Raw genomic sequence first — 57,671 nt, 5'->3', positions numbered from 1 at the left:
TAGTTATCGAGCTGTTTCTTTAACGCTTCCAGGTTCTCCGTCTCTTTTCGCATCAATTCCTTCTTCTGCTTCATCAGGTTGTCGGTCTTCGAGACATCTTCCGGATCCGGGGAGGTCTTGGTATTGCTCTCCAGCGCGGTTTGATCCAGGACTCCGGCACCGCCGGTAAGCACGCTTTGAAAGGCTTCGCTCATTTCCTGGAACTTCTTGGCGTCTACGGTACTCATGCCGAACAGAACGATAAACAACGCGAGCAGAAGGGTCATCAAGTCCGAATAAGGCAGCAGCCAGCTCTCGTCCGCATGCTCCTCATGTTCCTGGTGCTTCTTATTCTTTTTGCTCACCTTCACCCGCCCCCTTTTCTAAAATTTGCGCACGTTCAGCAGGGGTTAAGAAGACGGCCAGCTTTTGTTGAATCGCAATTGTAGATACGCCGGATTGAATGGAAAGCAAGCCTTCCACCATCATCAGCCGAACCTCCATCTCTTTCTTTGAAAGACGCTTCAGTTTATTGGCGATCGGGTGCCACATCACATAACCTGTGAAAATACCGAAAACCGTTGCGATAAAAGCCCCGGAAATCGCATGGGACAATTTCGCGATATCGCTCATATCGGACAAAGCGGCGATCAAACCGACAACCGCCCCGAGTACCCCGAGAGTAGGCGCGTACATCCCCGCCTGCGAGAAGATTTGGGCTCCCGCTTTATGGCGTTCTTCGGTGGCTGCGATGTCTTCGGTCAGCACGTCCTGGACGAAATCCTGATCGTTTCCGTCGATGATCATCCGCATTCCGCCTCTTAGAAAATCATCCTCTATTTCCTCTACCTTGGCTTCCAATGCCAGAAGACCTTCGCGGCGAGTGATGGTAGCCCACTCCATAAACAGCGTGATCAATTCCGCTTTACTGATCATCTTGGGCTTGGACATGGTAAGCTTGATCAATACGGGGAACTTTTTGACCTCCGAGAGCGGAAATGCCACAAACAGCGTTGCTGCCGTTCCTACAAGGATAATGACAAAGGCCGCAGGGTTCGAGACCAAGCTTTCAATAGGTGCACCTTTCAGGTACATCCCTAAAATAAGCGCCACGAAACCGAGAATAAGTCCAATAATCGTTGAAATTTCCATTGCACACCTCGTCCTTGAGATATTTGTTTCCATTTTTCTGTCACCCGCATCCTTGCTGGAGACATTACAACCTTGGCCGAAAAACGGTTTATCTTTTTTATCGACAGAATTCCCTTTTTTTTTAAGGTGTTTTTTCCGGTATAATGAGAATACAGTCTGTATTAGACTCTAGGAAGGGAGCCATTTGGCGGTGGGAGTAAAGCACGGTAGAGATTATGAACAAATTTTGGCAGATTTGACGGAAGCCGTTGGGCGTATTCCGGATAGCTATGAATTTTTTGAAATGGAGGCCGCGGAGTGGGAAGGACTTTCCGGCGATGAGCGTTATGAGGTACAGGAGGCTTTGGCGGAAGATTTATTCTTTGCGCTGGGAACCGAGCCTGTGATTAACGTCGGCAGCGCCGTGGTCATCCACGATGCGGACAACCACCGAATCAACCTCTTGATCGGAGAGGACGAGTTGACCTCCGTAGCTTTGATCTGACAACGGGTGGCGACTTTTTGGAATATTGTCCGGGAGCATGGTAAAATAAAGACTTAAAGGAATTCACACGCTGACGCTGCCAGCCAGGCAGCGGGTTAATCCGGAAATGCTCGTCCGCGCATGAACAGCCGACCTCGGGAATACAATAAACGGATGCTCGTGCCGGACCCGGACCGGAAACGATGAATCGAATCCTTAACTGCAGGATTACATACAGGGAAGTTTAAGGAAACGGGGAGGAAGAACAATGCCGTTTACACCGCAAGAAGTAGAGGCGCATTTGGAAAAGCTGGAAGGTTGGGAATTGGAGGAGGGGCGCTGGATCGTCCGGAAATACACCTTTTCCAACTTTATGAAAGGGATCGCCTTTGTGGACGAGGTTGCCGCCATTTCGGAAGCGTTTAACCATCACCCTTTTATAACCATCGATTACAAAACGGTGACGCTCCGGCTGACCTCCTGGGAGGAAGGCGGCATCACCGCCGTGGATATCAAGGAAGCGCAGCAATATAATGAAGCCTTCGAGAAGGCCCGCTCCGCTGGCTAGAAACGGACGCAGGAAGCGAAGCCAACCCGAGGCCGCAGAGAGAAGCGCCCGCCGGAAACCTGAACTCAGGCCCGGCGGGCGTGTTGTTGTATGCGTTATTTCTTCTCGGAAAGATACATCGCGACGTTGGCGATCTCCTCTTCCTTCAATTTATCCTTGAAGGAAGGCATCATGCCCTTACCTTTGGTGATGGTCCCGAACAATTGGTCCGCAGACAGCTCGGCACCTACTTTTTGCAGGTTCGGACCGGCTCCGCCTTGCAATTGATCTCCATGACAGCTAATGCAGTTCGCCTTTATAACAGCTTCGGCTTGTTCCGCATTTAACGTGATTTCAGGCATTTGCGGTTTCTCTTCCTGAGCAACCTGTTCCCGGCCGGGCAATGTAAACATTAACACGGCTGCGAAGGCGCAAGCCACGACGAGTAATCCGCTCATGATCCACTTCTGCATTCCGATCGTCCCTCCTATGTAAGTTACCCCTTCCATTATAGCGGAACAGGCTCATTGATCATAGCGTTTGTGTCAAAAAAAGTAACGAATTACTCCTCTTTTTTGTATATTTCCCAAAATGATGTGCTATTTATCATAGACGCGTTTTATCAAAGGGCTAAGGTGAGGTTGGGGCGCCTTTGTAAACCATGCAGTAGTAAGGTTTGGAAATTCCGCCGGGAGTCATTTTCTCGTACAAATCGGTAATGACGAACCCGGCCTTTTGATAGGCCCGAATCGCCCGGGTATTCCAGGTCAGAACCTCCAGGTCGATGACATCCTGCGGTTTGCGCCGCTGTGCTTCCTCCACGATCGTCAGCACAAAGCTTTTACCCAGTCCCTGGCCGCATAAATCGGGCCGCATCCCGATGCCGAGCCGTGTAACCCCCTCCATCGGGAAATATTGGGCAAACCCGGCGAGTTCGTCATCCGGGGTCAACAAAGAGACATACTGCTGCGCTCTTAAGGCCGGGTTCCCAAACTCCACGTCGAGCGCTTTCATTTGTTCCCAGGGGAGCCAGCTGTAAATATCGTATGGGGAATCGTATTTCCAGGTACAGATAGCCGCGCCGTGGCTTTCCTCCATGGGAACGATCCGGAAAGTGGTGACGGGTTTTTCCATGTTTGCGCCTCCTTAAACAATGGGAAATGAATATCGGGTGTGTCTCTCCATCGATTTGAAATTTCTATTTAACATCACTCTAACGGGAAATGGTTTGCTTGTAAAGATAGGAGGAACCTAGGTGTTTCGTCCTCCGTCAGCGGGGTAATGAGGAGTATGGGAAGATTTGGAGAGTGGGTATGGGAGAGAAAGCGGCAAACGAAAAAAAATAAATTTTGGCGGAAAGGCCATTTTCAGAAACCTTTTTGAACGGACTTTCGTTATATGGTATATAGCGAAAAAAAAACGCAGCGGTTCCGGCAAGAACCACTGCGGTGTCAGCAATGTTGAAATGAGCGCCTCAAATTAAGCAACGGGATCAAGATTCAGCATACGTGGAGTAACCGGTTTTGCTGAGAATTCTTTTGGCCCCGACATATTTGGACTTATAGTAACTGCTGTTTAATTGATCGGTACGGATTCCTTTGGATGAAGAAGCGTGCGCGAATTTTCCGTCACCGATGTAAATGCCGACGTGGGATACTTTATTCTTGCCCAAAGTATTGAAGAATACGAGATCCCCCGGCTTCAACTGGCTTTTGGCGACAGGAGTGCCTTGCTTGTATTGGGCCGAAGAGACGCGGGCCAGCTTGACGCCCATTTGCTTGAACACGTATCTGGTAAATCCGGAACAGTCGAATCCGTTCGTGGTAACCCCCCCGTATTTATAAGGCGTCCCGTATACGGACTTCACAACGCTGTTCAATTTCGTATCTGCGGCGGATACACTCCCCGTCCCTAAGGTGAACAAAATCGCCAAACTCGTCGCTGCTGCTGCAAATGTCTTTCTCATGCTGTAAAAGTTCTCCTTCCAAGGCCTGCGAGGTTAGCTTGAGGATTCGGTTGAAGGTTCCCTATGATCCCTATGTATCGGTAATCAATTCACCCAAAATGGTTCCCCCGTTTCCCGGGTGCCGGGAATTCGGCTGATCTAGTTGATGCACCCAAAGTTGTGACGTGGCGAACATTGTTTACAAAGTTGTTACTATTTACTTTGGTTATTGTACCAAGCCTGTCTTGCTTTGGCAAGTCATTCTAAGGCTGCCGGTTATTTTAAGCCGATCGTCCCGTTTATGACAAGGAGAGGCGGGTAATTTCTCCTAAGCGGGCTATGCAAAACAACCATGAAAAAACCCGCAGTCCTCGATTCGGGTGAATCGCTGCGGGCTTGTCGTAATTATTCTACATCGTCGTGATCTGTGGGTTCGCTGGTAACTTCCTCGTACTTGTCGGTACTCAGAATCCGTTTCGCCCCGACATAACGTTGTACATAATACTTCTCGCTTAATTTGCTGATAATTACGCCTTTGGAAGAAGAAGCATGGGCAAACTTGCCATCGCCGACATAAACGCCGACATGAGAAACGCCTTTACCGGATGTGTTGAAGAATACGAGATCGCCGGCAATCAGGTTTTCCTTCTCTACGGCCGTACCCATCTTGTATTGGGCGCCGGATTGATGCGGCAGTTTAATGCCGATCTTCGAAAAGACGTACATGGTAAATCCGGAACAATCGAAGCCGGCCGTTGTAGTGCCGCCGGAAGCATATTCCGTTCCCAAGGCTTTGTCGATGACGCCGTCCAATGTGGAATCGGCGAAAGCGCTGCCAGTGCCAACGGAGAAAAGAATGGCAAGACTTACTGCTGCTGCGGTCAACTGTTTCTTCAAGAAAATGCTCCTTCCAATGCCTACGAGGTTAGCTTAAGGATTCGGTTGAAGGCCCCCTATGATCCCTCTCTTGCGAGATCAATTCACCCAAAGTGGTTCCCCCGTTCCCCGTCAAGGGAATTCGGCTGTAGTATACATCCGATTTACTTACATATTCGACACCCGACACAGTTCTCCTGCCAAGGTGACAAAAATAATTACAAAATCGTTACTGAATTGTGCTGTTGCTATTGTAACAAAGGCAAGTATATTTTGGCAATGGCTATTTAGCAAGATTTAGAGGCGAAAACACAGGGAAAAGCCCCCGCATTAACGCGGAGGCCTTGTGGCGCAAGGGCTGCACAAAAGTGAAAAAAATTTAACCTTTATGTAACTTGGTTTGCCAGAGCTCATATTGAGAGGATACCGACCAAATTTGCAATAGACTGCGAATAAAAGGATAGGTTTGCTGCAAAATCATAGCGGTCAACCCGGTCCAGATCCAAGAGAAGGCCCCGCAGATGAGAAATAGGGCGGCTCCGGCCGTGCCGAGAATCAGGGATATGGCGATGCCGGGCAGCAGGTGTCGAAGGCTGATTAGTAGAGAGTTCCATATCCCCTCCTTGAACAGGAAGCCGAGTTGGGAGAACAGCAGGACTTGGCGAATGACCCAGCCGTAGACGGCCCATCCCGTCAGCAGCCCGACCATCGCAAGCAGAGGCCCCATTCGCCCGCTTTCGGGGACAAGCCAAGGCAAGAGGGTCGCCAATTGGGGGACCACCCATAGCCCGGGCAGGGCGAGCAGAATCAACTCTAACAGGAAAAAGAGGGTGACTGGCTTCCAGAATTCCTTCATCCCGCGGAAGAGGGGAAGCCCGGACCTTTGCTCCTCCGGAGGTCTCAGCCCGTAAAGAATACCGGCCTGGAACAGCGGCGTCATCAGCAGACGTAAGACAATCAGGCCTAGCAGCATCCACAAATGCTGGTGGATGGCCGGGTTCCGTCCAAGCTCGATTTGCCCCTCGATCATGTAGAGAACCCGGCTCATTTCATTCGGCGGGGGATCGGGATACCGCGACAGCAGAGCGATAACGGCCGAGTGAATCAGCCGATAGAAGAACAATCCCCAAAGCAGTTGGTACAGAAACAGGATGATTACAGAGGGAAATTGGCTTCGAACAAGCCCCCATCCATTCCGTACGTAGGTCATTATTTTCCCTCCTAAAAGTTTTGTGAGCGTTACATCTGGAGATAGCATCGTACAAAACATACTTCGTAAGCATAGGCTTAGTTTTGTGAGCGTAACATCACGGATAGCATCGTACAAAACATACTTCGTAAGCATAGGCTTAGTTTTGTGAGCGTAACATCACGGATAGCTGCGTACAGAACTTACTTCGTAAGCATAGGCCTAGTTTCGTGAGCGTAACATCACGGATAGCTGCGTACAAAAAGCATAGGCTCGGTTTTGCGGCTTACCAGACGAGGGCCCCCAGCATCGCTTCCAGCAGCTTTACGACCCCAAGCGTAGCCCGGGTTCCGGTAGGTTCGGCGACCTCCGCTCTCATGTAGTTGTTGATATGTTTGTTCTCAAGAACGAGCGAATAATCGGGATCGATCTGCACCCAGTCCAGAGGTGCCTTGTACCGCAGCGTCATCTGAACGGTTTCACCTTCGCCGTTCCAGACTTTGCGGACCGTGTGCCCGTCCTTGAAGCTGAAGAGGAGCGGAACCTTAGGGGCGCTTCCGCCCCGGCGGCTTAGCGTAACCTTCGATTCATACAGGGCCGCCCCGTTCTTGCCGGCAATGGATTGGACCGCTATGCGATCCACCGAAAAATCGGCCATTTTGCCATCGTATACATACTGGTTAAAATAAGCCTTCCAGCTTCGGCCGGTCACCTGCTCGACAATGCGTTGGAAATCGGAGGTGGTCGGGTGTTTAAACCGGAATTTTTGGCTGTAATTGTAAAGGATTCGCTTCATGGCTTTGGCTCCAACCTGGCGCTCGATATCCAGCAGAATCAATTGTCCCCGGGAATATACATTTTTGGCGTAAATATCGCTGGAGCCAAACTTCCAGGAGACTTGCGCCAAGGGGGCCGGGTTGGAGACAAGCGCGGCCTGCAGCGGCAGATTCGGCGCAATCCCGAATTCCTGCTCCATCAATTTGTCCTCCGCATAGGAGGCGAAGGCTTCGTCCAACCAGGCCTCTTCAAATTCGTTATTGGCCACCATTCCGTAAAAAAACTGGTGGGCCACTTCATGAATCACGGTGCGTTCCAGCTCATCGTAACCCGGGGATTCGCTGTTCGCCCCAAAGGCCGTGACCAGCGTCGGGTATTCCATGCCGCCGGCCCCGTTGCCCTGTGCGGGCGGAACGACGACGGACAGCGTAGAGTAAGGGTAGCGCCCGTACCACTTGCTGAAATTCGAGAGGGCCACTTTGGCCGCGTAGAAATACCGATCTTTCAGATCCTGGTGAGCCGGATCGAGATACAGCTTGATCCGGACTCCCGGCACCTCCGCCGAGGAAAACGGCTCTTCGGCGTAAACGAAGTGGGGAGAAGCCGACCAGGCAAAATCGTGGACATCGTCGGCATAGAATTGAACCGTCTTCCGGCCGTCCTTGCGAACCGCCGGCTTGGTCTGGAATCCGGTCGCGGCCACCGTATACGTTTCGGGCACATTGATGCTTACGCTATATATGCCGAAATCGGAGTAAAATTCCGAGTTGCCGTGGTATTGGTGAAGGTTCCAGCCCTCCGTTTGACGGCCGCGCGTCCCGGCGGGTTCATATACGCTGACTTTGGGAAACCATTGGCCCGCCATGACAAAATCGCCGGCGGTGCCCATACGGGCAAACACCTTTGGCAGATTCACTTTAAATTGAATTTTTAAAGTAAGGTCTTCGCCTCCGCGTACCGTCACGGGCAGACGGATTTTCGCCAAGGTCCGGTCATGCGTATTTCCATCGTCCGGCTGAACGTATTGAAGCCGGTGTAGCAGGGAAATACCGTCCGTGGTGCGGATCTCCGTCAACTCCATGCCGCCCCATCCGTCTTTGGGCATGAGGTCTCCGCGCAGCTTCCCGCCGGATTCCTTCATAAAAGTGGATTCGCCGGAGGCGAAAGCATTGGGATACAGATGCAGATAAAGCTCGTTCACGGATTTTTTGCCGGGATGTGTCCAGGTTAGCGTTTCGGTGCCGATGAGCGTTTGGTTCTTTTCGTCGAGATGCACCTGGATGTGATATTCCGTAATCCGGTCGCTGAGCACCTCCGCCGTCGGATGTTGTATGCTTTCGGTCAGAGGGAGCGCGGGGGCGGGCCCGGTTTTGGCCGAGTCCAGGGGCTTGGCCTTTTTGGACGCAAAGGAAGAAAGGTGCGAAGGCTCCGGGCTCAGCGTGTACCGGATGGTACCGGCGATGAGGCACAGGGCGAGAAAGGAAATGCCGATGAATAAACTACGTCGGGTCATACAATGGATACCTCCCGTTGACAAGCATCTACAGCATGTATATGTTTGCATTTGGGAGATTATTAGCTAAAATTAAATAAATGAATGAAACCCGCGCAAATGGCGGCTTCCCGCCGCTTGGCATAAACATCGGCGTTAAGAAAAGGACGACTCGGGAGGGAATTATGGATAATAAATCGGAATCGCAGAAAACAGGCAAAAAGATATTTGCGTTGAACATTATCAGCAATGAGGAGAAGAGCAAGCATAAGGGCTTTGGCGCGGGCTCGATCGATTTGAACAGCATGTCTCCGGTGATCATCGACGGCAATGAGGCTTATATCGATATCGGGGCGATGCACGCCAAGAGCAAAGTGGAGAAAGGAATCAAATTCTCCACCAACCGCGAAGATGTGCCGGCCGGCCGCCAGGTTTGGATCGTGTGGGTCGCTGTGGACCGTTCGCCGGAGGGCCAATTCTACGGCGGGCTTACGGCCTGTGAAATGTGGATCGATTCCGAAGCGCGCCGCGGGTGGAAGATTCTCGCCGATCATGTAAACAAGATGGATTACGCGTTGAAACGCCGCATTATTCTGGACGGCCTTTCGGCGGAGCAAAAGAACGCCTTGAAACAGCTGTTGATCGATACGAATCAAGAGTGGTGGGAACGCTCGCCCGACGAGCTGAAGGCGGCGTTGGAAGCCTAATAACAAAGGAGGTTGGCCCCGAGTCATGGGTATGACGGGGGCCAACCTCCTTTTTTGGTTTGCGGGATACTCATCACCGCTTAGGATTTGCCGAGTTCATATGTTTTGGTTTCGGGCGGCGTGCCGGAGCCGGGCAGAGCCCACTGGAAGTTCAGCCGGTTTCCGTCCCGGCCGGTGTAAATCAGCCCGTCGCCGGAGTTCCAGTCGCCGCCTTCGATTTTCTTGCTGCTGGCTTGATCCAGGAGCTTCCGGTGAAGCGGCGTGGCCTTACCGGTCGCGCGATCCACGATAAGCAGAGCGCCGGTGGAGAAGGGGCGGATCAGCAAAAAGTCGGGCTCGACGGCTTCCAGGCCGTATTCGTCGTCCGGGCCGCCGCTTTTTTCCAGGTCGATCGTTTCGGCGACCTTGCCGTCCGGCGTGACAAGCTGCGCGGTTTGGCCTTCGTTGAGCACGATTTTTCCGTCATGGGAGAGATCGGCGTTTTTTATACGGACTTGGGAGAGGCCTCCCCCGTAAGACAGGCTGGACTGGGCGACAATCGCGCCGCTGTGGATGACCGCGCGGTGAAGGCTGCTGAAAATATGCGGTTCCCCATAAGCGTTATCGACATCGACAATATAGGTGGTGTCATCGACTTGACGCGCGCTCAAGTTCAATTCATCGGGGATTTCGATATGGACGGTACCGAGCCGGGAGGGAAGCTGCCCGGTCGTCCCGCCATAAAGGACGCCCTGCTGCCGATTTAACCAGAACAGCATACCGCCGGTCTGAGTTAGCCGATATTTCGAAGAATAGGTGTAGCTGATTTTCTTCGGTCCCGCGGCGTTTACCGGAATGCCGAACAGCTTGGAAAACAGGGAGGCGGGCACGTAAGTCACTCCATATCTAACTTGAACGGGGGCGCCCAGGGAAACGGGAACCGCGTTCTTTCCGACGGCTTGGGCGCTTCCGGGTTGAAGCTTGGCATATTGGCTGACCCCGGTAAGCTCCAGAGCCTTGGTCTGTGCGTTAAACGTCAGGTGCAGGTCGAACAGCTCGGCGACGTCCCGCAGCGGAACATACAGCTGGCCGGATTGCTTAAATACGGGGTGCTTAAGGGAATAGACGACTTTTTGATTCGCCGAAACCGCCGCCGCAGCGGCGGCCTTTTGCGGGGCGGTCAGACCGGGCAAGGCTCCTGCGGTTCCGAGGGAAAGAACCAGACACGCCAAGGCGGTCTTGGATAGAGCAGTTCTCTTTTTTTTCATGAAGGAACCTCCTTTTCTACCTACTTTATGTAAAACGCAAAAGAGCCCGGTAAAGTTGTTGTTCTGCGCCCCGGTTTGCCCATAATTTCCTATAGTTATAATTCCTCGCCAGTCTTAGCAAAACCGAGGCAAAAACCGATATAAAAATTATAAATAATCACGAAAAGTTAGTAGACCCGCCGCTAGACAGCGGACATCGACGAAAAAGGAGAGAGCGGGTTGAACAGTTTAAGTTGGGGAATCGTCGTAACGGTCGGCATCATTTTTCTCATCGGCTCGTTCGGATTGGCGCAGAGGTACCGCAAGCGGCTGAGAGAGCTTTCGTCCAAGCTCGATCAAGCGGAGCGGAGGGCCCGCCTAATGGAAGATATGCTGAATAACATAAATTTGGGGACGTGGTCTTACGACAGCATGACGGACAGCGTCTCCTTTATTTCCAGAGCCTTTATTGGAATTACGGGTTATGTTCCCGAGGACTTTACGAGCAGATCGGCTTGGGAGCAAATTGTTTATCCGGAAGACACGGATCGCCTCCATACGATGGCTTACCGGGTAAGCCGGGGGGAAACCGTCGTCGATTCCTACCGTATCGTCCATGGCAACGGCGAGATCCGGTGGATGGAGTTCCGGATGATTCCTACCATGAATGAATTTGGGCAAATGGTCCGGCTCGACGGCATTCTCACCGATATTACGGACAAGAAAAAGATCGAGAAGGAATTGCTGGAGTTTGAACATCGCTTCTCCCGGCTGACCGAACTCTCTCCCCATCCGCTGCTGGTGCAGAAGGACGGGCGATTGACTTACGTCAACCCGGCGGGACTGCGGATGCTCGGTGTGGAGAAGCTGGATGATATCGTGGGGGAGGAGATCTATTGTATTCTGCCTCCCGAAGAGTGGGAGAAGGCTCGGCAGCGTATTCGGGTCATTGTGGAAGAGGAGTACGGGGAAGCCATCGAATACCAAGTGCTGTCACGGGACGGTCAACTGATCCAGACGGAGGTCACCGGGGTGTACGATGCCTCTTCGGGTTCTACCGTTCACGTATTTTACGATATTTCCGAGCGCAAAAAGGTGGAGACCGCATTGAAAGAGAGCATGGAACGGTACCGCAGGCTGGTTGAGCTGTCCCCTGTCGCTATCGCTTTGTGCCACGACGGTCTGATCATTTATGTAAACCCCGAAGGTTTGCGGATTCTGGGGGCCTCCAAACTGTCCGATGTCGTCGGAACGACGCCTTGGGATTGGGTCAGCGAGGAAAATCGGGATTGGGCCGAAGCGCTGATGCGGGACTTGGTCCGGAACGGTTCGCTTCCGCCGGAAGAGATGACCCTCGTGCGGACGGACGTGGAGAAGTTGGAGGCTTTGGTCGTCGGCATTTATGACCCGGCCCATGCCTCCGTCGAGATTGTTTTTGAAGACATTACATCGCGAAAGATGGCGGAGAGAGCGTTATTGGCCAGCGAGGAACTCAACCGTCACCTGGTCGAGTTGTCCCCGCTTTCCATTATTCTGCACCATAATTACAAGATCGCCTATATCAATCCGGCGGGGACGGCCTTATATGGCGCCAAGATGCCGGAGGAGATGCTGGGCCTGACGTTGATGGAGCTCCTCGGGCCGGAGGACGTCGAAGAGGTCATGACCTGCATATCCGGGCAGTTGGAAGGCCAGGGCAACACGCCGCTGATCCAACACCGGATGATCCGCAAGGACGGCGGTGTCCTGGAGGTGGAGTCGGTCACGACCGGCCTCCCTCATTTGGGACGGGGGACCGCGATGACGATGGTTTGGGATGTGACGACGCGAAAAAAGGCCGAAGAAGAACGGCAAACGGCCGAACAGAAAATCCGGGAGAGCGAGGACCGGTATTTCCGGCTGCAAATGAGCCTGGACCAGTTCTCGTCCGATCTGTTCGGTGTGGTGAAAGTGGAGGAGTTAAACGGCCGGTTGGTAAGGGAGGCCCGGCAGGTATTGGATACGTGCCGAATCAGTCTGATGAAGATCGGTGCGGATGGCGCAGTGGTGGTCACCCACGGGGGCAAGGAGGTTCCCGACGGCGTGCTGCAGAGCATTCGGGAGCGGGGGCCGGACCGGCTGCCGTTATGCCAACTGATCGATACCTTGGACGGGCATTATGTCAAAATCGGGGAAATGAACGGAGAGAGCCGGATTCTGTGCGTGGGGGAAAGCTCGGCGCTGCTCTTAATTCAGGCGCAGCGAGTTTGGCTGGAGACACTCTCCCGGTACGTGAACGTTTTGTACGATAACTTCCGGGTGATTGAAGACTTAAGAAGGAATGTGGATCAACTGGCCTCCGGACAAATGATGCCGCAATGGCTGCTGCGCTTTATGTTTCATCTGTCCGAAAATGAACGGAAGCGGCTCTCGCAGGATCTTCACGATGCGGCCCTGCAAGAGCAGATCATTTGGTATCGCCGGCTGAACCAGTTATCGGCCAATGCCGATCTTCCGGCCCGGTATCGGGAACAGCTGGAGGAAATCGAGCAAGGGCTTCTGGATGTCGTATACCAGATTCGCATTACCTGCAACGAGCTTCGTCCTCCGCTGCTACATGAGGAAGGGTTGGAGCGGTCGTTGGAAGCCCTGTTTGAATTTACCCAGATGCGTACCGATTACGCCATCCAGTTTGACTACTCGGATCTCGGCTACGTCATCCATGACGATGTCATTATCGGGTTGTACCGAACCGTACAGGAGATGTTGTCCAATGCAGCCAAGCATTCCGGGGCTTCCCGCGTCGTCATTAAATTGTTTTCCGAGGATGACCGGATAAACCTGCACTATGAGGACAACGGGATCGGCATGGATGTGGACAAGACGGCTAACACCTTTAACAGCATGGGGATATACGGAATGAAGGAGCGGATTCGCAGTATGGAAGGATGTATTGCATTCGCTTCTCCGGCGGAGGGCGGATTGTTTATCCGAATCTCGGTTCCGGTCCGATCGACAACAGGATAATCAAGGAGGAAGCGGAAATGATCAGAATTTTACTGGTGGACGACCATCCCGCCGTGATGGCGGGGACGAAGGTCTTGCTGGAGCAGGAAGGGGACATGGCGGTTGACCTGGCGGAAACGGCGGAGAAAGCGATGGAATTGGTCAGGCGGCAGGAGTATGAGCTGATGCTGATTGATCTGCACATGCCGCACCTCAACGGGATTGACCTGGCCAAACAAATGCTGGCTATCGCTCCGGACACGGCGGTTCTGATCTATACCGGTTTTGAATTTACCCATCACTTCAATTTAATGGTGGAGACCGGTATTTCCGGCTTCGTTCTCAAGACCTCGAATAAAGAGCAGCTGGTAACTTCGGTACGTTGCGCTCTGCGCGGGGAGGCCGTGCTGCCGTTGACGCTGGTGAAACAGCTGAGGAGAATCTCCGTGCAAGAAGCGGAAGCGACCGGGGGCGGATCGGGGATCGGGGTTATCTCGAACAAGGAATACGATATTTTAAAACAGATTGCCCGAGGCAAGAGCAACAAAGAAATCGCCGAGAATATGCTGGTGAGCCAACGGTCGTTGGAATATACGCTGACCAGTCTTTTTCAGAAATTGGGGGTGAAATCCCGAATCGAAGCGGCTATGAAAGCTAAAAACCTGGGTCTGCTATCCGACTCCGATTTTTCTGTACCCCCAAGATCATAACGCCTGGTTGAATAGTTCTAAAGTCCTGTAAAAAGTCCCTATGGGGCTTTTTTTTTTCGACATAATTCCGCATTTATATACATAATTCTCTATAATTCCGCAATTTTTTTGCGGACCCCCGCAATAATTTTTCGGTTACCGTGGGTCGGGGCGCGTGTATCATGAAAATCAAACATAACTTAGGACATTCCTCACAGAAAGAAGGTAAAAATATAGTGCAAAAGTATGACGGGGCGACGGAGCTGCTTAACAGCGCCATAGAATCGATGCAGCATGTATTCTCTTGTCCAATCCAAGTGGGTGCGCCTCTTTTGTTCAGCCAAACCTTGATTCAGAGCGATGTCGGCGTTTTGGTCGGTATTGTGGGAGACTTGGAAGGCCGGTTGATTATCGAAGGGGAGAGCCGGATTTTTACGCATTTAAGCCAAAGTATGTTCGGCATGCCGCTGGAAGGAGAGATGCTCCACAGCTTCGTTGGGGAAATGGCCAATATGATTGCCGGCAACACGTCCACTCTGCTCGCCAACCGCGGAAAGCGCATCGATATCACGCCGCCGACCATCATGGTGGGGCAAATGCAAATGTACGGCTTTAACCGGGGAATTAAAATCGCGGTGGAGCTTGAGGCTGTCGGACCGGTGAACACCATATTATTGCTTCAAGGCTAAGGGGGAAATTTTGATGAAAAAGATATTGGTTGTAGATGACGCCGCATTTATGCGTTTGATGTTAAAGGGAATATTGAGCAAAAACGGATACGAGATTGTCGGCGAAGCCGAGAACGGGCAGGAAGCGGTGGAGAAATATCGCAGCTTGTCACCCGATTTGGTGACGATGGATATCACGATGCCGATCATGGAAGGCGTGGAGGCTGTCAGACAAATCAAGAAGTTGGACCCCAACGCAAAGATCATCATGTGTTCGGCAATGGGGCAGCAAACAATGGTGGTAGAGTCCCTCCAGGCGGGGGCCAAGGATTTTATTGTGAAACCGTTTCAGGAAGAACGGGTGCTGGAATCCATTCGCAAGACCCTGGGAGCTTAACAAGAGGCAAAGGCGGGTATCACAGTGAATTTTATTCGTTCTCATCATAACGAACACTTGTCGGGGGAAGATCTCGAGAAGATCTTGGAGCACTTGGAAGCGGAATTGGAGCAGATCAAAGACGAGGATAGCGAGGGATAAGACATGGGATGGTACCGTAACTTGAAGGTTGCAGCAAAGCTAAATCTGGGGTTCTTGTTTATGTCTGTCATGCTGGTGTTTGTGGGGTACTTTGGTTTGAACAGTTTGAATAAGATGAGCGACAGCCTTTCGGATATGTATGACAATAATTTGGTTACTGTAAGAGACGTGTCCGACGCCTATGGGATGTACCAGCGTTTGCGCGTAAACATCCGCGATATGTGGTTGTTATCGGAGACGCAAGCCGATCGGGAGGAATACAGCCAGAAGATCGACAGCTTCATGAGCGAGGTCGACCAAAGCGTCGCCCAGTACAGAGGGACCGTGTTGACCCCCAAAGAGTTGGAGATGCTGGATGCATTCGTGCCGGTCTGGGAGTCTTATAAGAAGCTGGTCGACCAGTCAAGGGAACTTATCAACGCGCAAAAAACCGAAGAATTCCTTGCATTTTTGAAGGGGGATCTGGAAACGACCGGGGATGAAGTGATGGCCGGCCTGCAGGATCTGGTGAAAATAAATGTCCAACTGGCCGAGGAACGTAATGTGGAAGGCAAGCAGTTATATGAGACTTCCAGGAACATCACGATCTTGGTTCTGGTGGCTTCCATTATCCTGAGCATCTCTTTCGGCCTTGTGCTGTCCCGAAGCATTTCCGGACCGCTGCGCCGGGTCGTGGATCTTGTTGAGCGGGTATCCGAGGGAGACCTTCGGGACACGATCGACATCTCGAGCAAGGACGAAGTCGGACAGCTTGCCGCCGCCATGAACAACATGATCGGCGGGCTGCGTACGATCGTCGGCGGTGTGGTCTCTTCCGCGGGAGGCGTTTCGGCAGCGGCTCAGCAAATCTCGGCCAGCACCGAGGAAATTGCCGGAGGAAGCACCAGCCAAGCGCACGCGGCACAAACGATCAACGAGCTGTTCAAAGAATTGTCGGCAGCCACCCACTCTGTGGCCCGGATTGCGGAACAGGCGTCGGACATTTCCGCCGATACGATGGACATCGCCGAGCAGGGCGGTAAAGTGGTCCGCTCTTCGGTGGATGGGATGAATGTCGTGAATGAACAAGTAGCCAAGCTGGAGGAAGATTCGAATCGGATCGGTGAAATTATCGAAGTGATCGACGATATTGCGGAACAAACGAATTTGCTTGCCCTGAACGCGGCGATTGAAGCGGCTCGTGCGGGTGACCAGGGCCGCGGCTTTGCGGTCGTGGCGGATGAGGTCCGCAAACTCGCGGAACGGAGCGGAGAGGCCACCAAACAAATCACAACCATCATTAAAGGGATGCAGGAAAATACGCGTCACAGCGTCAAGGCGACCCGGGACGGCGTGGCGTACTCCAAACAAACCGGCGAGGCCTTCGAATTGATCATCAACAAAATCAACGAGTCGGCGGGTAAAGTGACGGAAATTGCCGCGGCGAGCCAACAGCAGGCCGCCCAAACCACCGAGGTTATGGCTGCCGTCGAGAGTATTTCGGCCGCTACCGAGGAAGCCGCGGCGAGCTGCGAGGAGACCGCTTCCGCGGCGCAGTCTTTGTCGGGGCTGGCGGAAGAACTGAATCATACCATTTCGGTGTTCAAGTTGAATTCATAATGAGGCGGTGTCTAACGTGAAATTAAAGCAAGCGGCATTCTCCATGAAACTAAGAGCCCGTATGTTGCTGACCATCCTCGGGGCTATTGTTCTCCTGCTCGGTTTCCTAGTGACCTTTGTCAGTATCAGTACTCGGAACGAGGCGATCGACTCAGCCATGGAACTCTCCAAAGTATCCGGGGAGAAGATTGGAGTAGAAGTACAGAAGGAGTTTGACAACACGATCGTTTCCGCCCGGAACCTGGCCGACGCGTTCCAGAGTATGAAGCGGACGAATACGGTCAGCCGGGAAACGGTCAATGCGATGCTTAAAAATATGCTGGATAACAACCCCTCTTATATCGGGGCCTGGACGGTTTGGGAACCGAACGCGTTCGACGGCAAGGATGAAGCCTACCGCAACAAACCCGGATCGGACGAGACCGGAAGATTGCTGTCCTACTATCAAAGAACCGGAAGCGGCTCCAGGCTGACGGCAAGTGAGAATTATGAGGTTCAGGGGGCGGGGGATTACTACCTGCTATCCCGAAACAGCGGCAAGGAAGTCATCCTGGACCCCTACAGCTTTACCATTGAAGGGAAGGAGGTCATGATGACGTCCATCACCGTGCCGGTAAAAGAAGACGGCAAGGTCGTCGGGGTCGTGGGGGTGGATCTGGAGCTGGAATATCTGCAAACGATGATGAGCCAGTTTAAGTTGTACGATACCGGTTTTGCCCACCTCTATTCCCATGAGGGAACCATCGTGACGAATCCCGACCGGGAAGCCGTCGGGAAGAAATTGAGCGAAGCTTTCCCTACGGCGGATGTACAGGACATTATGACCTCGATTCAAGGCGGCGCCAGCTATTCGTCAAACTGGGAAGGGTCCTATCTCCTGTACACGCCGATCTCGATCGGACAGACCGAAACGCCGTGGTCGGTGGCTACGGTCATTCCCATGAAGGAAATTACGGCGGACTCGGATCGGCTGCTGACCACGATTATTCTCGTCGGAGTCATCACCACCCTCTTGCTTGGCGCGGTTATCGTCTGGCTGACCGGCAGTATCGTTAAACCGCTCAACCGGACCGTGGAGGTCGGGGAATACATGGCCCGCGGCGATTTCACGAAAGAGCTGCCGGAAAGGCTGCTGCGCCGAGGCGATGAAATCGGCGTATTGGGCAGGGTATTCCAAGAAATTACCCGGAGCATGGGCTCCATGCTGGGACAGGTGAGTCAAAACGCCGCCCAGGTCGCCGCCGCTTCCCAGCAAATCTCGGCAAGCGCGGAGGAGCTGGCCTCGGGCAGCGGAGACCAGGCGTATTCGGTGCAGACGATCAATGAGCTGTTCAAAGAGCTGTCGGGCGCGATCAATGCCGTAGCCGCCAGCGCGGCGTCGGCGTCGGAATTGACCAACAAAACGGCAGGTATAGCCGCGAAAGGCGGGACGGTCGTACAGCGTTCGATCGAAGAGATGGGGACGGTCAGCCGCCAGGTCCTCCGCTTGGAAGAGGACTCCAGCCGGATCGGTGAAATTATCGAGGTCATCGACGATATCGCCGAGCAGACCAACCTGCTTGCGCTGAACGCCGCGATTGAAGCGGCCCGGGCTGGAGAGCAGGGACGCGGGTTTGCCGTCGTCGCCGACGAGGTCCGGAAATTGGCCGAACGCAGCGGGGAGGCGACGAAACAGATTGCAGGCATCATCAAGGGCATGCAGCACAATACGGCGGAAACCGTGAGAGCGGTGGAAGCCGGGGTGGTCTCCACCGGCAAATCCGGGGAAGCGTTCGATCATATCGCTGCGATGATCAGCGAATCCGCCAGCCGGGTGATGGAAATCGCCGCCGCGAGCGAGGAGCAGGCGGCCCAGGCGACCGATGTGGTGTCCGCCATCGAGAATATCTCGGCCGCGACGGAAGAAACGGCGGCAAGCAGCGAGGAAACGGCGACGACGGCGGGCGCGCTGGCCGAACTGGCCGAGGAATTGAACCGCATGGCTGCGGCGTTCAAAATCTGATCATGCGGAGGTAGAGAAATCATGCAGGCGAGCGGTCAGGAGCAGTACGTTGAATTCGGAATCGAGCAGGAGCAGTACGCGATCCGGATCGAAGACATTCACGAAATCATTAAAATACAGGATATTACCGCAATTCCCAACGTCAAGGACTACGTGAAAGGCGTGATCAATCTGCGGGGGCGGATCGTCCCCGTCATCAGCCTTCGCTGCTTCTTCGGCAGCGAAGAGGTTCCCTTCACGAAGAGCAGCAGAATCGTCGTTATTCACCATCAGGAGGAGGCGGTCGGGATTATCGTCGACCGCGTTAACAAGGTCACCACATTTTCGGACATTCAGCCTCCTCCGGAACGGGTCGGAGGCGTGCAGGGGAGCTTTTTCACAGGAATCGGGCTTGCGGAGAGCAGACTGGTCGGCATTTTACGGCTGGACGAAGTTCTTCTGCATGAATAAGGGGGCCAACCGGGGTGCTGTCTGAATATAGAGAGGTTTTCCTGGAGGAGCTGGAGGAACAGCTTCAACTGATGGACGAGGAGATTTTAAAACTGGAGCAGGAAGAGGACTGCTCGCAGGTCGTGCAGAGCCTGTTTCGGGCCGCTCATACCTTGAAAGGCTCCTCCGCCGCCATGGGCTATGATGTCATGAAGAATTTGACGCATGAAATGGAGCAGCTGCTGGATCTGGTTCGCAGCGGCAAGCGGGGGGTGACCGGCAAACTGATTGACCGGTTGTTCTATGCCCTGGACCATCTCAAGCTGCTGAAGCTGGATATCGTCGATGGCGGCGGAGGAACGGGGATCGATATTTCCGTTTGTGTCCGGCAGCTGCGGAGTTATGCCAGCGGAGAAGAGACGGACGGCGAAACTGCGGCCATTGTGAACGGCGAAGCCGAAACGGAGACAAAGGCGGGGACAGGAGCAGAGACAGGCGAATTCGGCGGAATGGAGGGCTTTAAGGCTCAAGAGCCGGATTTCGCCAAGCCTCCACTACCGTTGAATGTTCGCTTGAAGGCCGGCGAATGCCTGGATCAGGGGCTGAACGTGCACTGGATTTTCGTGCGAATCGCGGAGTCCTGCGCCATCAAAGGCGCCCGGGCTTTTGTCATCCAGTCCGGCCTGGCGGAGTGGGGGGAAGTGCTGTTTGCCAGCCCCGAAATGGAGGAGCTCCCGGAGCAAAACGGCGAAACGGCGGATATCGCTTTCCTTCACGCCGGTTCGGGGCGAAGTCCGGGAGACCTGCAAACGCTGGTATCCGACATGATGGATGTCGCCGAGGCGAGAGTCGAGGCGGTTTCGTCCGAGGAGTTCGAGCTGGTGCAGCCGCAGCTGTCCGCGGCCCTTCCTCTGGAGCCGGCGATGTCGGCCATACAACCCGTGCGGAACGAGGAGCGCGGAGCGGGAACGTCCGCCAAGGGCAAAACCCAAACCATCCGGGTAAGCGTTGAGCGCCTGGAGCATTTGATGAACCTGGTCGGCGAACTGGTGATCGACCAGACCCGCATTCATGAGGTCGAGCGGGTCCAGCGCAGACGCTTCAACGATCCCTCGGTTGAGGAGCTGGGGCATATCTCCGATCATCTTTCGCGAATTATCGGGGATTTGCAGGAAAGCGTGATGAAGACCCGCATGCTGCCGATCGAGCAGTTGTTCAATCGTTTCCCCCGTATGATCCGCGACTTGTCGCGCGATCTGGGGAAAGAGATCGAGCTAGTCATCGAGGGGAAAGACACCGAACTGGACCGGACGCTTATCGAGGAGATTGCCGATCCCCTGATTCACTTGATCCGCAACGCCTTGGATCACGGGATCGAGAAACCGGAAATTCGCCAGTCCAAAGGGAAACCGGCCAAGGGTACCCTTACGATCCGGGCTGCCCATGAGGATAACCAGGTCGTCATTTATGTGATAGACGACGGGGCCGGAATCGATGCGCTGAAGATGCGGAACTCGGCGATCGGCAAAGGGGTGATCACCGAGGAGGAGGCCGCCTACTTATCGGAGCGCGAGTCCGTCGAATTGATTTTCCGTCCGGGGTTTTCGACCGCCGCGGTCGTCAGTGACGTATCCGGCCGGGGCGTCGGCATGGATATCGTCAAGAGCCATATCGAGAAGCTGAACGGCTTGATCGAAATCGACACCGCCGTCGGGCAGGGGACCTGCTTTAAAATCAAGCTGCCTTTAACGCTGGCGATTATTGAAGGACTGCTGGTGAAACTGACCGGGCAGACCTACATTATCCCGATGAGCAACATTGCGGAAATCGTCCGCGTGACGCCGGAGGACATCAAAACGGTACGGGGACAATCGGTCATTCTGCTGCGTAATCAGGTGATCCCGGTCGCCTGGATTCATGAATATTTCCGTTTGCCGAAACCGGAGGGGCACAAGCCATACATTTCTCTGGTGATCGTCGGGTCGGCGGAAAAAAGGCTGGCGATGGTGGTGGACGAGTTGATCGGAAACCAGGAAATTGTGATCAAATCGCTCGGTTCCTACATCGGCAAGGTGCCGGGGATCGCGGGAGGAACGATTTTGGGAGACGGCAGCGTCGCACTGATCATGGAAATCGCCGGTCTGATCGGGAAAATCGGCGGAAAGGGCGCCGTATCACAAGGAGGATAATGGGGATGCATAGTACACTACAGCCGGATCAGGATTTCGAACGGTTTATTCAGCTGGTTAAAGGCAAGTCCGGGATCGATCTGGCTTTATATAAGGAAGCCCAGATGAAGCGGAGGTTGACCAGTCTCCGGGAGCGCCGGGGCTACAAGAGCTTTAGCGACTTTTTTCAGGCTTTCTCCGCCGATCCCGCCCTTTACGCCGAGTTTCTGGATCAGATGACCATCAATGTGTCCGAGTTTTACCGGAATCCGCAGCGATGGGAAGTGTTGGCGGACAAGGTCATCCCGGAGCTGCTCAGCCGCAGTCCGCGGCTGAAATGCTGGAGCGCCGCCTGTTCCACGGGAGAGGAGCCGTATTCCATCGCGATGGCCCTCTCCCAGTTTATGGACCTCCGGGAGGTTCAAGTTCTTGCCAGCGACTTGGACCAAAATGCGATTGAACGGGCCAAGATCGGCAATTATCAGGCGTCCGCGGTCAAAGACGTGCCGCAGGCGCATTTGAACCGATTTTTTACCAAGCAAGGGGAACGTTATTTGGTCTCGGACTCCTTGAAACGCTGTGTGCAGTACAAAAGGCACAATTTATTGGCGGATGCTTACGATACGGGATTCGACTTGATCGTTTGCCGGAATGTGCTCATTTATTTTACCGACGAAGCCAAGGAGACCGTCTTCTCCAAATTCAGCCAGGCTTTAAAGCCGGGGGGCTACTTGTTTATCGGGGGGACCGAACAGATTTTCCAACCGCTGCAGTATGATTTGGAGGCGACGGAGACCTTTTTCTACAGAAAACGTTTGGCCCGTTAACAGATCACATAACAAAGGAAGATACCAGTCATGGGAAAAATCAAGGTACTCGTCGTAGACGATTCGCTGTTTATGCGAAGAATGATCGTTCGGCTGGTCGAAGAAGATGCGGATATTGAAGTGATCGGCACCGCGCGGAACGGGGCGGAAGGCGTGAGAATGGTCAAGGAGCTCCGGCCCGATGTGGTGACGATGGATATCGAGATGCCCGAAATGAACGGCATTGAAGCGTTGGGGAAAATCATGGAGGAATTGCCGACGCGTGTCATTATGCTCAGTTCCCTGACCCGGGAAGGGGCCGAGGAAACGATTACCGCCTTGCAGAGCGGGGCGGTCGATTTTATTCCGAAGCCTTCGGGTACGGCGACCGCCGGGCTGGCCGGGGCGAAGGAAGAGATCGTCGGCAAAATCAAGGCGGCCGCGCGCACCCCGTTATCGGTGCTGATTGCGGCGCGCCGGGGCGTTACCCGGCAGACCGCCTGGGAGCCGAAGCGTGCCGCGACGGAAGGAACGAAAGAGTTCTCGCAAGTCGTGGCGATCGGCACTTCCACCGGCGGACCGAAAGCGCTTGAAACGGTACTGACCGGGCTGCCGGCGGATTTTTCGCATCCTGTGCTTGTCGTGCAGCATATGCCCGCGAAGTTCACGCTGTCTTTGGCGCAGCGGCTGAACAACTTGTGCCGGATCCGCGTCGTAGAGGCGGAGGACGGTCAGGTGGTGCAAGGAGGGACGGCCTACATCGCGCCCGGCGGCTATCATATGACCTTGGTCCGGAAGCAGCGGGAGGTCCGGATTGTCCTGAATCAGGAGCCGCCGCAAAACGGCCATCGTCCCGCCGTCGATGTGATGTTCGAGTCGGTGACCGCGTTGACCGGCCTGAAAAAACACTTTGTGCTTATGACCGGTATGGGCAGCGACGGTGCGAAAGCGATGGCGCAGGCGAAGCGTCAGGGCGCCGAATCGACGATTGCGGAGGCGCAGGAAACCTGCGTCGTCTTCGGAATGCCGCGGGCGGCGATCAACCTGGGGTGCGTCGACCATGTCGTTCCGTTGACGGTCATCGCCGCCAAAATCCGGCAATTGACCGGACATTAAACCAAGAGGGGCGTTCCCGGATCAATAGGGAACGCCCCTCTCTTTGTCGATGACCGAGACATACGGATTGTCTCGGTAATAGAACCGCCACGGCAGGTCGGCGTATTCCGCCGCGTAGGCGATGTTGATGCGCGGCGCCGCGATGACCGCGGGCGGGGGCGCGGCCTCGCCGCCGGGCGCCGCCGCCGGGGCGCGCCCGGGACCGGGCCAGCCCGCCTCCAGGCGGAGAGGGCTGTCGCTGCGGTGCAGCAGCGCGCCGTTCAGCGACTTGTCGATCTCCAGGGCCCGGCACAGTTTGCCGGGACCCCCCGACAAGTCCACGGGCCGGCGCGCGCGGGAGCCGCGGCGGGCACGCATGAGCGCCTCGTCGCCCGGCGTGAGCGGCTCCACCGCCCGGATCAGGACGGCCTGCGGATCGTCCGGCGGGCCGGTGACCACGTTCAGGCAGTGGTACATGCCGTAGATCAGGTAGATGTAAGCGGCCCCGCCCTCGCCGAACATAATCTCGGTGCGGGCGGTCCGGCGGCCGCCGTAGGCGTGGCTGCCCTTGTCCTCGATGCCGCCGTAGCTCTCCGTCTCGACGATCCGGCAGCGGATCGTCCCCTCCGCGGTCTCCCGGACAAGGACTTGTCCGAGGAGCCGGGGCGCCGCTTCCAGGGCGGAGACGGCATAAAAAGATAGCGGGAGCAGCTCTCCCGACTGAAAACTTGCCGAATCGGACTTGCCGGGTTGGCCCGTCATAGCAGCATCCACTCCCATCGGGTCTGATAACAGGAATTCATGAGATTCATGAGCTCCATGAGTTCATGAGTTCATGAGTTACATGAGTCCATGTTACTCAATCCGCCTCTTTATGCGCAAGCATGTATGCTCCCCCTCACCGTTATACCATTAACGGGAAAAAGCGGAGCTAAATGCCGGGTCATTGTCCTAAACGGCTCAATTACCTGGAAAAACTCCCGCTAATTGCCCCCACATGGCGAAAATCTGCCGATCGGGTGCGATTTAGCGGGAGTTTTTCCATCTATTCATCAATCCGGTTCGACCTAGTTAAATTTAACGGGAGGAACTCCCGTTATTATCTACGCCGCCGGGCGACACCGGCCTTTGGCCGCCTTTTACGCTACTCCATCCACCAGCGCTTCAGGTCGCTCCACCAGGAGCGGCTTTCCTCCTTCTTCTGCACCGGAAGCGGCTTGGCGGGTTCCTCCCCGCCGCCGTGCTCGCTGCAGAATTCGGCGGGTTCCGTGCCCCGGACGAACACCTCGAGCTTTTTGGACGGGCAATCGGGGGTGGCCAGCTTGCCGGTGGCGGCATCGATATAGACGCTGACCACATCGTCCGGCATCGGAAAAATCTTCGGCGGCACCTTCTCCAGCGCTTTCTCCGTAAACTTGGCGAAGATGGGCGCCGCTTTGCGCGACTCGGCCGTGCCGAGCGTCTTGCCCTTGTCGTAGCCGACCCAGACGGCCGTCGACAGCTCCGGCGTGAAGCCGACCAGCCAGGCATCCGTGCTGGTCGTGCCGGTTTTCCCGGCGACCGGCCTTTTAATTTCGGCCGATACCCGGTTGCCGGTGCCTCCGGTCTCGAACACGCTCTCCATTAACCGGGTCAGCACATAGGCGGCCGCCGGCTCCACGATTTTTTCCGCTTTCGGGGCGGAAGCTTCATATAAGACATGCCCCTCGGAATCGGTAATTTTCTGCACGGCGAACGGCTTGACGCTGCGCCCCTGGTTGCTGATAACCGCAAAGGAGGTCGCCATCTCGAACGGACTGACCGGCGAGGTGCCGAGCGCCAGGGAGGGCACGGCTTGGAGCGGGCTCGTAATGCCCATTTTCCGCCCAAGTTCGATGACCTGCTCGGCCCCGATCGTCAGGATCGTGTTGACGGCGTAAATGTTGTCCGAGGCCGCGATCGCCTGGCGCATGTCGATGTCGCCCAGGTATTTGTCGCCGAAATTTCTCGGGCTGTAAGTTTTGCGGTTGTCATCGTAATGGAACAACGTTGGCTCGCTGCTGAACTTGCTCGCGCTAGTCAGCTTGCCGGAGGCCAGCGCCGATAAATACATGATCGGCTTGAAGCTCGAACCCGGCTGCCGGGTCGTGGCAAACGCGTGGTTATATTGGCTTTCCGTATAGTTACGGCCGCCTACGAGCGCCTTGATCTCCCCGGTCCGCGGGTCGATGGAGACAAGCGCCCCCTCGAGTTCCGGCGAGCCGGCGAGTTCGGAAGCGACCGCGGTTTCCGCCGCCTGCTGCGCGGTCATATCGAGGGTGGAGTAGATGCGCAGTCCGCCATGCTCCAGCAGGCTTTCGTCGATGCCGAGTTCGCCGACGACCACGCTCCGGACATAGTCCCGGAAATAGGGGGCTTGGCTCGTCATCGCCCGCTCCTCGCGCGTGCGGAAGGTCAGAAGCTCGGCATAGGCTTTGTCGGCTTCCCGCTGCGTAATGGCCCCCGTTTCAACCATGACGGAAAGAACGGTTTTCTGCCGGTCCTTTGCATTTTTCATATGATTAAAGGGCGAATAATAGGTCGGTCCTTTGGGAACTCCCGCCAGCAGGGCGCTCTCCGCCAGGGTGAGCTCTTTGGCGGGCTTGCCGAAATACAGCTGCGAAGCCGCCTCGATCCCGTAAGCTCCGTGCCCGTAGTAAATTTCGTTCAAATACATCCTTAATATATCGTCTTTGCTGTATTTCATCTCCAACTGCGTCGTATACATCGCTTCCCGCAATTTCCGGGACCAGGTTCGCTCGTGGGATAAATACAGATTCCGGGCAAGCTGCTGGGTCAAGGTGCTGGCCCCCTGCAGCTTGCCCATCCCTTTCAGGTTGACGAAGGCCGCACGAGCCATGCCCTTGAGGTCGAAGCCGAAATGGTCATAGAACTGCCTGTCCTCGGTCGCCAGCGTCGCTTGGACCAGCCAGGGGGAAATCTCCGACAGAGCGACGCTTTTCCGGTTTCGCTGCCCGTCCGAAAACACGGCGATTTCCTTGCCCTGCGCGTCCAGCAGTACGGAGTTTTTGTCCGAGTTCGCGAGGGGCAGATCCGCTTGGAACAAATAGAGGAGCAGGGCCCCGGCGGCGCAAAGGCCGATGAGACCGAGCGCTCCCAGCCACTTCAGCCACAGCCCCAGGCCGCGGCGTTTCGGTTTTTTTTTGCCGCCGCTTCGGATAAGTCTTTGCAAGGGCGGGCGCCTCCTTCCAAACTTCAGGTATACTTCCATCTCGATCTTTGTTCTTTTACGATCAGTATGGGAAAGTTTGGGGCGGCCCATTCATTTTAAAATGGTTGCATTTTCGGCCTGTTTTAATATAATACAATTTGTTTGGTACAATATAGGAAGTGGAAACTTTGCAAGAAGTGAAACTGGAACCCCGCATTCGGTCTGGGTTGATATGACGGCTAAACACTATTCTGGCGGAAAGAAGGGTTGTACGATGGAATTGTGGTTTACGGAGAAACAAACGCCCGTCTTTGGCATCACGGCAAAAATTCGGGAAACATTGGTAACGGAGAAGACGGATTTTCAGGACCTGGCGATGATTGATACCGAGGAGTTCGGGCGGATGCTCGTGCTGGACGGCATGGTCATGACGACCATCAAGGACGAGTTTGTTTATCATGAGATGGTGGCCCATCCGGCCCTGTTCACCCATCCGAATCCGAAGCATGTGCTCGTGGTCGGCGGCGGTGACGGCGGCGTGATCCGTGAGGTTATTAAGCATCCCGGCGTCGAAAAGGCGGTTCTGGTTGAAATCGACGGAAAAGTAATCGAATATTCGAAAAAATATTTGCCGGAAATCGCCGGCGAACTGGATAACCCCCGGGTTGAGGTTCAGGTGAACGACGGCTACATGCATATCATTGAAAGCAAAAACAAATACGACGTCATCATGGTGGACTCCACGGAGCCTGTAGGTCCGGCGGCCCCGCTCTTTGAACGCGGCTTCTATCAAGGCATCTACGAGGCGCTGAAGGAGGACGGCATTTTCGTGGCGCAAACGGACAACCCTTGGTTCAAGGCGGACTTGATCCAAAAGGTGAACAAAGACGTGAAGGAAATTTTCCCGATCGTTCGCGTTTACGGCGCTAACATTCCTACTTACCCAAGCGGTCTGTGGACCTTCACGATGGGCAGCAAAACCTATGATCCGCTCGAAGTCGACGAGACGAAAATTCCGGAGCTGGATACGAAATACTACTCGCCACGCCTGCATAAAGCGGCCTTTGTGCTGCCGAAGTTCGTGGAAGATCTCGTAAAGTAGGGGGCGAACGATAGGATGAAACTGGATCAAGCCTATTCCGGCAACGTATTTATTTGCAGTTCGGAGGACTATGCGTCCTCCAAGGCGGTCATTTATGGGATGCCCATGGACTTTACGGTCAGCTTCCGCCCCGGCTCCCGTTTCGGTCCCGCCCGAATCCGCCAGGCTTCGGTCGGGCTGGAAGAGTACAGCCCTTACCTGGACAAAAGTATCCTGGACGCGAAGTATTTCGACGCCGGGGACCTGCTGCTGCCTTTCGGCAATGCGGGCCGCAGCCTGGACGTGATCGGCGAATATATCCGCGGTTTGCTCGCGGACGATAAGTTCCCGATCGGTCTCGGCGGGGAGCATCTGGTGTCCTGGCCGGTCATTCAGGCGATGTACGAGAAATATCCCGACCTGGCCCTGATTCATATCGATGCTCACGCCGATTTGCGCGAACAGTACGAAGGCGAGCCGTTGTCCCACTCGACACCGGTCCGTAAAGCCGCCGAGCTTATGGGCGGGAAGAACATTTATCAATTCGGCATCCGCTCCGGGTCCAAAGAGGAGTTCCTGTACGGACGCGAAAATATTAATTTCTATCCGTTCGAGGTCGCTGCTCCGTTGAAGAGCGCGCTGCCCAAGATGGGACAACGACCGGTTTACGTGACGATCGATATCGACGTGCTCGATCCGTCCTGCGCTCCGGGAACCGGTACGGCCGAAGCCGGCGGCATCACCTCCAAGGAGCTGCTGGAAGCCGTTCATCTGATTGCCGGGTCCGACGTAAACGTCGTCGGCTGCGATCTGGTCGAAGTGGCCCCGATCTATGACCCGACGGAGCAGACGCAAATCGTCGCGGCGAAGCTGATTCGCGAGATGCTGCTGGGCTTTGTGAAATAATTTGACAATAACCATATATGAAACTGAAGCACCCCTTCCGAATGATTCGGAGGGGGTGCTTTTTATGCTTTTTACGCTCCGCTCCCGGATCTTAGCTGCTCCTCGTCTAGCGATGGGGGGACATCACCTTAACGATTCAGTTACATTAGGGTCAAAATCAGCCACAATCAACATATCCATGTGTCTGGCGTTTCGGAGAAGATATTGCACAAAACTTTCTTTAAACCAAGTTTGCCATAAAGGTTTCCTGGACTGGCCAATGATAAGCTGAGTCGTCTTCACGCCGTTCATTCTATCCAACAAGTGGCGATGAATGTTAGTGTTTCGGGTCTTTTCGGCCACCTCCATGACTCCGCCGAGCCGTTCGGTTAAATGACGAAGGGCTTCCAGCCGCTTCTTCTCTTCCGGTGTCAGCGCAGATCCGCAATGCACGTAATGAACGAACCATTCCGCCTTTAGACGGTACGCGATCCGGAAGCCGCGGCGAATCAAACGTTCGGCTCTTGGTTCCAGATCAACGCAGACGAAAATAACTTCACGCCGGCTCCACGGTCCGCGCAAGGCGACGTCCCGATCCCAGGCTTCCAGCCGCTCGTCCACGTCATCGGCGATTTCACGAAGGGCCAGCTCGCGAAGTGCGATCAAATTGCCGATCTTAAAAAAGGATTCCAGCGCCTGGTTAACCTTTTCAGCGGCATATATTTTTCCTGCGCGCATTCGCTCCTGCAGCATTTGCGGTGTAACATCGATAAGCTCGACTTCATCCGCCATCTTTAAGATTGCGTCCGGTACCGTCTCCCGAACCCGAACCCCGGTTAATTGGGCGACCGCATCATTCAAACTTTCGAGATGCTGCACATTTACGGTTGTGATTACGGAGATGCCGTTTTCCAGCAAGGTGATGACATCTTCGTACCGTTTGCGGTTTTTGCTGCCGGGGATATTGGTGTGCGCAAGCTCGTCAACCAGCACCACTTCCGGATGACGGGCAAGAATGGCATCCGTATCCATTTCCTCTAAAGTCGTCGACTGGTATTGAATTTTAGCACGCGGGATCATTGATAATCTGCCGATTTGTTCCCTGGTTTCCTCCCGCCCATGGGTTTCCAAGAGACCGATAACGACATCGATCCTTCGGCTTAATAGCAGATTTCCCTCCTGCAACATTTTGTAGGTCTTGCCAACGCCAGGTGCCGCACCGATATAGACTTTGAAGGAGCCCCTGCGCATGGTCTGAATTTTCTTCTCCATCTCATTGGTGGTCAACCGGTGGAATGGTTCCTCCGTTCCTTTCGCATTGGGCTTGATGGGCAAAATCCGTTCTCCTTCCTGTTCGGCGCGATCGGCCATCAGAAAAACGTCGATGTTTCTCGCTTTTCTAAGAACGCGGTTTGCGATGGAGCCTTGCCATTTTTCCTGCCAACGGCTTTTTTTGGAATGCCCCATGACGATCCGGGTTACGTTATTCCGGGTGGCATAGTTCACTAATTCGAAAGGAAGCTGTCGCAAGGTAACCAGACTCAGTTCTTCAAATTTGGCATTCACGCGTTCAACCAATTTAACAATGGAGCGTTTAAAGGTTAGCTGTTCCTTTGACATGGACTTGCCGCGCACGGTGAAAGTTACTACCATCAGGTCACCGTTCAACCGCTTGGCGATTTGTTGTCCTCTTCTTACATATAGCGAACCGTTCCAGTGATATTGGGCGGAAACGAGGATTCGTTCCGTGGCGCCGGAAGGCCCGATCAGCCCATGTTCTTCCCGATGTTTCTCCAGAGAGTCATTGACTCCCTCCGCCACGAGTCGTAAGGAGATCTCACGCAGCACGCCCAGATTTCCGCGGGTAGACATCGCCGGGTGTGCCACGTCGCCGAGCACTCCTTCCTCGATTCGCTTTAGAATGGTTTCCGGCGATACATCTATCAGGCGTACTTCATCCGCAAGTTCCAGAGTGTTCATGGGCACCGTATCATCCGCTCGGATCCCCGTCATTTGGAAAATAAGCTCACCGGCTCCGGCCAGCTCATAAACGTTGATCGTCGTAATTATGCTGATCCCGTGGTCCATCAAATATCGGATATCTTCCAGACGCGTGGAAAAAAGCGCACCATTGCGGTTACGATGGGCCAATCCGTCAACCAGCAGCACCTCGGGATTTCGTTTCAACAAATCTTCCAGAGGGAGGTCCTTCTGCTCCTTGCCGTCTCTCCACCAATGGATGCTTGGGACGCGCTCTAATTCCTCGAGCTGCTGGACGGTCTCTTCCCGCTGCATAGTCGATACGGCGCTGCATACCACATCGATGCCCTGCTTTTTCAATAGGCGGCCTTCTTGCAGCATGTGGTAGGTTTTACCCGATCCGCTGACGGAGCCGATGATAATCTTCAATCGGCCTCGACGTAATTGGTAGATGGAATATAAAATTTCTTCAGGCGTTTTTCGCTTGTACGGTGTCATGGCCAACTCCTTATTCCCCCTCTGGTCCATTCCGCTATTTCGACGACCGCTCCATTAAAGCCATATTCAGCTTCAGAATGTTGACACGCTTTTCGCCAAACAATCCGAGGTCGCGTCCTTCGGTGTGTTCTTTGACGAGCTCTTTCAGAGTCTCGGACGGAACACCGGTCAAGCCGCTTATTCTCGGGATCTGTACCAGGGCTGCCGCCGGCGAAATATGCGGGTCCAGGCCGGACCCCGAGTTGGTAACGAGGTCGATCGGCAGTTCATGGATGGGCACCTCGGGATTATCGATCTTCCACTGCGCGATAAAGTCGCTTGTCCGCTTCAGCATATCAGGATTGGAAGGGCCATAGTTATTTGAACCGGAAGCCTCGGCTTTGTATTCAATACTGGATACGCGGCCATGGAACAACGCCGGATTACTGAAATTTTGTCCGATCAGTTCCGAACCGATCACCTTACCTTCCTTGTTCTTAAGCAAACTTCCATTCGCTTGGGAAGGCATTAGCACCTGGGCCAGGGCCGTGGAGGCCAGCGGGTATATGATTCCGCACAGGATGATGAGGACAGCGCTGAGTCTGACCACACTTAATAAGTAGCTTCCTTTGGATACTGGCTTCTGTTCCATGATTTCTTCATGTATATTTTTCAATGGGATCATCCTTTCCGCTTCTGAAGTGTATCTGTCTTTCTTAAATCCATAGGCTGACAATCAGATCAATGACTTTAATGCCAAGGAAAGGGACAAGAATGCCACCAAAGCCATAGACAAATATGTTCCGCCGCAACAGTTTTACCGAACTCATCGGTTTATACGACACCCCTTTCATCGCCAGCGGAATTAAAAGCGGGATAATAATGGCATTAAAGATCAGCGCCGATATAATCGCGGAGCTTGGCGAACCGAGCCCCATCACATTCAGGAGATTCATTTCCGGGATAGCCAAGGTGAACATAGCGGGAATAATGGCAAAATATTTTGCAATGTCATTGGCGATGCTGAAGGTCGTCAATGCGCCGCGCGTCATCAAGAGCTGCTTGCCGATCGCTACGACTTCAATGATCTTGGACGGATCGGAATCCAGGTCGACCATGTTGGCCGCTTCCTTGGCGGCGGAGGTGCCGCTGTTCATGGCTAGACCCACGTCAGCCTGTGCCAAGGCGGGAGCATCATTCGTACCGTCGCCTGTCATGGCAACCATCTTGCCTTCCCTTTGTTCGCGGCGAATGACTTCGATTTTATTCTCCGGCGTGCTTTCGGCAATAAAACTATCCACACCGGCCTCTGCCGCAATGGTTGCCGCCGTCAAAGGGTTATCCCCCGTGCACATAATGGTTTTGATGCCCATCTTGCGCAATTCGTCAAAACGGTCCTTCATCCCGGGTTTTACCGTATCTTTCAAATAGATCAGCCCGTAAATCCGGTTATCTACAGCCACCGCAAGCGGAGTTCCGCCTTTGCCTGCAATTTCGTTCGAGCTCTTGTCCAGGTCGCCCGGAATCTGTCCTCCCTGCAGCTGTACCCAACGTTTAACGGAATCCACAGCCCCCTTGCGAACCTTCCGGCCGTCTTTCAAATCCAGTCCGCTCATCCGTGTTTCGGCCCGAAACTCGATAAATTCTCCGTCCACTTCCCATCCGGTTTCATAGTCGTATCCGAGTTTCTTGACCAGTTCAATCACGGAACGCCCTTCCGGCGTCTCATCCTTTAGCGAGCTGATCGCCGCCCATGCGGCCAATTCCTTTTCGCTCTCCTTGACCACGGGTACGAATTCGCTGGCCATCCGATTCCCGAACGTGATGGTGCCGGTTTTGTCGAGAATCATCGTGTTAATGTCTCCTGCCGCTTCTACCGCCTTACCGGACATTGCCAGAACGTTGAACCGGGTGACCCGATCCATGCCCGCAATTCCGATGGCGGACAACAGCCCGCCAATGGTCGTCGGAATCAAGCACACCAACAGCGCAATCAGAACCGGAATTTCCAGGTTCACTCCAAGGTAAGAGGCAATCGGACGCAGCGTAACGACCACAATCAGAAAGATGATCGTTAAGCTGATTAACAGCGTGTTGAGGGCGATCTCGTTAGGTGTTTTCTGCCGCTTGGCGCCTTCAACCAAAGAAATCATCCGATCCAGGAAGGATTCGCCGGGATCGCTCGTAATCTGAACCTTGATTTCATCACTAACGACTCTCGTACCCCCGGTGACCGAATTGAAGTCACCGCCGGCCTCTTTAATAACGGGTGCCGATTCCCCCGTAATCGCCGACTCGTCTACCGAAGCCAGCCCTTCAATGACTTCCCCGTCGCCGGGAATCCATTCTCCTTGAGCGACAAGCACGATATCGCCTTTGCGCAATTCCGAGGAGGCGACCGTCTTGATCGCATCGCCTACCAGTTTGTTTGCGGTAATATCTTGCTTCGTTCTCTTTAGCGTATCCGCTTGCGCTTTACCTCGCCCTTCCGCGAGGGCTTCCGCAAAGTTAGCGAACAATACCGTCACCAGCAGGATGATAAACACCGCGATATTGAATCCTACCGATTCTTCCGCATCGAAATAACCCGGGGCCAGAACCATCAGCAGGACCAGAATCGTCCCCATTTCGACTACGAACATAACCGGATTCTTGATTAAAGAGATCGGATTCAGTTTTAGAAAACTGTCTTTGATTGCACTTCGTATGATCGGGCCGCTCAACAGCCGCTTTTTTTGTACCGTATTCATCTCTGTTCTCCCTCTCTCTACCGTAGTGTCAAATGTTCCGCTATCGGCCCTAGCACGATGACCGGCAAGAACGTTAAAGCGCCAATGATCAGTACCGTGCCGATCAAGATTCCGGTAAAGAGGCCGTTATCCGTACGGAAGGTGCCGGCCGTTTCCGGTACGGGCTGTTTGCGGAGCAGGGAACCGGCAACGGCCAGCATGGCAATCATGGAAATGTAGCGCCCCAGCAGCATGACAAGTCCGGTCGTCATATTCCAGAACGTGTTGTTGTCGGCCAGTCCTTCAAATCCCGAGCCATTGTTGGCGGCGGATGAGGCGTATTCGTACAAGACCTGCGTCAATCCGTGATAGCCGGGATTGCTGATCGAGCCTTGCCCGAGGTCCGTCAGGAAGGACGCGGCCGTCGGTGCCAGAATAATCAGAGGATGAATCAGAATCGCGATCGCGATCAGCTTCATTTCCCGGGCTTCGATTTTGCGGCCAAGGAACTCCGGTGTCCGGCCTACCATCAGTCCGCATAAAAAGACCGCGAGAATGGCGTACATCAGCATATTAATCAGCCCCACGCCCTTGCCCCCGAAGACGTTGTTCAGCATCATCAGAGCCAGCGGAGTAATTTGTCCGAGCGGTGTTTGGGTGTCGTGCATATTGTTGACGCTGCCGGTAGTCGCCGCGGTAGTCACGGCAGTAAACAAGGAAGATTGCGCAATGCCGAAGCGAACCTCTTTCCCCTCCATACTGCCTTGAGACGCATCGATTCCCATGGCATGGATCGCCGGGTTTCCTTTGCTTTCCGCATAGAAGTTCAAGGACAGCAGCAGGACGAACAGGATCATCATGGCGCTGAATATGCCCCAACCTTGCCGTTTGTTCTTGGCAAACAAACCATACATGTATGGAAGAGATGCAGGCAGCATCCACATCGACAGTATTTCAATCACGTTGGTCAGCGGTGACGGATTTTCAAACGGATGTGACGAATTGGCTCCAGTAAATCCGCCGCCGTTCGTTCCGAGATGCTTAATGGATTCCAGGGAAGCGACCGGCCCAACCGCGATCTGCTGACTCTGTCCTTCAAGCGTCGATACTTCCAGCGTAGGCTGCAGCGTTTGCGGGACTTTCAGCGCTACAAGAGTCAGTGCAACGAGTAAAGCCAGCGGAAGGAATATCCGTGTATGGGACTTAACGAAGTCCTGGAAAAAGTTGCCCAGGGTCTTTTTGCCCGTAACGCCTCTTACAAAAGCGACTGCCACGGATAATCCGCTCGCCGCGGAAGTGAACATCAACATGGTGATGACGGCCATCTGCGAGAAATAGGAGAGTCCCGTTTCTCCGCTATAATGCTGCAAATTGGTATTGGTGATAAAGCTGATCACCGTATTGAACGAAAGGCTCTGATCCATTCCGCCCATGCTGTTCGGATTCAGCGGAAGTCCGCCCTGCAGGCGGAGAATTAAATATCCAAACGCTACAAGCACGATATTGGTCGATAAAAAACTGATCGTATACTTCTTCCAGGACATGCCTTCCAGTTTTTTTAAGCCGCCTAATTTATATATTCCTCGCTCGATCCCCCCAAAGATCCGGTCACTCCGGTTCGGCTCATTGGAAAATGTATAATACAAATAAGTGCCGAGCGGTTTAACAAGCAGCAGCAGTATAGCGATAACTGCGATGATTTGCACAATACCCACGAATGGCTCCTCCTTGATTTAGGCAAGCTGTCGCCTAATGGTTTCTTTTTGGAAATATTCTTTGTGATGCTTAGAATTTCTCCGGATGGATCAAGGCGTAGACCAGATAGAGAAACAAAAACAAGGTTACTGCAATAACCACGATCATTGTTTATTCCCCCCTTTATCGTCAACAACACGTTCGCACCAACCCGCAAACGCATAGAACAGACCGAAAATCGCGGCCAATGCCGTAACCATGTACAAATCCATCATTTTCTTCATCTCTCCTCCCATCGAAATCGGTGCTGGTTTAACCCTCTGTCCATAACCTATCTCCCTCACCGGCGTATATTTTCTCTTTCCGACATTCAGCGTATCACTCCCGCCATTAGTTTAGGATTAGGGTTTGCGGCAAAGGATTAAGATCATCTAAAGATTTCCGCTAACACAAAAAAACCATGCTCCGTAGGAGCATGGCTGCTGAATTTCAAATCTTTCATAGAGTTCTATACTTCATCATTGACTTGCAACATTCGATACCCGATTCCGATATGCGTTTGAATATATTTATGCTGGAAAGGGGGTTTTTCTATTTTTTTTCTCAAGGTCGCCATAAAAACTCGCAGGCTGGAGACGTCGTAGGGGTGGCTGCCCCAGATCTCGTGCAGGATGTGGTTGTGGGTCAACACCTTCCCGACATTTTTGGCCAGCAGACATAGGAGCTTATACTCGCTAGGCGTCAGGTGGACTTCTTCTTCCTCCAGCCATACGCATCCCGCAGCGTAGTCGATTTTCAGAGGGCCGTTAATAAATTGGGAAGCCTCCTTAAGAAGCTTGTCACTGTCATACCGGGCTCGCCGCAAACTAACCCGCAGTCTTGCAAGCAGTTCTTCCACACTGAAGGGCTTGGTCAAGTAATCGTCCGCCCCGGCATCCAGCGCCTCAATTTTATCCCGATCCTCACTTCGCGCACTGACGACGATAATGGGCAGGTTGGACCAGGCTCGCACTTTTTTTATAATTTCCACCCCGTCCATGTCCGGCAATCCTAAATCCAGGATCATGATATCAGGTGGTCTGGATACCGCCTCCAGAATCGAGGCTTCGCCCGTTTCAGCCGCGTGATAGCGATATCCTTGCGTCTCCAGCGTAGTCGTGATCAGCTTGCGGATCGGCTTGTCGTCTTCCACGACAAGTATAAAAGGGCTATTCATAAACGCTTACCTCCTCAGACTGCAGCGTGAAGTAAAATACGGTTCCCTGGGGAAAACGGTCTCTGACACCTATCGTACCGCCATGGGCGCTCACAATCGATTTGCATAGAGAAAGCCCGAGCCCTAACCCGCGATGCCCGTCTCCGCGTATATTATCCGCCGTATAAAACATTTCGAACAATTTGGCCTTCGCCTCTTCCGCGATTCCCGGCCCATCATCGGAAACTTCTACTACGACCCTATCGTTGTCGCGCCTTGCCGATATCGTAATATGCGACCCGGTATGCGTGTACTTGATTGCGTTATCCACGAGATTGATCAGCACTTGCACGATTAATCGGGTGTCCATCCGGGCCATAATCCATTCGTCCTCCAACACCGTTTGAATAATATGGTTATCTTTGCTGCGATTCACGTGGAGCAAGGCTTCGGCGATGACCTCCTCCATTAATTCGGCCTGTAAATTCAGATTTATAGTGCCGTTGTCCATCCGGCTGATGGAGAGTAGATTCTCCACCAAAAGAATCAGCCACATGGCATCGTCATAGATGTCCGTGTACAGGCTGGTTCTTTGTTCTTCGCTCAGCATCCCCGAGTTACCGATAAGAATGCCGGCGTTACCGGAAATGCTCGTAAGCGGGGTCCGTAAATCATGGGAAATTTGCCGGAGCAGATTGGCGCGCAGCTGTTCCTGACGGATTTGCATGAAGATTTCCTTCTGTTGGTCGTTCAACCGCTCCTTCTCCAGCGCGAGCGCGCATTCTCCCAGCATGGCAATCGTCAGGCTTTGTTCGAACACATCCAGGGGGTCCTCCCGATCCATCACGATAGCCGCAACCGCAAAGACCGAATCCCCCCCGCGAACCGCATGATACAAGCAATGGGCGTCGGAAAAGGTCTCCGTGGTCGCCCCGGCCCGTTTATTGTTTTGGTACACCCATTCCGCTACCGCATGCTCATTTTCTCCAGTATAGATTTGTGGATCAACCGCCGATCCTCTCTTTGGAAAGATAAGCGGCTCGCTTAGCCCCTCATGCCGAACGGAATAAAAAATGATCGTTCTGTCCAGCAGTTTAACCAATTGAATGGCCGTTTCATCGATAATTGCCGAGGAGTCCGTGGCCTGTTGCAGCTTCCGGCTCGTTTCCAGAAGCACTTCCGTACGATAGGCTTTTTGCGCGGATTGCATGGCTTGTTCTCTTACTCTCATGGTCAGCGTACTCATGACGAATGATGCCACCAGCATCACCAGAAAAGTAACCGGGTAGCCGGGATCGTACGCCCGCAGGGAATAGTAAGGCTCAGTAAAGAAAAAATTGAACACGATTACGCTCATAATCGAACATATTGCGCTGTATAGCCGCCCTTTGGTGACCGTTGCGTTCAAGAGGACACCGAGGATGTACACCGTAATAATGTTCGCTTCTCGGAAGCCCAGATGATTGAACCATGCTCCAACAAGAGTACATGCGGCCAAAATGGAAGCGGTCTTGCCCATATCCGCCAAAGAAAACGCCGGAGACTTCAGGTAAATGGCCGATTTTTTATGGAACACAGGCTCGGAATAAGGAATGATATACGTCTCGATATTGGGGACCAGGTCGATTAACTTGTCCACTACCGTTGATTTTGCGAACCCTCTCTTTTGGCGGGGAGAGCGGCCCAATACAATTTTCGATACATGGCTCGTTTTTGCATATTCCGCAATCTGTCCCGAAATATCATCTCCATATACCGTAGCGATTTTGGCGCCCAACTGCTCGGCCAATCTCAGATTTTCTCTCAGACCGATTTTGTTTTTTTTCGTTACCGGTTCGGTTTCCGGCGTCTCTACAAATAAAGCCGTGAATTGGCCGTGGAAAACCTCGGCCATCCTTGCCGCTGTACGGATCACTTTTTTGTTGGATGCGGACGAGGACAGGCAAACCAGTATATGATCTTTCCCTGAAAATTCATTTCTGCTATTTTTAGCGCCGATCTGGAGCGCAATCCGGTTCAATTGAGCTGCCGTTTGTTGCAATGCCATTTCCCGCAAAGCATTCAGCTTCTCATTCGTAAATAAATGCGCATTTGTTTGTTCCGTCTCCCGATCGCTATAAATCTTCCCCTTCAGAAAACGGACAATTAACGTTTCGGGTTCAATATCGACGAATTCCACCTGATCGGCACATTCAAATACGCTGTCCGGAATGCGTTCCTTCACGGACATCCCGGTAATGGAGGCGACGGTATCCGCCAGACTTTCGATTTGCTGGACATTCATCGTTGTGTACACGTGAATTCCTGCCCGAAGAAGCTCTTCCACGTCCTGGTATCTTCTTTTGTGACGATTCCCTGCCGCATTGGTATGCGCCAGATCGTCAACCAGGATGAGACCGGGTTTTCTTTGAAGGGCGTGATCCAGTTCGAATTCTTGAAAGCCAAGGCCGTCGTTTGCGTTTCCCGTATGGGGCAACATCTCTAAGCCTTTAAGGAGAGCCGCCGTATCGGGACGAGCATGTGGGTTAACATATCCGGCAACCACATCCACTCCGTCTTCTTGCGCCGCATGGCCGGCTTTCAGCATAGCGTAAGTTTTGCCTGTCCCCGGCGCGTAGCCGATAAATATCTTCAGCTTTCCTCTACTTCCCGGTGTTTTGCCAGTTATCTGTGTCCGTGCAAATGCTGACTCCATCGGTGACGTAGCCATCCTCATGCCTGCTTTCCATGAATCTTTATTGTAAGTTGTTCCTTGTTTTGTAAGTATATCATGAGCCGTATCAGTATCGTGTTACAACTTCGACTGCGGCATTAAGAAGATATAAAGATTTATGGTTAGACGACTTACTCCCAAAGATGCTGTTTTTCCTGGAATATCTGGTAAAATTAAAGTCGAACGCCTAACTTAAATATATGGGAAACCGCAGGTGAGCGAAGTTGATTATTAGCGCCAGCAGAAGAACGGATATCCCGGCCTTTTTCGGAGAATGGTTTATGCGCAGAATTGCCGAAGGGTATTTTTACCGGGTGAATCCGTTTAATTACAAGCAGGTGACGGCCTTTAGCCTATTGCCCGAAGATGTGGACGGCATGGTGTTCTGGACTAAAAACCCCAAACCGTTCATAAGGCATTTGTCTCTATTGGACGATAAAAGTTACATGTACTATTTTCAATACACGCTCAATGATTACCCGGAGATTTTTGAACCTAATTTACCTCCTGCTGCGAGCCGCGTGGACTATTTCCGCGAGTTAAGCGAGCGGCTTGGGGCAAACCGGGTCATCTGGAGATACGATCCGATCATCATCAGCAATATCACCCCGGTGGAGTACCATCTTGAACGCCTGGAACGTTTAGCTGCCCAATTGAAGGGGTACACCCATCGGTTGGTGATAAGTTTCCTGGATTATTACGGGAAAACGGTGGCGAAATTCAATAAACTGCAGCAAAACCATGCGGTGTTATACACCGATATTACTTTGCCCGATTACAGAGAACAGCTAAATGAATTTGCCAAGAACATAAGCCTTATTGGAGCGGCTCAGGGTATATCCGTAGAGACTTGCTCGGAAGCCGCCGATTTGGATCACTGCGGAATTCGTCACGGCAGTTGTATTGATGCCCGGCTCCTCTCGAGTATCATCGGGCGGGATCTGGACGATGCCAAAGATAAGAATCAGCGGGATACTTGTCTTTGCACCGCAGCGGTAGACGTGGGCGTGTACAATACATGCAAGTTTAACTGTCGGTATTGTTATGCGGTTCAAAGCGAAAACGCCGTGGCCAAAACTTTGCAGAACCATTTCATTGACAGCCCGTCCCTGATCTACTCATACAGTGGGGATTTGGAAGTTCACGGGAAAAAGTAACTCTCATCGTGGTGTGATTTTGGCCAAAGCGAATCTCGACTATACCTCATTTAAGAGCTGCGATGTATCTTACTCCAAATGGCCGGAACATACCGATCCGCCCCGAACCGGCGCAATACGACTGGAGGAAGGAGAACGCTATGATCATCCGACGACTTAATCCCAAAGATGCGAAACTGTACAGAGCGATCCGGCTGGAAGCGTTGCAAACGGCCCCGGAAGCTTTCGGCTCAAGCTATGACGAGGAAAAACAATATCCATTGGAACTGTACGAAAGGCGCTTTCAAGAGGAGTACTCCGCCACGTTCGGTGCATTTTTGGAGGAGCAACTTTGCGGAGTGGTCACCTTAGTCAGAGAACAAAGAAATAAATTGAAGCACCGGGCCAATATTTACGGCGTTTACGTATCCCCTCAAACACGGGGCCGCGGGATCGCCAAAAAGTTAATGCTGGAAGCGATTCGGAAGGCGGAGGACATGGGAGGAGTTGAACAGATTCATCTCTCTGTCGTCACCAGCAACGAGGCGGCCGGGAAACTCTATCGATCGCTTGGATTCGAGACTTACGGTGTCCAGAAGAAAGCTTTAAAAATAAATGATTCTTATTACGATGAAGAGCTGATGTGCTACCCAATCCACGGAGATGGATCGATCGGCCGTTAAGGAAGTGAAGCCACCGGTGTGGAACAAGTATAAAAGCAGCGGCACGTGGTACGGACCCGTTTCGGACTGCGATGTTCTACAAATTAGAGAGAGTATGGTACGCGCAAAAACGGAAAAAGAGCTTTTACGGCTCCTTTTGGAACTATTCAAGTGGGGCGATTTTTCGCAAAAGCCGCTTTTCATTGAACTGTTGAACCATACGGAAGACGAAGTGGTGTTGCATTTGGGCATCAGGGTTTTTTGCTCGATCTGCACACATGAGGATTTACGGGATTCGAACAACCTGTACTTCCTGGGGGGTGCCGAGGCCGAGGCCGTTCGGGTTTTTGCGTCGGCAGCCGAGTCCACGCTTTCCCTGGAGGCCATCCCGTATCTTTTGGCTTTGCTTGAGCAGTGGGATGGGCATGCCGATATTTCGAGGGCGCTCCGGGACTCGATCGATGCTATTACGGATTGCCGAAAAGTGGCGGGAGACCGGGCCACGATCGATGAGCTCGGGCAGGCCTATGTCGAATACACTGAAACGTTGGATACGCAAAAATACTACTACCGCACCAAACCGGCGTTTCCCGGAGATTTGACAAAAGTCCTCATGCAACGGGTCTTCATGGCGGCGAATCAGGGACAGCCGCTCGACATGGACCAAATCCCCGCACTACTGTCGATTTGGTCGGGTGAGAAAGTGCCCGGGGAATCACATACGGTGATCCACTCGGGCAACTATCAACACTTTGTAGCCTATGTACAAAACCTGGCAAAAAGACCGTGGGAAAAAGGCGCGAAGTATTTTTACGGGCATCAACTCTAATCAGTCCATAAAGATGGTCGTAACGAGCCGGACATCGATAAGCAGAGAAGCGCCTGCCGGAAATTTGAAGGTCGCCACCGCCCCCTCCGTAAAATAGACAAGGAAGGTATAAGCCTCCTGGTTATGGATTTCCCCTTCTCCCATAACGCCCCGGATTTGTTCCATGGAGATGTCGAAGGGGGCGGGCACGGTAATGGCATAAATGCAGCCATCGCATAATTCCATTTGAAAGCTTCCGAAATCGCAGTGATCGCCCTCCACGGCAAGAGGAGACTTCGGGCCGTCGTTTTCTTGCATAAATGACGGAGCTTCTCCGCCAAGGATAAAATCCCGGTAAGTGTGGTTGTGGAAAGACTCGCGAATTTCCTCCATCCATGTTTGGAAGCCCAGGTCTTCCGCAAGCCGAATCGGCTCGTAACTCATGGCCCGTGCTATGACTTCTTCCGGCTCCAAGTCCTCCCAATAAACGAGGTCGGACACGCCCGGCATAGGTACGTTGGCCTCAAGCAGTTGCAGATAGAACATCGATTCTCCATGAGAGATCTCGCTGTCCTTCAGCCGCCGTACAATCTCCACCAATTCCTCCCGAGTAATGTCGGGCACGCGCCGGGGCTCGGGGCTGCACGCTTCCTCGATCAAATCTTCCAGAGACATCGACCTCCAGTAGTTGGCGAAAACGTAGACATCATAATTCCGGCCTGTCGCTTTATTAAATGCGGCAATTTCTTTTCCGGCCTCTTTCCCCTCGTCAAGGAGGGCTTCAATCCGCTCAATCTCTTGTTGCAGTTTGGATTTAAACGCGGCATCCCGCTGCAGGGGACGCAGGCATTCTCGCAGTTCGATGGGGTTCACGTCCTTTGGGTTTAATCGGCCGACAACTTCCGGCGTTTTCTGACTTATCGTACCATATAGTGGTATGGTCTCATAAGGAGTTGAATCGAATTCGGAGGAAATCTTCATGAGGCCGACAAATCAAAAATACCTGCGGATTTGCACGTATTCCTAAATCAATGAAGCGGCAATCTAGACCGTGAGGCCATTTGTGACCATTCATATCACCTGAGTATGGACACGTCCCGTATTGAATTGCGGGAATGAACTGGATATAGTAGTACAATAGGATACAATGTATTAATGTATTAGAGAATGGAGAATCCAGAAATGCCGGATCAAATCAGGGCCAAAATCGTGATGACGAGCCGCCAGGACGGGGATGAAACCGTTCAGGAACTGACGGGAGAGGTTTTTGCCCGGGGAGATACGGCCTATATCCGATACGAAGAGCCGGAACGGGGACCTAAGGGCGGGACGACGCGGACCATGGTCAAAATCTCCGGCGGAACGTTGAAAATCATGCGCCACGGTGAAGTTGAATCGGAACAGAATTTTCAGGTCGGACGCAAGTTGCCCGGTTTTTACCGCTCGCCTTTTACGACGTTTAACCTGTCCACGCATACGAAAACGCTGGAATCCCGATTGGATGGCGCGTTTGGACATATCGCTTGGGAATACGATTTGTACGTGTACGACGAATTATCGGGACATTTCGCCATTAGCTTACATATACAGGAGGATATTTCAAGATGACAGTAAATCCATTGGAACAGATCAATCAGGCTTTAAAAGAAGCCATCCTTGACGCCATCGTCGGCGCGGGACTCGCCCAGCGGGAAGAAACCCCGGCCATCGTACTGGAGGTGCCGAAGGATAAGGCGCACGGCGACCTGGCCACCAACGCGGCCATGCAGCTATCCCGCATCGCCAAGAAGAATCCGCGCCAAATTGCCGAGGACATCGTCGGCCACTTGGATTACGCCAAGGCGGGCATCGAGAAGGCCGAAATCGCGGGGCCCGGTTTCATTAACTTTACGCTCGGCAAAAGCTACCTTTATCCCGTCATCGGCGAGGTGTACCGTCAAGGCGAGCATTACGGCCGGGTCTCCAAAGGGAACGGGCAGAAGATCCAGGTCGAATTCGTGAGCGCCAACCCGACGGGAAGTTTGCATCTGGGACATGCCCGTGGAGCCGCCGTAGGCGACGCGCTGTGCAATGTGCTTGATTTTGCGGGCTACGAGGTAACCCGGGAGTACTATATTAATGATGCGGGGAATCAGGTCGTAAACTTGAGCAAGTCGATCGAAGCCCGTTATTTGCAGGAGCTGGGACAAGACGCCGAAATGCCGGAGGACGGTTACCACGGCGAAGACATCAAGGGCTTTGCCAAAGAACTCGTCGCGGAGAAAGGGGACGCTCTGCTGTCCATGTCCGCGGAGGAGCGGGCCGCCTTCTTGCGGACCTATGGTCTGGAAAAAGAACTCGCCAAGATCAAACGCGATCTGGGCCGCTTCCGCGTCGGCTTCGACGTGTGGTTCAGCGAGACTTCGCTGTATGAGAACGGGCAGGTCGAGGCATCCCTGAAGGAGCTCAGCGACAAAGGCCAAACCTATGAGCAGGACGGAGCCGTTTGGCTGCGGACGACCGACTACGGCGACGACAAAGATCGCGTGCTCGTCAAGAACGACGGAACGTATACGTACCTGACGCCGGATATCGCCTATCACCGGAACAAATATGACCGCGGCTTCGACCGGATGATCAATATTTGGGGCGCCGATCACCACGGCTATATTCCGCGCGTCAAGGCCGCCATGCAGGCCATCGGAAACGACCCGGACAAGCTGACGGTGCTGATCGCCCAGATGGTCAGCCTGTTCCAGGACGGCGAGAAGGTAAAAATGTCCAAGCGGACCGGCAAGGCCGTGACGATGGTGGATCTGATGGACGAAGTGGGCGTCGACGCCATCCGCTATTTCTTCACGATGCGGAGTATGGACTCGCATCTGGATTTCGATATGGATCTCGCGATTTCGACATCGAACGAGAACCCGGTTTATTACGTGCAGTATGCGCATGCCCGCATCTGCAGCATTTTCCGTCAGGCCGAGGAACAGGGCGTCGCGATTCCTTCACCGGAGCAGGTGAACCTGGGCGAGCTGACGGCGGAGCACGAGTACGACCTGCTGCGCAAAATGGGCGAGTTGCCGGAGGAAATCGCCGTAGCGGCCGAGAACTACGCTCCGCACCGCCTTGTGCGCTATGTGTACGAGCTGTCCGCCATGCTGCACAGCTACTACCGAGCGGAGCGGGTCATTACCGAGGACGCGGAGCAAACGGCCGCGCGCCTCGTGCTGCTCGGTGCCGTTCGCACCGTGATCGCGAACGTACTGAAGCTCATCGGCGTGTCCGCGCCGGAGCGTATGTAGCAAGCAGCCCCCGGCCTAAGCGGCGGGGGCTGCCCGAAAGCCGTCAGGGTCTGGACTTCCCTGACGGCTTTTTGCCGGCTGCGGCGGACCTTGCGCGCAGCAGCCGGGCGGCGTGGACCTCCCCGGGGCCGGACTTGGCTCCCGGGGAGGGCAGGGCGCGCGCGGTGCGGCGCAGCCGCCGCTTGATCTCGCCCGGCGTGAGCCCCGGGCGGAGCGCCAGCAGCAGCGCGATCGAGCCGCTGACGTGCGAGGTGGCCATCGAGGTCCCGTTCATTTCGCGGTACCCGCCGCCGAGCCAGCACGACTTGATCTTTTCGCCGGGCGCATAAATGTCGATGCGCGGTCCGTGGTTGCTGAACGGGGCGACGCGCCCGTCACGACCGGTCGCCCCGACGGAGATCGTATGGGGATACCGGGCGGGGTAGTCGACGCTGCGGTTTTTTTTATCGTTGCCCGAGGAGGCGACGACGACGATTCCCGCCTGATAAGCCCGGCGGATCGTGTTTTGCAGCGACAAGCTTTTGTTCTTCATGCCAAAACTCATATTAATAATATGCATGCGGTTTTGGACGCACCAATCGATGCCGAGGATAATATCGGATACATAGGCGGATCCGTTGTGGTCAAACGCCTTGACCGGATAGATCAGGGACCGGGGCGCTACGCCCATCATCCCCCGGGAGCCGCCCGAGGCTGCGATGGTTCCCGCGATATGCGTGCCATGGCCGTTATCGTCATAAGGGAGACTCATCTGGTTCAAGATATTTACGCCCCGGGCCAGGGAATTCCGGAGATCGGGGTGGCTGAAATCGGCCCCCGTGTCGATAACTCCGATCCGGATCTGGTTGCCGGTGGAGACCGACCAGGCGTCGGGGGCGCCGATCCGCCGGACTCCCCAAGGAACCCCCGTGGGGCTGTCCTTGCTCGGTGTCGCGGCGTGAACCGAGACCCGGACATCTTCCTCGACGAGAAGACCGTACCGTTCCCGGATTCCTCTATCCGGTGCCATAGGGCACACTAGGGCTTGAAGCAAGGCGGAGACCCGCACCCGGCGCAGAGCCGGATCGTGGTTTCTCCGCCTCCGCAGCTGGCGCGCCATTTCGGCAAATATCGCCGGGTGCGTAAAGCGGATAATATGTCGACCGCTTTTTCCGGAGGTGTCAATGTGGTCATTCAAATACCGCAGGAAGCTGGAGTAATCCATTCAGGGTAGCCCTCCTGACGAAGCGTGTTGCAGTATTGTATGACAGCGTCCCACGCTCGGTATGGGGAAGTGGCCCTTCTCCCGGCAAAATGGGCAGCTCGGTGTCCGCCGAAGGATAGGCATCCCTGGATTTGTAAAGTTGGGCTATACCATACCGTGTCAAAGCGGGAAAATGGACATAGGATAAGGTGAAGGCCGCCTATGGCTTTCACCATCTTCCGCGGGGGCGCAGGCTTCCTCCGAAGCGGATACAGTCATGAGGCGAAGAGCCCCGCTCTTCGTCTCTTCGCCATGAACGGACACGGTTTGGGCACAACTAAAAAACTTGCTTTTTAAAGGCAAATAAGGTTTACTATTTTGTGATATGGATATGTTAGTTAGGAAATCAACCTTTTTGTGAAATTGCGTGAGAGGAAGTGTCCGTTTCGTGAGTACCCCGCTCAATTTGAAAATCGACCCGGAGAAAGTGCACGAAATCCCGATGGTCGACTTGGCCTTTATGATCTTGAAGGCGGCGAATACGCCGTATTATTACCGCGACCTGATGAACGAGGTAGCCAAACTCCGCGGCATGTCGGAGGAAGAAATCAACGAAGCGATCGCTCAGCTATACACCGAGATTAACATCGACGGCCGTTTCGCCTGCGTCGGCACCAACCTGTGGGGCCTGAAGCGCTGGTATCCGATCGAACGTTCGGAGGATCCGGTAGGGAACTCCAAGCGTCCGCGCATCATTAACGATGACGACGATGATCTGGATGACGATGTATTTGCCGAGGAAGAAGAGGATACCTTCGCATCGGACGAAGAAGATGACGATTTCGACGCGGTCGATGAGGATTCGGACGACGATCTGTTCTCCGATGATGACGAAGAAGATGTCGAGGAAGTCGAAGACGACGCTCTGCTGGACGACGAAGATCTGGATGAGGACGAAGATCTGGAGGAAGACGCCGACGAAGAGGACGACTTTGATGACGAAGACGATTCGGATCGATAACAAGCCACAGGCTAAATAAGCTCAATCTCTTCACTTTTTTGCCTTTTTACCTTCTCTTGACACAGGGGGAGGTAACGGGTAAACTATTGCATGGGCTTATGATTCAAACCTATAAATGTATGTAAATAAAAAGTGCCCCGACTTGTTCGGGTGTCACTTTTTTGTTTTTTTATGCCTATTTTTGCTATGTTTTGCAGCGGAATGGGTTACGCTACGCTATATTGATCTAAAGTCGCCTGAAAGCAACCCGTAACTAATTTAGGAGGTTTTTGAACTGTGGCAAAATATATTTTCGTGACAGGCGGGGTCGTATCCTCCCTGGGCAAAGGGATTACGGCCGCCTCGCTCGGCAGGCTGCTTAAGAACAGAGGTCTGAAAGTAACGATTCAAAAGTTCGACCCTTACATCAACGTCGATCCGGGAACGATGAGTCCTTATCAGCACGGGGAAGTCTTCGTGACGGACGATGGTGCGGAAACGGACCTGGACCTGGGCCATTACGAGCGGTTTATCGATATCAACCTGTCCAAGAACAGCAACGTAACGACGGGTAAAGTCTATTCCTCCGTTATCGGCAAGGAGCGCCGCGGGGAGTATTTGGGCGGAACGGTTCAAGTTATTCCGCATATCACCAACGAGATTAAAGAGCGTGTCTTCCGCGCCGGCCGCGAAGCGGGCTCCGATGTGGTCATTACGGAGATCGGCGGGACGGTCGGCGATATCGAGAGCCTGCCGTTTTTGGAGGCGATCCGCCAAATCAAGAGCGATATCGGACGAGAGAACGTGATGTACATTCACGTCACGTTGATTCCATATATTAAAGCTGCCGGCGAGGTCAAGACCAAACCAACGCAGCATAGCGTTAAAGAGCTCCGCAGCATCGGCATTCAACCGAACGTCATCGTATGCCGGACGGAGCACGAGCTTTCGGACGACATGAAGGCGAAAATCGCTCTGTTCTGCGACATCGATCCGAACGCCGTCGTGGAATGCCGCGATGCCGACACGCTTTATGAGGTGCCGCTGAATCTGCGCGACGAGGGGCTCGACGAGATCGTGGTGAACCATCTCAAGCTCACGACTCCTGCGCCGGACATGACCGAGTGGGAAGGGCTCGTAGAGCGGATCAGCAAGCTGGAGAAGTCCGTGGAGATCGCGATCGTCGGGAAGTACGTCGCTCTGCACGATGCTTACTTGAGCGTGGTAGAATCGCTTTCCCATGCCGGATTCGATGCGAACGCCGATGTGAAAATTCGCTGGGTGAACGCGGAGGAAGTAACGGAAGAGAATGTACACGAGCAACTGAAGGGCATCGGCGGCATTCTGGTGCCGGGCGGCTTTGGAGACCGCGGCATCGAGGGGAAAATTACAACGATCCGCTATGCGCGTGAGAACAAAATTCCTTTCTTCGGCATTTGCTTGGGTATGCAGGTTGCCGTGATCGAATACGCTCGGTCCGTGGTCGGTCTCCAGGGCGCCAACAGCTCGGAGATCAACCCGTCTACCGAATATCCGGTCATCGACTTGCTTCCGGAGCAGAAGGATATCGAAGATCTGGGCGGTACCATGCGCCTTGGGCTCTATCCGTGCAAGCTGCAGCCGGATTCTCTGGCCATGCAGTGTTATGATGATGAGCTCGTATACGAAAGACACCGGCATCGCTATGAGTTCAACAACTCTTTCCGCGAAGCGATCGAATCGGCCGGGCTGCGCATTTCCGGGACTTCTCCGGACGGCCGCCTTGTGGAAATCGTCGAGCTGCCGGGACATCCGTGGTTCCTGGCGGTACAATTCCATCCGGAATTCACCTCCCGGCCGACGCGTCCGCAACCGTTGTTCCGCGAATTCGTCAAGGCTTCCATCGCTCATCAGTCCTGATCTCGTCGGAGGGTTTCCGACGGTAGCCGGTTCCACCTTTTGCTAACTCCTTAGTCTTTATGTTTTTTAAGTCTCTTTTTTCCAGATTAGAAGGGAATTCCAAGACAAAGGCGAATAATTACATTACAAGATTATAAGGGTGGACTTGTAGGAGGGCTACGACGTGGAAGAGAAAAAGGTGTTGATTGTCGACGATCAGAACGGAATCCGCATTTTGCTTATGGAAGTGTTCAGCAGCGAAGGGTATAAGACTTATCAGGCTGCCAACGGCAAGCTGGCTCTGGAAATTGTGCGCAGCGATGCGCCCGACCTCGTGCTTCTCGACATGAAGATCCCGGGCATGGACGGGCTGGAAATCCTCAAACACATCAAAGAAGTCAATCCCGAAATCAAGGTCATTATGATGACGGCTTATGGAGAGCTGGACATGATTAAGGAAGCCACCGAGCTGGGCGCGTTGATGCATTTTACCAAGCCGTTTGATATCGATGAAATGCGTTCGGCCGTAAACATGCAGCTGAAAGGAGCCGCTTCTCTTTAGGCGGCATGGAAGTCAAAGCGAATAAGACCTTCATTAGCAGGTAGGGTGTGAGATGACCCGGACCTCTAATGAAGGTCTTTTTTTATGGCCGGCTTGAATCCTTGGGACAGACTGTAACTTGTGCAGCGGCAAAACTAATCCATATTTTATCCGTTTTATAGTATGAAAGATTGGTATTGGATGTTCAATTCGCGTATGTTCCTGAGCTGTCTAAACTGCAGAATAAGGGGGGCCAAAGTGAAAAAAATTCAATTTATATTTTTTGTTTTATTAGGTGTAACGATTCTATTTGTAACCGCCTTATATAAGGCTAAAGACGCGACGGTTAGCGCCCAGAGTCAGGTGGTTGAAGCGGCCGACAGGATAACTTCAGGAAAAGTCGAATATATGAAAGCATCAAATTCTAAAACAAATTATACTGTGCATGTTCGTGATAAAGTCCATCTGATGGAAGTGAGTGAAACTTATCTGGATGGGGAGCTTCAAACTAAAATAGTTGTATCCGAGGGCGGGAAGAGGGTAACTTCTATTGGGAGAGATCACGCAACTGGAAAATTGGCGGGAACTACGTGGCTTTTACCAGAACATATCGCTGCCGAAAACGCACGGATCTTGAAGATCTCCTTGCTTGAAAAACAAAAGGAAGAACTAAAGCAAAAAAAGTGGAATAGAGCACATACGCTACAGGAAAACGGCCAGACTTTACTGCAAGCAACATCGAAACAGGCTGATCAAAAAGAAATTATTTTTATGGACGAATCAACAGGCTTGCCCGTAAAAAGAGAAGTATACCTTAAGGATCGACATGGGAAATGGAGAAAAGATGCCGAAAGGATTGAGGAATACAAGTACCTCGATTCATTACCGGTAGAGTTTATTAGCTTTGAGCATGTCGAAATAAAAGAGCGCCCGGCTCCAGTTAAAAAAGACGAGTTATTTGCGGGTTAACCCCAATAAAGCGGAAGATGGGCACAAATTAGTACAAAACCGTTCACAACCCTCAGGAAACCTGAATAGTAATTTCCACAGGTTGTGGTATAATAAAACATGTGTGAATGTCGGCTAATAAAAGATAATCCAACATCCTTAGGAGGATTGAAACCCATGCCATTAGTATCTATGACAGACATGTTGAACAAAGCGCTTGAGGGGAAATACGCTGTAGGTCAATACAACATCAACAACCTTGAGTGGACGCAAGCGATTCTGGCTGCGGCGGAAGAGGAGAAATCTCCGGTCATTCTCGGGGTATCCGAAGGTGCTGCGCGCCATATGGGCGGTTTCTATACCGTAGTCAAAATGGTGGAAGGTCTTTTGCATGACATGAAGATTACCGTTCCTGTCGCAATTCACCTCGACCATGGTTCCAGCTTCGAGAAATGTAAGGAAGCGATCGACGCCGGCTTTACTTCCGTTATGATCGACGGTTCCCACCATCCGATCGACGAGAATATCGCCATGACGAAGAAAGTTGTAGAATACGCTCATGCCAAAGGCGTTTCCGTTGAAGCTGAAGTAGGTACCGTTGGCGGACAAGAAGACGACGTGATCGGCGGCATCCAATATGCCGACCTGCAAGAGTGCATCCGGATTGTCAACGAAACCGGAATCGACACGTTGGCTCCAGCTCTGGGTTCCGTTCATGGCCCTTACAAAGGCGAACCGAACCTCGGTTTCAAAGAGATGGAAGAAATTCGTGATGCCGTGAAAATTCCGCTCGTTCTTCATGGGGGGACAGGCATTCCTACGCACGACATCCAAAAATCGATCTCCCTCGGGACTTCGAAAATCAACGTAAATACCGAGAACCAAATGGCCTTCACCAAAGCGGTTCGCGAAGTGCTGGCTGCAAAACCGGATGCGTACGACCCTCGTAAATACATCGTGCCTGGCCGCGATGCGATCAAAGCGACAGTCGTCGGCAAAATCCGCGAATTCGGCTCCAACAACAAAGCCTAATTCTACTTGCTGGGTTTACCAGTTGAATAGACAGATCATGGAAAGCACACCGTCTAGACGGTGTCTTTCCCTTTTCATAGCAAAAAATTTGAATAAATGACCCGACTTGTGGATAATGGAAGAGTTAGAAGCCGGTCTTTCGGCTGCATTATACGTAGGGGGACCCTTGAGCTTATGGAGAAACTAATGATTAGCGGCGGACGTCCGCTGCGGGGTACCGTATCTATTAGCGGTGCCAAAAACAGTGCGATCGCACTTATACCTGCCGCAATACTGGCTGAATCCGAAGTCGTGCTGGATAATTTGCCGCATTTGAGCGACGTTGCTGTGTACTCGGAGATTTTGGAGGAGCTGGGTGCCCGCGTATTTTGGGAAGGCAGCCAGATGCGAATCGACCCTTCCGAAGTGAGATCGATACCTATGCCGAACGGGCCCGTGAAGAAGCTTCGGGCTTCCTATTATATGATGGGGGCGCTGTTGGGGCGTTTTAAAGAAGCGACAATCGGACTACCGGGCGGCTGCAATTTTGAACCCCGGCCGATTGATCAGCATATTAAAGGATTTGAAGCTTTGGGTGCGACGGTAACGAACGAGCACGGCTCCATCCACCTGCACGCCAAGGAACTGCGCGGCGCCAAGATCTATTTGGATGTCAGCAGCGTGGGAGCAACCATTAACATTATGCTGGCGGCCACCCGGGCCAAAGGCTCCACAATTATCGAAAATGCGGCCAAAGAGCCTGAGATTATAGATGTTGCAACACTTTTGAATGCCATGGGCGCCAGCATTAAGGGCGCCGGAACCGAGACGATTCGCATCGAAGGCGTATCCGAGCTGAAAGGCTGCCGCCACTCGATTATTCCCGACCGGATTCAGGCGGGGACCTATATGATCGCAGCAGCGGCTACCCGCGGCGATGTCGTGATCGATGGCGTGATCCCGAAACACCTGGAGGCCCTGACGGCGAAACTGCTGGAGATGGGCGTCGGCGTCGAGGAGCTGGATGAATCGATTCGGGTGATCGGGGCGGCGAAGTATAACCATGTCGATGTTAAAGCTTTGGTTTACCCCGGCTTTCCGACCGACATGCAATCCCCGATGACAAGCCTGCTCACACAGGCCGAAGGGGTCAGTGTGCTGAGCGATTTTGTCTACAGCAACCGGTTTAAGCATGTGCCCGAATTGGTTCGGATGGGCGCGAAAATTCGAGTCGAGGGGCGTTCGGCCATTATCGAAGGGGCGCCTTTAAATGCGGCCAAGGTAAAAGCTGCCGATTTGCGCGCCGGAGCGGCGCTTGTCATCGCCGGTTTGACGGTGGATGGCGGGATTACCGAAGTGTCCGGCGTGGAATTGATCGATCGCGGTTACGACAACCTGGTTACCAATCTTCGAGATCTGGGGGCCGATGTATGGCGCCAGGTGGAATAACGGAAGCTTTCCCGGCATAAGTTGTCCGGGAACGGGTATACTAGTAAGTAAGTCTAGCAATCATCCGGGATTTCATAGATTCATTTCCCCGAGTGAAAGGTTATTGTATAATTTGAACGATAAAATTGAATAGGTGGTTTTTACATGGATCTGCAAATCGCCGATTTGGAAGGGATGAAGCTGACCGAGCTGTACAAGCTCGCGAAGCAGCATCAAATTCCTTATTACGGTCAGTTAAAAAAGAAAGAACTGATTTTCGCCATTCTGCGAGCTCAGGCCGAACAGAGCGGTCTGATGTTCATGGAAGGGGTTCTGGAAATCCTGCCGGAAGGTTACGGTTTCCTCCGGCCGATCAACTACTTGCCGAGCACGGAGGATATCTATATCTCCGCTTCGCAAATTCGTAAATTCGATCTCCGCACCGGAGACCTGGTCTCCGGAAAATGCCGGACACCGAAGGAAAACGAACGGTATTTCGGGCTTCTGCAGGTCAACGCGGTCAATGGAGAGAACCCGGCCATCGCTGCCGAACGCCTCCATTTTCCGGCTTTGACTCCGCTCTACCCGCAGGAAAAACTAGTGCTTGAAACATCTCCAACCCACTTATCCACCCGCATTATGGATGTGCTTGCCCCCGTAGGCTTAGGACAGCGCGGTTTGATCGTGGCGCCTCCGAAAGCCGGGAAGACCCTGCTGCTTAAAGAAATCGCCCACAGTATTTCCACCAACCATCCCGACATCGAGCTGTTCGTGCTGTTGATCGATGAACGCCCTGAAGAAGTGACCGATATGCAGCGCTCCGTCAAAGGCGAAGTCATCGCATCGACGTTCGACGAGCTGCCGGAAAACCACATCAAAGTGGCGGAGCTTGTACTGCAGCGTGCGCTGCGGCTGGTCGAGCACAAGAAAGATGTCGTTATTTTGCTGGACAGTATCACGCGGCTTGCCCGGGCTTACAACCTGGTAGTGCCTCCGTCCGGGCGTACGCTTAGCGGGGGGATTGATCCGGCGGCCTTTCACCGTCCGAAACGCTTTTTCGGCTCGGCCCGAAATGTGGAAGAGGGAGGCAGCTTGACGATTCTGGCCACGGCGCTGGTGGATACGGGCTCCCGGATGGACGATATTATTTACGAGGAGTTCAAAGGAACGGGGAACATGGAGCTTCATTTGGATCGGAAGCTGGCGGAGCGCCGTATTTTCCCGGCGATCGATATCCGCCGTTCCGGCACGCGCCGGGAAGAGGTGCTTCTGAAGAAGGAAGAGCTCGATACGATTTGGGCGATCCGCAAAAATATGAACGATTCCTACGACTTCGTGGAAGGCTTCTTGAAGAAGCTGCGCGACAGCAAGACGAACGCCGAGTTTCTGGCTTCGTTCGACGCGGCCGGCAATGCCCCGTCGGGCGGCGGATCGGGAGCGCGGAGAACGACGCGGACCGCCTCGTCCGGATCCGGTCATAGCTCCGGGAGCGGCGCAAGTAACGGCTCGAGTTCATCCTAAGGCCAACAACAGAAGAGGGGAACAAGATGTACTTAGTATATGCTGACCAGCAAGGACAAGTGTACGATCATCCGGAACTGTACGGGCTGGCCCGCAGCGCCGATATGATTGTCGAAATACTGGAAGACGAATTGATCCCCCTGCCGGCGGGAGCGACGCTCGTGGGTCTGCCCTCGACGCGTCCGATCGGGTTGGACCCGGATACGGGCGAGATGAAGCCGCTGCCCGGGGATGTCCAGGCGGTTGGCGCTTTGCTGCCGCAGGGGTACACCAGGCTTTGCCTGCCGGGTTATATCAAGACCGATAAGGAGTATAAGCTGCCGCTGTTCGGGTATTCCGCGGTGGTCTGGAAGGACGGCCAGTTTTACGTGACCGCCCGGATGTCCGACGACCCGGAGAAATGGAATCCGCTGAACTGCGATCCGCTGGAGCTCAAGAGCCAGGTCAAGGCGTTGAAGTCGCGGTACCCGGACAACCGGCTCTACGAGCACTTGTCCAATTGTGCGCTCGGCTACGAATGCCTGACCGCTTCGAATACCTTCCTGAACCGCTGGGAAGGGGCTGTTCCGGTGTCGTACTCCTGTAACGCCGGCTGCTTCGGCTGCATTTCGGAACAGCCGGACGATAGCGGCTTTGTCTCGCCGCAGACGCGGATGAATTTCCGACCACGGGTCGAGGAGCTCGTTGAGGTGATGCTGGAGCATCTCAAGACACCGGATTCGATCATTAGCTTTGGGCAGGGCTGCGAGGGTGAGCCTTCGACCCAGGCCAAGTTAATCATTGAGGCGATTCGGGAGGTCCGTCGGCAGACGGATATGGGATATATCAATATCAATACCAACGCTGGTCTGAGCGATCATATCCGCGGCATTGTCGATGCGGGGCTTGATCTGATGCGGGTCAGCACCATCAGCGCATTGGACGACCACTACAACGCCTACTACAAGCCGCGGGGATATACGCTGGCCAATGTGGAGAAATCACTGAAGTATGCGGCCGATCAAGGCGTCTATACTTCCATTAACTATCTAATCTTTCCGGGTGTGACGGACCGGGAGGAGGAGATTGAAGCGATGATCGAGTTCGCCCGTCGTACGAATTTGCGGTTGATTCAACTGCGCAATCTGAATATCGACCCCGAAAGCTATCTGGAACTCATTCCGAAAGCGCAAGGGGAGGTTCTCGGCATGAAGCAAGCGATCGAAATCTTCCAGGAGGAGCTGCCTGACGTCGTGATCGGATCGTATACGCATGTACCTCCGGCCGAACTCGCAAGAGTGAAGGCGCGAAAATAGATTGTAAACTAAAGAACAGCCCTCTACCCATGGCTGCGGCCATGAACAGGGGGCTGTTTGTAATGGTTTACTTCACTAATTTTTGCACTTCTTCTACGGGCAGTTCAATGGTTTCGCCAATTTCTTCGAGAGAGAATCCTTTTTCCAACAGCTTTTGGGCAACTTTGAGCCGGGCGGTTTCCATCCCCTTCTCTATTCCCTTCTCTATCCCCTCTTCTAAACCTTCTTCATAGCCCCAGCGCTTCCAAGCCGGCATCAGTTCCATAATGTGTTCACCTTCTTCCGGAAATTGTTGAGCGATTTCCAGTAATATGGATTCATCCTGTTGTCGATCAGGTTGGAAATACAGGTCTGCGATAGACATAATTAGCGCAATTCTCGCATCATCCAGTCTTTTTCGAAGGCCGAGCATCATACGTAAAAAAGAAAAACGAATTTCGCGTTCCTCCCCCTTATTATATCCCATTTTCGCCAAAAGAGCAGCCGCCACGGGGTTATTCGAGTCGATAAAGTCTCTCCAATTATGGTTGCAAATCTCCACCTTCAAAAATTGAAAGTTCAAAATCGAATGGCCGGGAATGGACATAGTCAACGTGTTTGTTTCATGGATAAGAAAAGGCTCGGTAAAAACGGCGATCGGTATGATTAACTGATGTTCTTTCCGGTGTCGTTCAAAAAGACGGCTGAAATAAATAAACATCCGCTCATGGAAGTCATCTTGGCGGTAAGATTGAGGCTCAAGGTGAATAAGGATATAGGTGTCAGTTGCTTTATATCGGGTTTCCAGCAGCAAGTCCAGCGTACGCCTCTCCTCTCCGATAATATCGACCAACTGCTCCTGCATAAGGAAACGGGTATGCCGATGATCGAGTTGTTTATCCAGCTCGGGAAAGAACAAGGCGATAAATTCCGCAAAAAAGGTGTACAGCAGCTTCTTGAAAGCTTCGTCATGCGGGATGGAAGTTTTCATCTCCTAAGCTCCTCTCCTTGTTTTAATCCACGCAAAAAAAGCACACGGCGGGCAAGATGGCCTCGCGAGTGTGCTTCACTACCGATTATTATGGGTTTGTGCTTTTGATTATACGCTTATGTTCCATCCATCGCAAACTCATCTAGAAAGGTGCGTGTGAGGAGAAATGTTCCCTTCAGCTTTGCAATTGCGCAGTGGAAGCTCCCGTGCTATAATGTTTTTATGTGTCATTATAACTCTGTGCACGCATGAGGCTCAGGGCGGAAAGAGGTGAAAGTCATGAAAGAAGCCATTCAACCCAAATATCACGTGACTACAGTAACTTGCGCTTGCGGAAATACGTTTGAAACGGGTTCCGTGAAACAAGAGCTGCGCGTTGAAATTTGTTCCAACTGCCATCCTTTCTTCACTGGGAAACAGAAGTTCCTGGATGCTGGTGGTCGTGTGGATCGATTCAAAAAGAAATACGGCATCTAATGAGACGAGCTGCTTGACAGCCACTCTGATAAATGCGAAATTTAAATCCCCCGCGGGTCGCGGGGGATTTTTTTTGAGGCTTTAGCCAGTTGAGCTCACGAAGCGCGCGAAACAACAAACTACCTGCTATGCGGGTGGAGGGATCTAGGGTTTGACCAACAAGACCATTCCCATAAAATTGAGATGTTCAGGCTCAATAATGAAAGGAATGGTCTTAGATGGCAAACAAGAGCTATAGTCTAGCCCACACGA

General features: G+C 53.3%; 50 protein-coding genes and 2 riboswitches (1 of these 52 running past the window's edge). Of the genes, 29 read left to right on the top strand and 21 right to left on the bottom strand.

Translation table 11 applies throughout. The features are described from left to right. Together motB and motA are read right to left on the bottom strand one after the other, a co-directional pair. A protein-coding gene (motB, locus tag LBW89_RS24335) for a flagellar motor protein MotB (RefSeq protein WP_225040663.1) crosses the window boundary here: on the bottom strand, positions 1-344 show its beginning. It extends 463 nt beyond the left edge of the window; 344 of the gene's 807 nt are visible here — the first part of the coding sequence; it begins with the start codon at positions 342-344; its stop codon lies beyond the left edge, outside the window. Further along, complete coding sequence (gene motA, locus LBW89_RS24330; protein WP_225040677.1) at positions 328-1,131, bottom strand: flagellar motor stator protein MotA; 804 nt, start codon at positions 1,129-1,131, stop codon at positions 328-330. The genes motB and motA overlap by 17 nt, the downstream gene beginning before the upstream one ends. A 190-nt stretch (positions 1,132-1,321) precedes the next feature. Here motA and LBW89_RS24325 point away from each other — a divergent pair, with 190 nt between their 5' ends. Continuing rightward, positions 1,322-1,615 (top strand): hypothetical protein, encoded by a 294-nt coding sequence (locus LBW89_RS24325; RefSeq protein WP_148454340.1) that lies wholly within the window; start codon positions 1,322-1,324, stop codon positions 1,613-1,615. A 247-nt stretch (positions 1,616-1,862) separates the two neighbouring features. Then, on the top strand, positions 1,863-2,162 hold the full coding sequence (locus LBW89_RS24320; RefSeq protein WP_148454342.1) for a 4a-hydroxytetrahydrobiopterin dehydratase: 300 nt from the start codon (positions 1,863-1,865) through the stop codon (positions 2,160-2,162). A gap of 95 nt (positions 2,163-2,257) precedes the next feature. Here the strand turns inward: LBW89_RS24320 and LBW89_RS24315 are convergent, their stop codons facing one another. The 6 genes from LBW89_RS24315 to LBW89_RS24290 all read right to left on the bottom strand — a co-directional run bounded on the left by LBW89_RS24315 (position 2,258) and on the right by LBW89_RS24290 (position 8,441). Then, positions 2,258-2,614, bottom strand: coding sequence for a c-type cytochrome (locus LBW89_RS24315; protein ID WP_148454344.1), 357 nt, complete (start codon positions 2,612-2,614; stop codon positions 2,258-2,260). 157 nt (positions 2,615-2,771) lie between these two features. Then, a complete protein-coding gene (locus LBW89_RS24310; protein ID WP_148454346.1) occupies positions 2,772-3,275 on the bottom strand; it encodes a GNAT family N-acetyltransferase in 504 nt (167 codons plus the stop codon). Positions 3,276-3,633: 358 nt separating this feature from the next. Beyond that, entirely contained in the window at positions 3,634-4,107 is a 474-nt protein-coding gene (locus LBW89_RS24305; protein ID WP_148454349.1) for a C40 family peptidase, read from the bottom strand. Positions 4,108-4,114: 7 nt separating this feature from the next. After that, a riboswitch (cyclic di-AMP (ydaO/yuaA leader) is annotated at positions 4,115-4,252 on the bottom strand. Between the two features lie 239 nt (positions 4,253-4,491). Beyond that, positions 4,492-4,983, bottom strand: coding sequence for a C40 family peptidase (locus LBW89_RS24300; RefSeq protein WP_148454351.1), 492 nt, complete (start codon positions 4,981-4,983; stop codon positions 4,492-4,494). Positions 4,984-4,985: 2 nt separating this feature from the next. Further along, positions 4,986-5,120: riboswitch (cyclic di-AMP (ydaO/yuaA leader) on the bottom strand. Positions 5,121-5,341: 221 nt separating this feature from the next. Next, positions 5,342-6,172 carry a hypothetical protein gene (locus LBW89_RS24295; RefSeq protein WP_148454353.1) on the bottom strand — a complete coding sequence of 277 codons (831 nt, stop codon included), beginning with the start codon at positions 6,170-6,172 and terminating at the stop codon, positions 5,342-5,344. 265 nt (positions 6,173-6,437) lie between these two features. Beyond that, positions 6,438-8,441 (bottom strand): M1 family metallopeptidase, encoded by a 2,004-nt coding sequence (locus LBW89_RS24290; RefSeq protein WP_148454355.1) that lies wholly within the window; start codon positions 8,439-8,441, stop codon positions 6,438-6,440. Positions 8,442-8,605: 164 nt separating this feature from the next. Between LBW89_RS24290 and LBW89_RS24285 the strand changes: the two genes are divergently transcribed. Next, on the top strand, positions 8,606-9,127 hold the full coding sequence (locus LBW89_RS24285; protein ID WP_148454357.1) for a YwhD family protein: 522 nt from the start codon (positions 8,606-8,608) through the stop codon (positions 9,125-9,127). Between the two features lie 80 nt (positions 9,128-9,207). On the opposite strand, the gene LBW89_RS24280 is transcribed toward LBW89_RS24285, so the two are convergent. Then, on the bottom strand, positions 9,208-10,374 hold the full coding sequence (locus LBW89_RS24280; RefSeq protein ID WP_148454359.1) for a copper amine oxidase N-terminal domain-containing protein: 1,167 nt from the start codon (positions 10,372-10,374) through the stop codon (positions 9,208-9,210). Positions 10,375-10,593: 219 nt separating this feature from the next. Between LBW89_RS24280 and LBW89_RS24275 the strand changes: the two genes are divergently transcribed. The 10 genes from LBW89_RS24275 (at position 10,594) to LBW89_RS24230 (ending at position 23,353) form a co-directional block, all read left to right on the top strand. Further along, positions 10,594-13,359, top strand: a complete 2,766-nt coding sequence (locus LBW89_RS24275; protein ID WP_148454361.1) for a PAS domain S-box protein — start codon at positions 10,594-10,596, stop codon at positions 13,357-13,359. 17 nt (positions 13,360-13,376) lie between these two features. Next, a complete protein-coding gene (locus LBW89_RS24270; protein ID WP_148454363.1) occupies positions 13,377-14,048 on the top strand; it encodes a response regulator transcription factor in 672 nt (223 codons plus the stop codon). Positions 14,049-14,263: 215 nt separating this feature from the next. Further along, entirely contained in the window at positions 14,264-14,716 is a 453-nt protein-coding gene (locus LBW89_RS24265; protein ID WP_148454365.1) for a chemotaxis protein CheX, read from the top strand. 13 nt (positions 14,717-14,729) lie between these two features. Further along, positions 14,730-15,092: a response regulator gene (locus LBW89_RS24260; protein ID WP_373317769.1), complete on the top strand. Its 363-nt coding sequence runs from the start codon at positions 14,730-14,732 to the stop codon at positions 15,090-15,092. Between the two features lie 144 nt (positions 15,093-15,236). Further along, on the top strand, positions 15,237-16,832 hold the full coding sequence (locus LBW89_RS24255; protein ID WP_148454369.1) for a methyl-accepting chemotaxis protein: 1,596 nt from the start codon (positions 15,237-15,239) through the stop codon (positions 16,830-16,832). 16 nt (positions 16,833-16,848) lie between these two features. Then, entirely contained in the window at positions 16,849-18,834 is a 1,986-nt protein-coding gene (locus LBW89_RS24250) for a methyl-accepting chemotaxis protein (protein ID WP_170287116.1), read from the top strand. 21 nt (positions 18,835-18,855) lie between these two features. Further along, positions 18,856-19,284, top strand: a complete 429-nt coding sequence (locus LBW89_RS24245; protein WP_148454371.1) for a chemotaxis protein CheW — start codon at positions 18,856-18,858, stop codon at positions 19,282-19,284. A gap of 14 nt (positions 19,285-19,298) precedes the next feature. Then, the gene (locus tag LBW89_RS24240) at positions 19,299-21,452 is read left to right on the top strand and encodes a chemotaxis protein CheA (RefSeq protein WP_148454373.1); all 2,154 of its coding nucleotides are present in this window, start codon (positions 19,299-19,301) and stop codon (positions 21,450-21,452) included. A gap of 5 nt (positions 21,453-21,457) precedes the next feature. Then, positions 21,458-22,258 carry a CheR family methyltransferase gene (locus tag LBW89_RS24235; protein ID WP_148454375.1) on the top strand — a complete coding sequence of 267 codons (801 nt, stop codon included), beginning with the start codon at positions 21,458-21,460 and terminating at the stop codon, positions 22,256-22,258. A gap of 30 nt (positions 22,259-22,288) precedes the next feature. After that, a complete protein-coding gene (locus LBW89_RS24230) occupies positions 22,289-23,353 on the top strand; it encodes a protein-glutamate methylesterase/protein-glutamine glutaminase (RefSeq protein WP_148454377.1) in 1,065 nt (354 codons plus the stop codon). Positions 23,354-23,374: 21 nt separating this feature from the next. Here LBW89_RS24230 and LBW89_RS24225 read toward each other — a convergent pair whose 3' ends face one another. After that, positions 23,375-24,094, bottom strand: a complete 720-nt coding sequence (locus LBW89_RS24225; protein WP_148454379.1) for a DNA-3-methyladenine glycosylase — start codon at positions 24,092-24,094, stop codon at positions 23,375-23,377. Between the two features lie 382 nt (positions 24,095-24,476). Beyond that, positions 24,477-26,582 (bottom strand): transglycosylase domain-containing protein, encoded by a 2,106-nt coding sequence (locus tag LBW89_RS24220; RefSeq protein ID WP_148454381.1) that lies wholly within the window; start codon positions 26,580-26,582, stop codon positions 24,477-24,479. 214 nt (positions 26,583-26,796) lie between these two features. On the opposite strand from LBW89_RS24220, the gene speE reads away from it, so the two are divergent. Then, positions 26,797-27,624 (top strand): polyamine aminopropyltransferase, encoded by an 828-nt coding sequence (gene speE, locus LBW89_RS24215; protein WP_148454383.1) that lies wholly within the window; start codon positions 26,797-26,799, stop codon positions 27,622-27,624. A 15-nt stretch (positions 27,625-27,639) separates the two neighbouring features. Beyond that, a complete protein-coding gene (gene speB, locus LBW89_RS24210; RefSeq protein WP_148454385.1) occupies positions 27,640-28,509 on the top strand; it encodes an agmatinase in 870 nt (289 codons plus the stop codon). A gap of 123 nt (positions 28,510-28,632) precedes the next feature. On the opposite strand, the gene LBW89_RS24205 is transcribed toward speB, so the two are convergent. From LBW89_RS24205 to LBW89_RS24175, 7 genes are all read right to left on the bottom strand, one after another. Further along, complete coding sequence (locus LBW89_RS24205) at positions 28,633-30,966, bottom strand: histidine kinase (protein WP_148454591.1); 2,334 nt, start codon at positions 30,964-30,966, stop codon at positions 28,633-28,635. A gap of 34 nt (positions 30,967-31,000) precedes the next feature. Further along, on the bottom strand, positions 31,001-31,597 hold the full coding sequence (gene kdpC / locus LBW89_RS24200) for a potassium-transporting ATPase subunit KdpC (RefSeq protein ID WP_148454593.1): 597 nt from the start codon (positions 31,595-31,597) through the stop codon (positions 31,001-31,003). A 64-nt stretch (positions 31,598-31,661) separates the two neighbouring features. Continuing rightward, the gene (gene kdpB, locus LBW89_RS24195; protein WP_148454387.1) at positions 31,662-33,695 is read right to left on the bottom strand and encodes a potassium-transporting ATPase subunit KdpB; all 2,034 of its coding nucleotides are present in this window, start codon (positions 33,693-33,695) and stop codon (positions 31,662-31,664) included. A 17-nt stretch (positions 33,696-33,712) separates the two neighbouring features. Further along, the gene (gene kdpA, locus LBW89_RS24190) at positions 33,713-35,389 is read right to left on the bottom strand and encodes a potassium-transporting ATPase subunit KdpA (RefSeq protein WP_148454389.1); all 1,677 of its coding nucleotides are present in this window, start codon (positions 35,387-35,389) and stop codon (positions 33,713-33,715) included. A 70-nt stretch (positions 35,390-35,459) separates the two neighbouring features. Next, on the bottom strand, positions 35,460-35,537 hold the full coding sequence (gene kdpF / locus LBW89_RS27975) for a K(+)-transporting ATPase subunit F (protein ID WP_148454595.1): 78 nt from the start codon (positions 35,535-35,537) through the stop codon (positions 35,460-35,462). A 340-nt stretch (positions 35,538-35,877) separates the two neighbouring features. Then, positions 35,878-36,585 (bottom strand): response regulator, encoded by a 708-nt coding sequence (locus LBW89_RS24180; RefSeq protein WP_148454391.1) that lies wholly within the window; start codon positions 36,583-36,585, stop codon positions 35,878-35,880. Continuing rightward, positions 36,578-39,259, bottom strand: a complete 2,682-nt coding sequence (locus tag LBW89_RS24175) for a sensor histidine kinase (RefSeq protein WP_225040659.1) — start codon at positions 39,257-39,259, stop codon at positions 36,578-36,580. The genes LBW89_RS24180 and LBW89_RS24175 overlap by 8 nt, the downstream gene beginning before the upstream one ends. Before the next feature lie 242 nt (positions 39,260-39,501). Between LBW89_RS24175 and LBW89_RS24170 the strand changes: the two genes are divergently transcribed. The 3 genes from LBW89_RS24170 to imm47 all read left to right on the top strand — a co-directional run bounded on the left by LBW89_RS24170 (position 39,502) and on the right by imm47 (position 41,904). Beyond that, the gene (locus LBW89_RS24170; protein WP_148454395.1) at positions 39,502-40,434 is read left to right on the top strand and encodes a DUF1848 domain-containing protein; all 933 of its coding nucleotides are present in this window, start codon (positions 39,502-39,504) and stop codon (positions 40,432-40,434) included. A gap of 140 nt (positions 40,435-40,574) precedes the next feature. After that, positions 40,575-41,096 (top strand): GNAT family N-acetyltransferase, encoded by a 522-nt coding sequence (locus LBW89_RS24165; protein ID WP_225040657.1) that lies wholly within the window; start codon positions 40,575-40,577, stop codon positions 41,094-41,096. Positions 41,097-41,112: 16 nt separating this feature from the next. Next, on the top strand, positions 41,113-41,904 hold the full coding sequence (gene imm47 / locus LBW89_RS24160; RefSeq protein WP_225040655.1) for an Imm47 family immunity protein: 792 nt from the start codon (positions 41,113-41,115) through the stop codon (positions 41,902-41,904). Here imm47 and LBW89_RS24155 read toward each other — a convergent pair whose 3' ends face one another. Continuing rightward, positions 41,905-42,756 carry a hypothetical protein gene (locus LBW89_RS24155; protein ID WP_225040653.1) on the bottom strand — a complete coding sequence of 284 codons (852 nt, stop codon included), beginning with the start codon at positions 42,754-42,756 and terminating at the stop codon, positions 41,905-41,907. Positions 42,757-43,065: 309 nt separating this feature from the next. On the opposite strand from LBW89_RS24155, the gene LBW89_RS24150 reads away from it, so the two are divergent. Both LBW89_RS24150 and argS read left to right on the top strand, forming a co-directional pair. Beyond that, the gene (locus tag LBW89_RS24150; protein WP_213508917.1) at positions 43,066-43,491 is read left to right on the top strand and encodes a DUF1934 domain-containing protein; all 426 of its coding nucleotides are present in this window, start codon (positions 43,066-43,068) and stop codon (positions 43,489-43,491) included. After that, on the top strand, positions 43,488-45,167 hold the full coding sequence (gene argS / locus LBW89_RS24145; RefSeq protein WP_225040651.1) for an arginine--tRNA ligase: 1,680 nt from the start codon (positions 43,488-43,490) through the stop codon (positions 45,165-45,167). Before LBW89_RS24150 ends, argS begins: the two co-directional genes overlap by 4 nt. 43 nt (positions 45,168-45,210) lie before the next feature. On the opposite strand, the gene LBW89_RS24140 is transcribed toward argS, so the two are convergent. Further along, the gene (locus LBW89_RS24140; protein ID WP_225040649.1) at positions 45,211-46,371 is read right to left on the bottom strand and encodes a S8 family peptidase; all 1,161 of its coding nucleotides are present in this window, start codon (positions 46,369-46,371) and stop codon (positions 45,211-45,213) included. A gap of 427 nt (positions 46,372-46,798) precedes the next feature. Between LBW89_RS24140 and rpoE the strand changes: the two genes are divergently transcribed. The 8 genes from rpoE (at position 46,799) to LBW89_RS24100 (ending at position 55,972) form a co-directional block, all read left to right on the top strand. Further along, entirely contained in the window at positions 46,799-47,371 is a 573-nt protein-coding gene (rpoE, locus tag LBW89_RS24135) for a DNA-directed RNA polymerase subunit delta (RefSeq protein WP_225040647.1), read from the top strand. A 276-nt stretch (positions 47,372-47,647) separates the two neighbouring features. Then, entirely contained in the window at positions 47,648-49,249 is a 1,602-nt protein-coding gene (locus tag LBW89_RS24130) for a CTP synthase (protein WP_148454411.1), read from the top strand. 163 nt (positions 49,250-49,412) lie between these two features. Beyond that, a complete protein-coding gene (locus LBW89_RS24125) occupies positions 49,413-49,790 on the top strand; it encodes a response regulator (RefSeq protein ID WP_213508920.1) in 378 nt (125 codons plus the stop codon). 237 nt (positions 49,791-50,027) lie between these two features. After that, positions 50,028-50,738 carry a hypothetical protein gene (locus tag LBW89_RS24120; RefSeq protein WP_225040645.1) on the top strand — a complete coding sequence of 237 codons (711 nt, stop codon included), beginning with the start codon at positions 50,028-50,030 and terminating at the stop codon, positions 50,736-50,738. A 156-nt stretch (positions 50,739-50,894) separates the two neighbouring features. Next, positions 50,895-51,749: a class II fructose-bisphosphate aldolase gene (locus LBW89_RS24115; RefSeq protein WP_148454419.1), complete on the top strand. Its 855-nt coding sequence runs from the start codon at positions 50,895-50,897 to the stop codon at positions 51,747-51,749. A gap of 174 nt (positions 51,750-51,923) precedes the next feature. Then, the gene (locus LBW89_RS24110) at positions 51,924-53,177 is read left to right on the top strand and encodes a UDP-N-acetylglucosamine 1-carboxyvinyltransferase (RefSeq protein WP_148454422.1); all 1,254 of its coding nucleotides are present in this window, start codon (positions 51,924-51,926) and stop codon (positions 53,175-53,177) included. A gap of 144 nt (positions 53,178-53,321) precedes the next feature. Further along, entirely contained in the window at positions 53,322-54,677 is a 1,356-nt protein-coding gene (gene rho / locus LBW89_RS24105) for a transcription termination factor Rho (protein ID WP_213508923.1), read from the top strand. Positions 54,678-54,703: 26 nt separating this feature from the next. Then, positions 54,704-55,972, top strand: a complete 1,269-nt coding sequence (locus LBW89_RS24100; protein ID WP_225040643.1) for a radical SAM protein — start codon at positions 54,704-54,706, stop codon at positions 55,970-55,972. Between the two features lie 67 nt (positions 55,973-56,039). Here LBW89_RS24100 and LBW89_RS24095 read toward each other — a convergent pair whose 3' ends face one another. Then, positions 56,040-56,942, bottom strand: a complete 903-nt coding sequence (locus tag LBW89_RS24095) for an Rpn family recombination-promoting nuclease/putative transposase (RefSeq protein ID WP_225040641.1) — start codon at positions 56,940-56,942, stop codon at positions 56,040-56,042. A gap of 279 nt (positions 56,943-57,221) precedes the next feature. Between LBW89_RS24095 and rpmE the strand changes: the two genes are divergently transcribed. Then, positions 57,222-57,419 (top strand): 50S ribosomal protein L31, encoded by a 198-nt coding sequence (gene rpmE / locus LBW89_RS24090; protein WP_148454429.1) that lies wholly within the window; start codon positions 57,222-57,224, stop codon positions 57,417-57,419. Positions 57,420-57,671: the final 252 nt, after the last annotated feature.

It is taken from the genome of Paenibacillus sp. alder61, assembly GCF_020179875.1.
Taxonomy (GTDB): domain Bacteria; phylum Bacillota; class Bacilli; order Paenibacillales; family Paenibacillaceae; genus Fontibacillus; species Fontibacillus faecis.
This window is presented reverse-complemented; position numbering and strand designations above follow the sequence as displayed.

Coding starts and splice junctions, on each gene's coding strand:
- LBW89_RS24295 (WP_148454353.1), bottom strand. CDS start 6,172: ATGACCTACGTACGGAATGGATGGGGGCTTGTTCGAAGCCAATTTCCC.
- LBW89_RS24315 (WP_148454344.1), bottom strand. CDS start 2,614: ATGCAGAAGTGGATCATGAGCGGATTACTCGTCGTGGCTTGCGCCTTC.
- kdpF (WP_148454595.1), bottom strand. CDS start 35,537: ATGATCGTGGTTATTGCAGTAACCTTGTTTTTGTTTCTCTATCTGGTC.
- LBW89_RS24205 (WP_148454591.1), bottom strand. CDS start 30,966: ATGACACCGTACAAGCGAAAAACGCCTGAAGAAATTTTATATTCCATC.
- LBW89_RS24270 (WP_148454363.1), top strand. CDS start 13,377: ATGATCAGAATTTTACTGGTGGACGACCATCCCGCCGTGATGGCGGGG.
- kdpB (WP_148454387.1), bottom strand. CDS start 33,695: ATGAATACGGTACAAAAAAAGCGGCTGTTGAGCGGCCCGATCATACGA.
- LBW89_RS24305 (WP_148454349.1), bottom strand. CDS start 4,107: ATGAGAAAGACATTTGCAGCAGCAGCGACGAGTTTGGCGATTTTGTTC.
- LBW89_RS24255 (WP_148454369.1), top strand. CDS start 15,237: ATGGGATGGTACCGTAACTTGAAGGTTGCAGCAAAGCTAAATCTGGGG.
- LBW89_RS24310 (WP_148454346.1), bottom strand. CDS start 3,275: ATGGAAAAACCCGTCACCACTTTCCGGATCGTTCCCATGGAGGAAAGC.
- rpmE (WP_148454429.1), top strand. CDS start 57,222: ATGAAAGAAGCCATTCAACCCAAATATCACGTGACTACAGTAACTTGC.
- rho (WP_213508923.1), top strand. CDS start 53,322: ATGGATCTGCAAATCGCCGATTTGGAAGGGATGAAGCTGACCGAGCTG.
- speE (WP_148454383.1), top strand. CDS start 26,797: ATGGAATTGTGGTTTACGGAGAAACAAACGCCCGTCTTTGGCATCACG.
- LBW89_RS24260 (WP_373317769.1), top strand. CDS start 14,730: ATGAAAAAGATATTGGTTGTAGATGACGCCGCATTTATGCGTTTGATG.
- LBW89_RS24225 (WP_148454379.1), bottom strand. CDS start 24,094: ATGACGGGCCAACCCGGCAAGTCCGATTCGGCAAGTTTTCAGTCGGGA.
- LBW89_RS24290 (WP_148454355.1), bottom strand. CDS start 8,441: ATGACCCGACGTAGTTTATTCATCGGCATTTCCTTTCTCGCCCTGTGC.
- LBW89_RS24280 (WP_148454359.1), bottom strand. CDS start 10,374: ATGAAAAAAAAGAGAACTGCTCTATCCAAGACCGCCTTGGCGTGTCTG.
- kdpC (WP_148454593.1), bottom strand. CDS start 31,597: ATGGAACAGAAGCCAGTATCCAAAGGAAGCTACTTATTAAGTGTGGTC.
- LBW89_RS24230 (WP_148454377.1), top strand. CDS start 22,289: ATGGGAAAAATCAAGGTACTCGTCGTAGACGATTCGCTGTTTATGCGA.
- LBW89_RS24110 (WP_148454422.1), top strand. CDS start 51,924: ATGGAGAAACTAATGATTAGCGGCGGACGTCCGCTGCGGGGTACCGTA.
- LBW89_RS24285 (WP_148454357.1), top strand. CDS start 8,606: ATGGATAATAAATCGGAATCGCAGAAAACAGGCAAAAAGATATTTGCG.
- LBW89_RS24115 (WP_148454419.1), top strand. CDS start 50,895: ATGCCATTAGTATCTATGACAGACATGTTGAACAAAGCGCTTGAGGGG.
- LBW89_RS24320 (WP_148454342.1), top strand. CDS start 1,863: ATGCCGTTTACACCGCAAGAAGTAGAGGCGCATTTGGAAAAGCTGGAA.
- LBW89_RS24140 (WP_225040649.1), bottom strand. CDS start 46,371: ATGGATTACTCCAGCTTCCTGCGGTATTTGAATGACCACATTGACACC.
- LBW89_RS24235 (WP_148454375.1), top strand. CDS start 21,458: ATGCATAGTACACTACAGCCGGATCAGGATTTCGAACGGTTTATTCAG.
- LBW89_RS24100 (WP_225040643.1), top strand. CDS start 54,704: ATGTACTTAGTATATGCTGACCAGCAAGGACAAGTGTACGATCATCCG.
- LBW89_RS24165 (WP_225040657.1), top strand. CDS start 40,575: ATGATCATCCGACGACTTAATCCCAAAGATGCGAAACTGTACAGAGCG.
- motA (WP_225040677.1), bottom strand. CDS start 1,131: ATGGAAATTTCAACGATTATTGGACTTATTCTCGGTTTCGTGGCGCTT.
- LBW89_RS24175 (WP_225040659.1), bottom strand. CDS start 39,259: ATGGAGTCAGCATTTGCACGGACACAGATAACTGGCAAAACACCGGGA.
- LBW89_RS24180 (WP_148454391.1), bottom strand. CDS start 36,585: ATGAATAGCCCTTTTATACTTGTCGTGGAAGACGACAAGCCGATCCGC.
- LBW89_RS24095 (WP_225040641.1), bottom strand. CDS start 56,942: ATGAAAACTTCCATCCCGCATGACGAAGCTTTCAAGAAGCTGCTGTAC.
- argS (WP_225040651.1), top strand. CDS start 43,488: ATGACAGTAAATCCATTGGAACAGATCAATCAGGCTTTAAAAGAAGCC.
- LBW89_RS24245 (WP_148454371.1), top strand. CDS start 18,856: ATGCAGGCGAGCGGTCAGGAGCAGTACGTTGAATTCGGAATCGAGCAG.
- LBW89_RS24220 (WP_148454381.1), bottom strand. CDS start 26,582: ATGGAAGTATACCTGAAGTTTGGAAGGAGGCGCCCGCCCTTGCAAAGA.
- LBW89_RS24150 (WP_213508917.1), top strand. CDS start 43,066: ATGCCGGATCAAATCAGGGCCAAAATCGTGATGACGAGCCGCCAGGAC.
- speB (WP_148454385.1), top strand. CDS start 27,640: ATGAAACTGGATCAAGCCTATTCCGGCAACGTATTTATTTGCAGTTCG.